This window comes from Pedobacter sp. GQ55, from assembly GCF_059758925.1.
The window spans coordinates 1-57,671 of the sequence record NZ_JCAXEI010000015.1 but is presented as its reverse complement, the minus strand read 5'-3'; the positions used below and the strand labels follow the sequence as shown (position 1 = coordinate 57,671).

The window sequence follows — 57,671 nt, the reverse complement described above, 5'->3', positions numbered from 1 at the left end:
TATTCCGGTAACGAAATATGTACTATTCATGTTCTTTTAATGATATAAGTTGGTCTACGAGCATTTTGATTTCTTCATCGGTATTAAATAGATGTAAGCATATTCTTAACCGCTCTTTACCTTCTGCAACCGTAGGGCTTAAAATAGCGCGCACATCTATACCTTTATCTTGCAATGCTTCGGCAGCAAATTTAGCTTTTTGATTGCTGTTGTATATAATAGTTTGTATGGTACTTGGGCTTGGTTGAATGCCGTGGATACCCGATTTGCTAATTAAGCTCGAATATAATGCTATTTTTTTTGCAATTAATGGGCGATAATCTGTTTCAGTCAGCATTTGGTAAGCACTTCTTATAGCTGCAATAGCATGAATAGGAGCTGCTGTAGAGTAGATGAAAGAACGTGCAAAATTTATGAGGTAGTTGTGTAAAGCATTGCTTCCTAATACAATTGCCCCGTGGCAGCCCAATGCTTTGCCAAAGGTTACAATGCGTGCAAATACCTTATGCTCCAGGCCTGCCCGCTGTACCAGTCCCTGGCCATAATTCCCGAAAACACCCAAAGCATGCGCTTCATCAACAATCAGATTTGCCTCATACCTTTCACACAAGCTATTTATTTCAGATAGAGCTGCAACATCGCCATCCATAGAATAAACACTTTCTACAACCACATAAACGTTTCCCTTCGCAACTTTTAGCTTGGCTTCAAGGTCGTTAAGATTATTATGTTTAAAGGAATAGCGGTTGGCATGAGTTAGCCGGGCGCCATCAATAAGGCTGGCGTGAATCAGCTCATCAGATATAATGGTGTCGCCACGCTGCGCTAAACTCGAAATAAGGCCTACATTTGCATCGTATCCGGAATTAAAGATAAGGCCACTTTCTGCGTGATGGAAGTCAGCAATAAACGCTTCGGTCTGTTCAGTGAAAGCATGATTGCCACTTAGCAAACGGGAACCGGTAGCCCCATTGCCATGATGGGGGATATGCAATAAAGCTTCATTGATCGCATTTTTTAATTGAGGCGATCTTGCAAAGCCGAGGTAATCATTAGAGCAAAAATCCATAGGAAAAACCTTTGCAGATAATTTCCTTAATGAGCCCTTTTCTGTCCTGTTGAGTAGCCTTTCGTTTATGAATTGCTCAGCTTTATTCATTTAGTGCTGTTCTGTAGCGTATTAATTTTTGTTTAACTGTGATATAGATTTCTGCATTTGAGACATCATATTTGTTAGGGTTTCAATAGTAGGCTCAGGTGTAGGATCGGGCAGGGTAGATGAAATATAAGCTTTTGCTTTCCAGATTTCAAGAATATCTTCTGCTGCTATAGTGTAAGGATCATATACTTTATTGTCTGAGATTAACTTCAGCTCTTTATTTTCCTTGAAACGGTTGCCGGCTCTTTTATAAACTACACCTTCGTTCTTGCTTACAATGACATAGGTTTCGCCGGTTTTAACATCATTCCAGTTGTCCATGTATTCTCCTAATATTACGCTTCCCGATTGGATAGGCAACATAGAATCACCAACGATTTCGAAAGCTCTGAACGTTCCTTGTTTTAGGAAAGGCAGGGGCAATTGAAATTTAGGGAGGTCTTTAATATATTGTGGATCTGCGAAACCATTTAAATATCCGGCGCTTGCCTTAACAGGAACCATCTCGATATTCTCATTGTCATCTTTGTCCACAGATATACTTAGGATCCTAAGGTTCGAACCCTGGCTTTTTGGTTTAGGTTTCCAGCTGTCGTTTATATTTTCATTGATAAATTCATCTATAGTTAGTTCAAAATGTTCTGCTATTTTCTTTAGTAAATCGTATTTTGGTTCCGCTCGGTCCTCTTCGTAAGCGCCAATCAATGATCTTTTAATTCCCATTACATCAGCGAATTGCTGCTGTGTGTGACCCTTTTTCTTTCTTAAGTACTTAAGATTGGATGAAATATTTGACATAAAATTAAAATTTAAGATTTATTTGTTTTTACTAAAATAATTAGTATTATTGTACCAATAAAGTTAGTATTATTTATTTGAATATCCAAAAGGAGTACTAATTAATTTAGTTTATAATAATTTAACCTTAAGGCCATGAAAAAGTTCGTATACATTGTGACAGACAGAAACCGTACTAGTTTACACGTTGGAATGAGTTCTGATTTAATTAAGACGCTGGATTTCTACAAGCAAATGCCTTGTTTGTTTTTTGATAGCAGTCAACAACTTACCAGATTGGTGTATTTTGAAGAATTTAAAACAGAAGCACAGGCTTTAAGCAGATTTAAAATAATGAGCAGATTCACCAGGATGCAAAAGGAGCGGGTAGTGAGGTCATGTAACCCTGATTGGGTAGATTTAACTATAGGGTTGGATTTTGAACATATCATTTCCAGCAAAAAGCTGATCAATCAGGTTAACCTGCCGTTTAATATGTACTCTTAACGGGTTTCTCTACGATTACATTAAAGGGTTCGAATAGATCTATTCGAACCCTTTAATAATATTATTAAATAATAACCTTACCAGCCAGGGGCAAATGTTAATCCAAATACACCGGCTTTAACATCTTTACGTTGGAATGGAAAAGCATAATAGGGTTCCAGTACAAAGTAACCAAACACATTCACCCTAACGGAAACACCAGCACTTAAAGCCGGTACTCTTTCAGCAGGTTTGCCGTTTGGCAATAGCACACCATTAGGCTGGCTTTTGAAAGATACTTTTGAATCTTCATCCCAGGCCAATCCGGCATCAAAGAATAGGTTTAAGTCCGTAAATAAAAACTTAGATGGGATTTGAGCTAATTTTTTAGGACCTGTAAATGGCAGACGGACTTCAAAATTCACTACGGCAATCTTACTTCCAGATAGCTGGTTGATATCGAAGTTCCCTCCTAAATTATTGCTTTTATATAGAGAGTTCGCTTCATAACCTCTTATTAAGTACGGATATCCTGCATACAATGGATACAGGTTTTCACCATCTCTTCCAATTCTGATGTAGTTGTAAGTTCTGGCGGCAAAGGTGAAAGGTTTAACGCGCACATATTTCCTTAAGTCAACCGTAATGGCAGAGAAACTGTAATCGCCAAAATATTGTTCAGCTCCAACTCGATATCTAAAGCCGTCGAGAGGAGAGGTAACCCCCATGATAGAGTTATCGCCAACAAATGATGCATTAGCCTGGAAAATAGTAAATGAATTAAATGGTATACCTAACTCTTGCGAAGCCTGGTCTGTTGGTATTTTTTTCTTTTCAGAACCAAGATAGTAGGAACCTGTTTCATCGTAATAGTTACTTATACGATCTATACGGTAACTGTAACGTGAAAATGCACCACCTAGCTCGAATCTATGTACCTTATTAAACGGATATGCACCAAATAACTGCATCTGATCTTCAAATGTCCGTATCAGGTTTGTTCTGTCGTTTATAACATTTAGCTTACTGCCGTCACTCTGATCAATTTGTTCTGGCGCGATGTCTCTAAAACCGGTTATATATGGGATGTGCGACAAGGCAAACCCCCAGTTAATTCTGCTTTGCTGGTTAATGTAGCCTACAAGACCACCAAAATCATAGATTTCGCCATTTACAGATAAGTTGGCTATGATCTGATTTTTACCTAAAATATCGCTGAACATCCCCACAATACCACCCTGAACTCCAGTTCCAAACCTGCTTGTTGAAACACCAACGCCGCTATTAGCAAGGTAATCAAGTTTGAACTTTGGTTTGTATGGAACCAGTTTCATCGAGTCAGCAACTGTCTTTTCAAATTTTTCAAAGTTTCCAAGATTAGAATTTACAATGTCAACCCCTGTGTTTTCCATTGGAGGCAATATTGCCGCATCGAAATTCACCTCGTTAACATCAACTGGTTTTGATTTGAAATTGCTGACAGGAGAGTTGTACAAAGTATACCTCTGGTAACGATAATAACTATAGATAATATCGTCGTTTCTTGAAACTGAAATAGCTGGCGAGAACTCAGTAACACCGCTAATACCGGTAAAGTAGTCGGTAAGCTGTTTTACGGTATTATCGCCAAGGTTGTATTCATATAAATTCCTGAAACCATCTCTGTTAGATAAGAAGAATAACCTTTTGCTATCGCCAGAGAATTGTGCATTTAAGTTATTTGCACCCGGGAACACAGGTATATCCGTTAACGACTTACTCTCAATATCATAAACAGTTAGGTTAATGGGGTGCACAGCATTGCTGCTGTTTTTTATTATTGAAGCCCTATCTGATGAAAAAACCAGTTTTTCCCCGTCTGGAGAATAACTAGGTGCATAATCAGAATAAGCATCATTGGTAATCGGAGTTACTGTTTTCGTTTTAATATTGTATGTGAAAATATCACTCTGTCCTTCAACCATTCCGGAGAACGCAATGTCATCTCCATTCGGTGACCAGGTCAGGTTTCCAAACTGCTCAACATTAGACATATCTGCTCTTAAGGCAACACTTCCATTGTCAACATTAATCACCATCAGCTGATTTCGGCCCTTGCTGAAGATACTAAAGGCAAACTGCTTACTGTCGGGCGACCATGCACCAGCAGATTCCAGGAAGTTAAAATCGTCGATATGCGAATTGGCTACCTGGCTGCTTAACTTTCGCATTATCTTGCCCGTTTTGGCATCCGCTAAAAACAAATCTATACCAAATAAGTCTTTTTCTGAAAGAAAGCAGAGGTATTTTCCATCGGGACTGATTGCAGGGGCCACATTCATATTTCCTGCATTCTTGTTGTCGATAATTTTGGTGCCGCTGATCTTAGTCTGAGAACTATCTGATTTTAACATTGGACGATAATGCGACTCTATCGCATTTTTCCATAGTCCGGATAGGGTATTGTCGTCATATCCGAAGGTATATTTTAATCCATTCTCATAGCCAAATCTCGCTGTAGCTTTAAACAAAGGAACAATAGTAGTATCGCCATAAACAGAACCTACAAAAGTCCAGAATGCTTGTCCGTAACGATAGGGAAAGTACTTGTTAGAATTAGTAAGGTCCTTTAAAGAAGGAATATCCCTGTTTAATAAAGCATCCCTCATCCACATTGAGGTAAAAGCGTCGGTTTTACCAACAGACAAATACTCAGCCATACCCTCAATCATCCATAAGGGAATCTGACTGATGTTTTCCAGACCAATAGAATCCTTTTCAAGCAGGATGTGATATTGAAAGGCGTGAACCAACTCGTGACCTAAAACGTGTCTGGTTTGGTTATTCAGTTCCATTACAGGCATAATTACCCTATTCTTAAGCGCCTCAGTAACACCGCCTGTACCCACTCCAATTTCGCCCTGCAGAGCAGTAGTCTGTTGAAAATCCGGGTGATTGTTGTAAAGGATGATGGGGTTCTTCTTAAGAAATGTATCTCTGAAAATCTCCTGATGCATTTTATACCATGTTTCCGCATCCTGTGCGAATTTCTGGATCATCTTTTCATTTTTAAGATAATAATAAAGCTCAAAATGTGGGGTTTGCAGCACCTTAAACTTCTCATTTTTATACCGCACCTTGTTCTGTCCAAAGTATTGAGCCTGAACGGAAACAACAGATATCATTAGGAAGACCAGCAGTGGAATTAGCCTTCTCAAAAATGTAGAGTTCATGATCATAGTATGACTATTATTGGTTATAATTTATAAATTAAAAACTACTGTTGTTCATTTTTCTTTCTCTCTTTTTCTTTTTCCTTTTCTTCCTGGCGCTGCTTTCTCTTTAACTGACGCTCTTCTTTTTTAGTTAGGGGAGCTTCTGTGGCTGGTTGTTGTGGTTTAGCAGGTTCAGGTGTTTTATTTTCTTCAGGCTTAGGAACTACAACATCCTGTTGAACAGGTTGTACTTCTTCAGCCGGAGGAACATCAAAATTCGTTGAATCTACAGCCATGCTGTCGGTACTTGTGGTGTCAACAGTATATCTAGGCGTAGGGCAATCAATATCTCTGGTAATTTTAACTTTCGATTTAGGGAAAGGGCCCATTGTATATCCGGTACTTTGATCCTTGTAAACCTTTTCCATAAATTTCGCGAAAATAGGCAGGGCAGTTCTTGAACCTTCACCGGTTTCCCCGTTTTTAAAGTGTGCAGTGCGTTCGTCGCAGCCAACCCAAACACCCGTAACCAGATCCTTGGTAACCCCCATATACCAGGCATCAACATAATCCGATGATGTTCCTGTTTTGCCACCAATTTGGTTGTTGTTTTTCCACAGATCCCATTCCCAAAGTGCCTGCGAAGTTCCACCGGGTTCTTCCATACCGCCTCTAAGCATATATAGCATTAACCAGGCTATTTCTTCGGTAAGTGTTCTTTTTGTTTTCGGCTTAAATTCTTTAATGACGTTATCATCCAGATCGGTAACCTTTTCGACCAGAATAGGTTCGGTGTTGATACCGCCATTTAAGAAGGTTCCATATGCTTTAACCATTTCATATACAGTTACATCATTTGGTCCAAGGCTCACAGAAGGTACAGAAGCCAGGTGACTATCAATACCACATTCATGTGCCCATTTTACCACGTTTTCTGCGCCTACTTTTTCAGTAACCTGAGCAGTAATGGTGTTTACTGATTTGGCCATGGCCCAGCGTAGCGACATTTCACGATAGCTATTGCTCCAGTCTGCATTTCTTGGCTCCCAATATTCTGTCTTTCCATTTTCCTGATAAGAGATGCGGACAGGTTTGTCTGTAAACTTATCGCACGGACTCATTCCTGATTCCAAGGCTGCTAAATAAGCAAATGGTTTAAAGGTAGAACCGGCTTGTCTTTTAGATTGATTTACATGGTCATATTTAAAGAACTTATGATCAATACCGCCAACCCAAACTTTAATCTTTCCATTAAAGGGATCCATGGTCATCATTCCGGTATTCATTATCTTCCCATAATACCTGATGGAATCCATGGTCGAAAAGAGCGTATCTCTGTCGCCTTTCCAGGTAAAAATTTTCATCTTCTTTTTCTTATTGAAATAGGCTTCTACCGAATCAGGAGCATTGCTGAATTTCTTTTGAAGAAGCGCATATATAGGTAAGTTTTTCTTCGCGCGCTCAGGATAGTCTACCTTTTTCTTTTCCGAATCTTCCCATGGATCTTCCTTACCCCAAACGTTATAAAACCTTTTCTGAATCACCTTCATTTGTTCTGAAACAGCTTCCTCTGCATATTTTTGCAGTTTAGAATCTATGGTGGTATATATTTTCAGACCGTCTTCATACAAGTCGTAACCATTCTCTTCACACCATTTTTCCAGGTATTTATCCACTGCAGCCCTTAAGTAAGAGTCGCCATCGCTACCTTCATCAATACGTCCTTCTTTAAGCTTTATTGATTTGCGTTTGAAACTGTCCAGCTGAGCAGCATTGATGTAATTGTATTTATTCATTTGAGCCAAAGCCACATTGCGTCTTTCTAAGGCTCTTTCAGGGTTTTTTATAGGGTTATAGAAACTCGTGCCTTTTAACATACCCACCAATAAGGCCGATTCCGGTATATCCAGTTCGTTTGTCTGCTTATCAAAATATATTCTTGCCGCTGTTTTTATTCCATAAGCATTATTCCCAAAAGAAACGGTATTCAGGTACATGGTTATGATGTCGTTTTTGGAATAATTAGATTCCAGTTTAACAGCTGTAAGCCATTCTTTAAGCTTAGGTATAAGCGTCCGCAATAGCGGGATATGACTTAAAAGTCCTTGCGATTTATTATAACGTGTGCGATAAAGGTTTTTCGCCAACTGCTGAGTAATTGTACTGGCACCTCTTTTATCACCGGTAGCGGTAGATATCCCGCTTGATAGTAAGGAACGAAAATCGATTCCCATGTGGCTGTAAAAGCGTACGTCTTCAGTCGCTACAAGTGCATTAATTACACTTGGTGCTATTTCATTAAAATTTACCGGAGTACGGTTTTCTTTGTAATAGCGGCCAATTAATTTGCCGTCGGCCGTGTATAATTCTGAGCCTACACGAAGGGTAGGGGCTTTTATATCTTTAGAGGAAGGAGAATAACCAAATAACCATAAAAAGTTAAGTTGCAACGCACAAAAGAAGATAATGATACAAAAAAGAACTATGCTCGAATAACGGATGTACTTATTGCGAATTTCTTTAAACATGTGATAAAGATGAAAAAAAACGTAAAACTGTTAGTGTTAAATAGTGTTAAAACTTGCAATGCAAATAAACACAATTAATTAATAAACTGGTTGATTTGATATTTGAAGTTGCTTTATTCTATTTAGCGTATAATTGAGCGTGTAAAAAGATTTATAAAACAATTGTTAATCAGGAAAATAAGAACGCAAATGCCAGTTCTCAGCATCTGGAATTACTATGAATTTAGGCTTTATGCTTCAAAAAACATAAACAAAGATAATAAATTGGGAGTCCAATTATTCAAGAAATCATGATGATGATCACAGCTGCGTTGTTATTTAATTTTTACCAGATAAAAATGTTCCAGAACCGAGGGGCGGCTATTTGCCAGTATAAACTTTGCTTTCAGTTTGGTGATGTGGTAATATTCAAATCGTTTTAGTATTTCCAACTGGTATTTACTTTTAAGATAGGGCAACTCTGATTCATGGGTATAGATCACCGTCTCTTGGTGTTGCTTCGCCTTTTCAAGGTCGGCATCATCGTATAGGTAATTGACTTCTCTATTCGCATAGAAATCAAAAGAGAAAGCATGATCGTATCTGAAAACAGCCGGGATAGCTTTTATATCGTTTTCCTGCAGCCACGTGCCTGCTTCCATGCCCGACTGGTATTTTAAAATAGAAGGATAAAAGAACACATAAAGAAAACTCATTATCCCAATTGATAAAATTGCACCTCTGCCTACAATGGTTTTAATGAATGCTCCTTTAAATAATAAAAAAGCACTAACTGCGGCGATTAGTAAAATTGCAACTGCCACCCCATAAAACTGAAATTTGAAACAAACTGCAATTGTGCCAAGCAGTAAAATCACAATCAGGAAGATCACATTTTGTACAATAACGAATATTTTGATTCCCTTTTCACCGATCCTCACTAAATATAGGGCGGCAATGATCGAAAATTGGGGAAATATCACCAGTATATAATGGGGGAGCTGGAATTTAGAAAATGAAAACAACAAAAAGGTTATAAATGCCGAACTCCAGATGATAATTGTTTCCGGAGGAAGATCATTTCCTGAACGTTTTTTAAATAAGTCGATTATGCCCGCATAAAACAGTACAGACCAGGGTAAAAATGCCCATAAAGTAGTATGCAGGAAAAAGGAGAGGTCACCCTTACCTTTAATTGGGCCGGTATTAAAGAACCGACCGAACTGGCTATCCCAGAAAAAGAATTTAAGTCCTGATACCCCTTGCTGCCCAAATACTGTTTTTTCAGGATGCAGGTCAAATTGCACATACAGGGAATATAGTTCGGGGGTTATAAAAATTAAAATAAGTGCAATGGCGATCCACCATTTCGGTTTTAACAATTCCTTTAATTGTCTGGTTATAGCCCAGTAAATAATAAAACCACAAAATACCGGAACCAGGACAAATATGCCTTTAACCATTACTGCGCAGGCTGCAAAAAAAGACCCTGCAACAATATGTAAGAAAGATTTTTGACGTGCCTTGTCGTAATGGTAAATGGCCGCTGTAACAAATGCTGCAAGGTAAGCTTCGGCTCTTACGTCAGAATTGGAGATTAATACATGCAAACTTGTTAGAAATATAATAACACTAATCAGCGCAGTTTGCCGGTTAAAATGATCCTTAGTAAAACGATAAAGGTAAAACGTCCCCATCAAACTAATTAAAAAGGAGGGGAGTTTATAGGCAAAAGCAGATACCCCAAAAAGCTTAAAACTTGCAGCAGCGAGCCAGAAAGGAAGATGCGGTTTATCCAGCCAGTCTTTGCCATGTACATAAAGGTTAAGCCAGTCCTTTCTCAGGATCATATTTTTGGAAATTCCGGCATATAAGGCCCCGTCCGGTTCCATTACCTCGTTAAATAATGACAAACAGCTAATAGCAATCAGCACCCAAATCAGCACTTGATAACACCTGTCTTCAGATAATTTTAAGGATATCATAGGTAGCTAAAGTATCCTTAAGCTATAAGCTGATTATTAACTTATTAATACCTAATAGTTAAATAGCCAGCTTGTCCAATGTTTATGGTTTATTTTCGTTTTATGGTAGTAGAAAACTTTATTTTACGATTCTTTTCAATTGTATAATGGATGCCTCCATCAGTGCTGTAAGAAGCACCGGCATTCTGTTCAGTAGCTTCATCATGATACATAAAGCCATAAGCCCCCTTTTTTGAAGCAGACTTTAATGCCAATACATAGCGGTTGCCTGCCACAACACGAATATCTGGACGAACGATAATATTTGAGGGCGACCAGCTCACCGAATCTTTAGCGATGTTAATTGTTTTTAGCGGTTTTCCAACTGGCAGGAAAGAGGCATCTGCCTGATAGAGCATTAAGGTCAGATCGGCATCAGGATCATTGTTTTGGAAAGTAGTAACCGAAACAGTATTGAGAATTCCACTGCGGCTTGCTTTAAATCCCTGTCCACGTTGAGTCTGCTGGCCAATGTCGCAAAAGTCTTTGAAATTTTTAATACCCGTATCATTATCCACGTCCTTAATCACCTGCTGTTTTCCCTTGCTGCCTATTGCCAGCGAAAGTGTAACCTCATTCTGGCAGACCATCGGAAGTATAGAACCATCCTCCCCAAAGCTTAAAGGTGCCCAGTAAAAATTAGCAAGTGATTCATTTTTTGCAGCATTGTTCCATAGATCGCTTCCATAGAGGTAGATCACGCCCGAAGTTAATTTTATCGGCGAAACAAATGAAGGCTGCCCCCCGCAAGAATTATTACTGATCTGAATTCCTTCAGACCATGGGCCTAACGGTGTTTTTGCCGTTCGGTAAGAAGTGCCGGTTCCAGCACAATAGCCACAGTTAGGGTCTGAATAGGTCAGGTAATAGATCCCGTTTCTTTCAAACAAAGAAGGAGCTTCTGTTTGCCCTGGTGTAATTGCTTTGGTAACCGTTCCGCTGCCACTCAGGTAATCACCATTCAATTTTTCAATCACTATTGTGCCTTTTGATCTCCAATCGGTATAAGCCAGGTATCCGGTACCATCTTTATCTACAAAAGTATCGTGATCTCCATTGTTCAATCCAGCGGCAGGAGCGTCTGCATTGACCGCCAATTTTGGTTCTGCAACTTCAGTAAACGGACCCGCAGGACTTTTACTGGTAAGTACCCGAAAGCCGGAAACATTGTCGTAAACATTGATCCATAGTACATATAAAGAAGTTTTTTTGTTGAAAATGACATGCGGGCGAAAACAGCCATAAGTGCTTCCGTTACATCTCGACTGCCATAGGGGAGTGTTGGCATCAAATAAAAAGCCGTTAGCTGTCCAATGCACCATGTCTGTCGAAGAATAGGTTTTAAATCCACAAAAAGGTGCTTCTTTTTTACCCCATTGAAAACCACATCCGTAACTTGTTCCATACAAATAATAAACACCTTCAAAAAACGCAATTTCTCCGTCATGGGCATCTAAGGCTTCTCCAATAGTACTAAACCTTGTAACCTGTTCAGAAGCATCATTGAAATTCCGAAAAGTAGTCTTTGTTTGTCCTTGTGCACTTACTGATAACAAGACGATTATAAACAGGATTAGCGTAGCTAAATTAGATTTTTTGAAGAAGTACTGCATATTACACATGAAACACAATTGCTTAATTATTATTCGGAGAACAAACCAAATTTAAAGATTAAACGCCTAAGCAAGCTGTCCAATTTGATTAAAGAAATGTATTTTTTGATAAAAATCATCTTGATGCTGCAGTGCTTTTTCTGAGTTTTATTCTATATTTAGCTAAACATGTAGCTTATGAAAGATGAGATAGAACAGTATTTGGCAGCACCAGGAAAAAAAGTATCTCTTAAAAACTATGATACCCGTTACAGAGGGAATCTGGAGAAAGAAGAAGGGAAGGAAAGGCTGGAAGAGATTAAACTTAACTTAAGTGCTGCTCAGGAAACACTATATGCAGAAAATACACGCTCTGTGTTGATTATTTTTCAGGCAATGGATGCCGCAGGGAAAGATAGCGCCATACAGCATGTGATGTCTGGCTTAAACCCACAGGGCTGCCAGGTCTACAGTTTTAAAGCTCCGAATTCCGAAGAATATGACCACGATTTTCTATGGCGCCATTATAAGGCCCTGCCAGAAAAGGGGAGAATAGGAATTCATAACCGGTCCCATTATGAAAACGTGCTGGTTTGTAAAGTACATCCCGAATATGTGCTTAATGAGAACATTCCTGGATATCAGGATGTAAAAAAGATTGACAATGCGTTCTGGAAAAAGCGTTACGACAGCATCAGGAACTTTGAACAACACTTAAACGAAAATGGAACCGTTATCATAAAAATATTCCTGTATGTTTCTAAAGAAGAGCAAAAACAACGGTTTTTGGATAGGATAAATGATCCGGCAAAGAATTGGAAATTTGCTTCGGGAGATATAGCAGAGCGTAAATTATGGAAGCAGTACATGACTGCTTATGAGGAGGCAATAACTGCAACCTCCACAGAAAGCGCTCCATGGTATATTATTCCGGCCGATCAGAAATGGTATGCACGATTGGCAATCAGCCATATACTGGCTGAAACACTCAAAAAGCTTAACCTTAAATTCCCGGTTCTGGCAAAAGAAGAAGTAAAGAAACTGGATGATATAAAGGCGCAATTGCTCAATGAAGAATAGTTAATTATACTTCATCCTGAATTTTTTAAGATCAGGTACGGTTTTACGTTTCCTTTCCAGCTCATGCGCATAAATCGTCTGGCCAAGGTTTTTCATAAAAGGAAAGCATACCGTATCATATTCGTATTTGTTGTCGTTAAAAATGCCGTCCTGATTTGATTGAACCACGGCTGTAAGAAAGAATTCAATATTGTTTTTGAAATCTACGAAATACGAATTATCGATAATGAAACCGTAGGAGTCGCCATATTTATTAAATATCCTGATGTTCGAATCAATTTGAGCATCCTTATCCCTGCCATAGTACAGCATTTTGGCGTATGTCGGCCAGAATGCTTTAGGGTCATAAGCAGGGTAGTCGCTTTCAGTCGGCAATTTGCTCATGTAAGTATAGATCAGTTTATAGTCGTCAGGGGTTAAATTAAACCGTTCCTTAATAGCAAAAGCCTCCGGGTATATCAGTTTCCTCATCATGGTCTGCTGATCCGAAATGCTAAAAGCATTCTTATTTTCGAGGTTAAAAGGCTTATTTATCAGTTTATCTGTGCTGTCGAGATAACCCGTACCCATAACCGTATTTGTTAACGAAAGCACATATTCTTTAGGATCGTACTGCGCGGCCTGGCTATACACCAGTTTATCTCCATTGTAGAATTTAATAGGGTTGGTATGTTTTGCCGTTTCGCCAGCATCACCTATAGCCAATCGGTTTAAGATCCGGCTGTTGTCAAAACCGTATTTCTTTAGCTTGCTGTTAATTTCAGCGCGGCCAATAAACTCAAACAGCCGGTTAAATGCATCGTTATCGCTGGTAAGTAATATTTTTTTAATGTAATGTTCAATAGATGGCAATTCATTTTTAGCTGTACTATCGGTCAGTACCTTGGTTTGTGCAGTATAGGAGCTATCGCTAATCATAGTGCTTTTGGCTGTTAACCCGGCTATTTTAAGTTCATTTACTTTTTCAAGTGCAAAAATTACCGCTGCCAGTTTAACTGTACTTGCGGGGTAAAAGTACCTGTGGTCGTCTAAATTATAGCTATAGGTTTTAAAAACAGGCTTATTTTTCGCGTCCCTGTCAATCTGAGTATAAAGAACCTGAATCTGATTCTTTTGCGGATGGTTTAGTATTCCTGCAAAAAGATCAGGGTGCTTACCCATCAATTGCGCTATAAAGGTAGTATCTGTTTTCTGAGCCATTGCATTCAGGCTAACCATAACAAGTAAAAAGGAGACAAACTTCATCATCACAATAAGAATTATAATGGGAATAAATATAAGGATAAAAGAGGATTGCGAGCTGTTTTTACGTTAAGTTAGTTTTCGCGCAAAGTGACCGTAAAAAAACAGCAAAATCAATCCCTGTTTTTAGGTATTTTGTTTCCTGTGATACGTTATTACTTTGTATATTTAAATGATAACTGCAATCTTTATTAATGCTTTCAATATATGAGTAAAAACGCCCTTATCCAAAGTAAGATTGATAATGCTATAGCCAAAATTTCTGCAATAGCAGATGAACTCCCTGGTGTTGTTATTTTGCATGACCTTAGGGACTGGTCTGTTGCCTGGATGTCTAAAAGAGGGCTGCAGCAGCTTGGCGTTTCCCTGGAGGACATTACCAAAATAACTGCCGAAGAATATTACAACAGGTATTTCAACGAAGATGACGCTAAAGATTATGTGCCTAAAATACTGGGTTTGATAGAACAAAATAATGATGAGCACCTGTGTACTTTTTTTCAGCAGGTTCGTTTCTCAGATTCAAGCGACTGGAACTGGCACATGTCAAGCGTAAAGGTTTATATCCGGGACGAGGATAACAAGCCATTGCTTGTTATCACAATCGCGTTGCCAATTGATTCGATGCACCACATGACCGTTAAGGCATCCAGGCTGCTCGAAGAGAATAACTTTCTGCGGAACAACTACCATCATTTTACAAAATTAAGTGCCCGGGAACGTGAAATTTTGGGGCTAATGGCCCTGGGTAAATCCTCATCAGAAACGGCAGAAAAGCTTTTTATTTCACCCAGTACGGTCGAAACACATCGAAAAAACATCAAGCAAAAACTCAACACGCACTCTTATTACGAGATCTGTCAATATGCCAGAGCGTTCGATTTGATATAGAAAGCTAATCAGGTTTGCTTCAAGCTATTTATTTAAGTACATTTGCATCGCTTTTGGTTCCCGATGTGCTTATTCGGGATTAAAAGGGAATACGGTGCAAATCCGTAACTGTCCCGCAGCTGTAAGCTTCATAACGGTGTTCAAATCAAGGCCACTTTTTCTGGTCCTTTAAAAGGGATGAAGGATTGGGAAGGCAGAATAACCGGAAGTAAGTCAGAAGACCTGCCATAAGTGGTAATATTTCATAGCTTTCGGGGATTGAAGCTTGGAGTGAGTGCTTGTTTATTGTATTTCATTTCCTTGATCTAACTGTTTGCTGTGGGTAACAAGCTCACAACAAAATGAAAAGAAGTAAAAACGCTTTTACAGGCGTAAAGTCTATTTTTTTTACTTTTCTGGCTATTATATGGCTGGGCATGTGTACGTCTGTTCAGTCGTTTGCCCAAACTGATTCCATAAAACGCAACACTACAGATTCTGCACATAAGGTTAATCAGCTTAAAGAGGTACAGATCAGAAAAATAAAGATCACCAAAAGACAAACTTCTTCAACACCTTTACAAATATTATCAGGAGCGGAGCTCGAAAAGCTAAACAGCCTTTCAGTGGCTGATGCCGTTCGTTTCTTTTCGGGCGTGCAGCTTAAAGACTATGGGGGCATTGGTGGTCTGAAAACCATTAATGTGCGGAGTATGGGAACAAACCATACGGCAGTTTTTTATGACGGGGTGCAATTGGGCAATGCACAGAACGGCCAGGTAGATCTTGGTAAATTTTCATTGGATAATATCGAGGAGATAGAACTATATAACGGACAAAAGAGCGCTATTTTTCAATCTGCAAAAGGTTTTGCCTCAGCAAGCTCATTATATCTTACTTCAAAACAACCGGATTTCCCGGACGGCAGAACCCAAAAAATTCGTGCATCAGTAAAAGCAGGGTCATTCGGCCTTATAAATCCATCTTTATTGTGGCAAAGCAAAATAAGTAACAATATTTATGGCACCCTAAGTGCCGAGTATAAAAATGCCAATGGCAAATATAAATTCCGGTCTACCAATGGGGTATACGATACTACAGCGGTAAGAAAGGATGGCGATATTGAAACCATGAGGTTAGAGCTGGGATTAAACGGAGTATTGCCCGACAGTAGTAAGTGGAAAGTAAAACTATACGGTTATAAAGACAACCAGGGCTTGCCGGGTGCAGTGGTCAACAACGTGTTTGCATTTTCACAACGGATGTGGAATAAGAACTTTTTCGCCCAATCTTCCTATGAAAAGAATGTAGGAAAGTACAGTTTGCTGGCAACAGCCAAATATGGAAATGACAGTCAACGTTACCTAAACCCGGATATCGTAACGATTGATGGGTTACAGGAAAACAATTTTCATCTACAGGAAATATATGTATCACTGGCTAATAAGTTGAAAATTACCAATTACTGGGATGTAGTATTGTCTACAGATTATCAGCGGAACGATTTAAACGCAGACCTTTATCGTTTTTCATATCCGGTAAGAAACACTATTTTAACGGCTTTGGCTACCCAGTTTCGCTTTGCTAAATTTGACATTCAGGCCAACTTACTAAGCACCCTTAAGTACGATAAGACTCAAAGCGGGCCGGCAGATAAAAATAGAAACGAACTGACACCAACTGTTATGTTGTCATGGCAGCCCTTTAACCAGAAAGAGTTTAGGCTGCGTTCGTTTTATAAAAGCATTTTCCGTATGCCAACCTTTAATGACCTTTATTACACCAATTACGGATTTACCGTTTTAAAACCCGAGTATACCAAACAATACGATTTAGGGTTTACTTATATAAAAGGGTACCGGGGTAGGATGTTGAGCCAGTTTTCGATACAGGCAGATGCCTATTATAACAAAGTTAAAAACAAGATAGTTGCCGTGCCAGGCAACAGTCAGGCAAGATGGAGTATGCAGAACCTGGGGCTTGTAGAAATCAAGGGGCTAGATGTGAACATCCAAACTGCATGGCAGCTTACCGATTACATCAACTTTACAACAGGTCTTAGCTATACTTATCAAAAGGCAATAGATGCAGATAAAGCCTCAGCAAGCTATAAGGATTTAATTCCTTACACCCCAATTCATAGCGGGTCTTTTTTAGCAAGCGCAGTGTATAGAAATTTCTCAATGAATTACAGCTTCATTTATACCGGAGAACGTTATAATCAAAGTACAAATAACGTATACAACTATGTGCAGCCATGGTATACTCACGATTTAGCCTTGCATTGCAACACAAAAATAAATAGCCGAGAAGTTCGCCTCACCGCAGAAATCAATAACCTGCTGAATCAGGATTATGAAGTGATTACGAACTTCCCTATGCCCGGTCGCTATTATCGTTTTGGATTAACCTATAACTATTAGCACTTATGAAAACGAATAAATTACTTAATGCCATTAGTTTAGTACTTCTAATTACCGCAATAGGACTTACGGTTTCTTGTCGTAAAGACCTTAAACCGGTACCTGAACAACAAGAAACCCTTTTGCCTCCTGATCCATCCGCTCAGGTTAAAGGATTTTATATCGTGAACGAGGGCAATATGAATATGAACAAGGCATCTTTAGATTACCTTGATTATACTACCGGAATTTACAGAAGAAACATTTATAATGAGGTAAACCCTGAAATCGTAAAGGGATTAGGTGATGTTGGTAATGATATAGGTGTTTATGGTTCCAAACTATATGTAGTCGTTAATGTATCCAATAAAATTGAGGTTTTGGATGTTAAAACCGGTAAACGGATTAAACAAATTAACATTACCAATTGTCGGTATATCACATTTAACGAAGGCAAAGCTTATGTGAGTGCGTACCTTGGTACAGTAGGAGATCCGAATGCCCCATTGGGGATTGTAGCTCAAATTGATACCAGCTCTTTAACAGAAATAAAAAGAGTAAATGTTGGCCGGCAGCCCGAAGAAATGGCTATTGTTGGCCAAAAGCTTTATGTGGCAAATTCAGGCGGTTATAGTCCTCAGAAATACGAAAGAACCGTTTCTGTCGTAGACCTGAATACATTTTCTGTCACCAAACAGATTGATGTAGCCATCAATTTACACAGAATAAAGGCTGACAGGTATGGTGACCTTTATGTAACCTCAAGGGGGAATTACTTTGATATCCCTTCAAAAATGTTTGTAATAGACACAAAAACAGATCAGGTAAAAAAGACCTTTGACATCGCGGTAAACAACCTTGCTATTGATGGAGATATCGCTTATTACTATGGTTCAGAATGGAACTATAACGAAGCAAAATACACGATAACCTACGGTATGCTCAACGTAAAAGACGAAGTAATACTCGATCAGAAGTTCATTACAGACGGAACGGAGAAATCAATTGCCATTCCTTATGGAATAGCCGTGCATCCCATTACCAGGGAAGTTCTGGTTACCGATGCTAAAAATTATGTTTCGCCAGGCACACTTTACTGTTTCGATCCCCGCGGGAAAAAGAAATGGTCGGTCAATACCGGAGATATTCCTGCTCACTTTGCATTTGTATATAAATAACCATATCTAAATTAAAAATGAAGTTCAATCAAAATGCAATTCTTGGTCTTTCAGCAGTTTTACTTTTGCAGTTGTGTTTAAGCTCCTGTTCAAAGGACGAAGATGTTAATAGGGATACTTACATTCCACGCCCAATAACAAGTACAAGCAGTAAATTTATCACTAAAATCTATGAATATGAGCCGGCTCCTGGTCAATTTATAAACTCTTTAACAGGTAGCCCGGAAAGTGCACAAAAAACTATAGGGGATGTTAAGAACACCAGTCTGGTATCTTTGGGAGGCTTTGGTGGCTTCATTACCTTTGGTTTTGATCACTCTATAATTAATAAAGATGGAAATGACCTGGCTATTTATGGAAATCCTTTAGGCCCAATACAACAATGGTCTGAGCCAGGCATTGTTCAGGTTAGTCAGGATAAAAATGGAAACGATTTACCTGACGATGAATGGTATGAACTGGCAGGAAGTGAGCATACTGCCGCCACAACAATTAAAAACTATGAAATCACTTATTATAACCCCAAAGCAACAGCAAATGTAACCTGGAAAGACAATCAAGGTAAAACGGGAAGTGTCGAGGTAAACGGATTTCATAACCATAACTATTATCCACTTTTCGCTGCAAATCAGGATAGCATCAAATTTAAAGGAACTTTGCTGAAATCTACATGGGGTAAATTAGGGAGCATTTTTGTAAATCTCGCATTCGAATGGGGATATACAGATAGCTATTCAACCGGCGATGATTATGATAACAAACGTTACAACGCATTCGATCTATCTTGGGCAGTAGATAAAAACGGCAACCAAGTAAATCTTACTGCTGTCGATTTTGTAAAAGTATACACGGGTCAAAATGAAAAAGGAAACACTTTACTTGGCGAAATATCTACAGAAGTAGGGGGTGCCGCTGATTTAAATATAAATTAAGTAACTATCTATAAGATGAATTATAACAAACTCATACTTTGTTTTTTAGGCGGGTTTATGGCGCTAACCATCGCTTGTAAAAAAGATAAAGTTAACGGTGGCGATGAGCCAGAGGCTTTAATGCCAAAAGAAACCATTGGCGTTTATATGTTGTGCGAAGGCACCATGAATAATAATAATGGTGCGATCTCCTATTACAATATTAAAACAGGCGATTCAGAGAAAGATTACTTTAAAAAAGTAAACGGATACGCATTGGGCGAAACCGCAAATGATTTACAGCGCTACGGCAGTAAAATGTACTGTGTAGTTTCAGGAATACAAGGGGGTAAAAATTCATATCTGGAAGTTATAGAAGTTGCTACAGGAAAATCATTAAAAAGAATTCCCTTTTTTGATGCCGAAGGTGAGTATATACCACGTTATGTAGCTTTTAACAAAAATAAAGCTTATGTGTCTGGTTATGACGGAAAAATTACCCGTGTAGACACAGCAACTTTAGCCATTGACTCAAGAGTTGCAGTGGGTGGGGCACTTGAAGGGCTAGCTGTCGTAAATAATAAAATCTATGTTAGCAATTCAGATCATCCGATTCATCCCGACGGCAAAAAGGATGTAGTTTCTGTTGTGGATCTGACCACTTTTACAAAAACACAGGATATCGAAGTTATCCATAATCCGGTTAGAATTGCAGCAGCAGGAAATGGGGATTTATTGGTGATTTCATGGGGTAATTATGGCGACATAGCACCTGGTCTAACACGTATTAATAGCACAACAGACAAGGTTACAGGTAACTACGAATACAGCGCAGGGGCATTAGCTATAGGAGGAAATACTACCTATTTAAGTCTGAATTGGGGGACGTCTATAAAACCACTTGATGTAGGTACTGGTATAATGGGTAAGGAGTTTATTACAGACGAGACCATTATCGGGAGCATTTACGGAATAACCTTTAATCCGGTAGGTAACGAAGTTTACATCGGAGATGATAAAAATTATGCAACAGAAGGAAAAGCATTTTGCTTCGGTGCTGATGGTAAAAAGAAGTTTGAATTTGCAACCGGTCCCTTACCACAACACGCAGTATTCAACTACGGATATTAATAAAAATATATAAAAACAATAATCATGAATAAACCAGTACTAAACTATAGAAAGCCAGCATTGTTCGCAATCCTTGGCAGTGTTTTAGGATTAGCATCCTGTAAAAAAGACAGGCTCCCTGTAATAAATGATAGGCCAGTTTCTACAGCCGGTATATATGTATTGTGCGAAGGCGCTTTTGGCCAGACGAACAATAGCTCTATTACTTATTATGAAATTGCTACAAAAAAGCTAACCCAGAACTATTTTCAGCTGCAAAACGCTATTCCTTTGGGGACTGATGCCAGTGATTTAAAACAATACGGCAGCAAAATGTATTGTGTAGTTACAGGAGCAAGGGACACGAACAAAGATGCACATGTTGAGGTCATTAACATTGCAACAGGAAAATCTATTAAAAGAATCCCTTTCTTTGATGATAATAAAGATTTTATGCCTCGCTATGTAGCATTCTACAAAAACAAAGCTTATGTATCTAGTTACGATGGTTATATCAGCAAAATTGATACTGCTACTTTAACCATAGAGTCGAGAATTGCAGTTGGTGGTGTACTAGAAGGTCTGGCTGTAGTAAATGGCAAACTATATGTAACCAATTCTAATCATGTTTGGTATCCTAATCCCAACAATTCATCCGTTTCTGTGGTTGACCTAAGTACATTCACAAAAAAACTTGATATCAATGTGGGTCTTAATCCAACAAAAATTGCAGCAACTGCCAATGGTGATCTGTTTACAGTAGTAAAAGGAAACTATGCCGATGTTCCGGCTCAACTGGTTAAATTGAGTAGTGTAACAGATAAAAAAATTAGTTCTAACGAAGTGGGTCTTGAATATTTAAATATTACCGGAACAAAAGGCTTTGTTATTGGTGACTTTAACGACCCACATGTTAAAACATTCGATATATCGACCGGCGCACTTAATGGAAATTTTGTTACAGATCAGACTGCAATTACAACCCCTTATGGCGTTACTGTAAATGCGCTGGATAACGACGTATATGTTGGGGACGCAAACGGTTATGCTCCAACAGGCAAGTTTTTTGGTTTTGGTGCTGATGGTAAAAAGAAATTTGAAATTGTTACAGGTGCTTTACCTCAATGTGCGGTATTCAATTACAACTATAAATAACGATATTGTATTCCTTAAGTAAACCCGTTATGAACATTAAATATTACCTACTTTTCGCCTTATTGAGCATTAGTGCTCTGTCTGCCTGTACAAAAGACGAGGATGCAGAGCAGGCTCCTGTGGTTAAAATGAAAATTGAAGATAGCCCTATAAACGGCAAGGTCAATGAAAAGATCGCATTTTCAGCTTTTAATGTCAACGACAAGGTTTATGATCAGGAATGGAAATTAGAAGGCGAGGTTACCAGTACTACCTCAACTTACGATTTTACGCCGCTAAAAGCAGGTATATATAACATAGAGTACACTGCTACAAATAGCAGTGGCTCTTTTAACTATAAATATGTGGTTAATGTGGGCATCCCAACAGTGCCCTCAAATCCGGGAAGCAATAATTACGTAACCAAAGTATTTGAATATTTACCAGCTCCAGGGCAATTCACCAACAAATCGTTAGGAACTCCAGAGGGCGCAAAAAGCATCGAGGGTAGACAGGGTATCGTATCTCTGGGTGCCTGGGGTGGATATATTGTACTCGGTTTCGACCATACGGTGATCAATGAAAATCAGAAAGACGACATTGTTATTTATGGCAACGCTCAGTCAAACTGGGCAGAACCGGGAGTAGTTTGGGTAATGCAGGACGAGAATGGAAACGGCAGACCGGATGATACCTGGTATGAGCTCAAAGGAAGTGAGTTTGGCCAAGAAGGATATGTTCGCGATTACGAGGTAACCTATACAAAACCAAGCACAGGTGGCAGTGTATCATGGAAAGATAATAAAGGAAAAACTGGTGTAGTGACCATTTCAGGAGCTACTTCACAGGCATTTCCATCATGGATAGAGGGTAACGAATATACACTTAAAGGCACATTGCTGCCTTCCTCGGGGATTAAACCTGAAACGCCAACATACATTACCAGTGCACCATTTGAATTTGGATATGCCGATAACAAGGTAGGTGTCGACAATATAGATATTGCAAATGCCATTGATAAAGATGGTAAAGCGGTACATCTTGCCGGTATAGATTTTATCAAAATCCAAACCGGTATCCAGGCAGATCTTGGCTGGTTAGGCGAACTGTCGACCGAAATAATAGGTGTTGCCGACTTAAATCTGGCTAAATAATTCCCCCAATTAATAATTAAATCAATTTTATAATAAGCCGCTCCAAAAAAATCAAAACAAATAAATGAACAACTTTAGTTTTAAAAAATCGCTTTTACTTACAGTATTAGCCGGAACGCTATTTGCTTGTAAAAAAGACAGCAACCAGGAAATTCAACAACCTGAACAAGGGAAATTCGAAGACGGATTCTTTGTGATCAACGAGGGCTGGTATGGCCATGGTACAGGTTCAGTAACCTTTTTCGACGCCGTTTCAGGCACATTAAAAGACAGCGTTTTTCAGAAAGAAAACCCTGGAAAAGACTTTGAACCCAAAAGCTCAACCATTCAGTTTGCAACCATATTCAATAAAAATCTATATGTAGTAAGTAAAATAGGTGGCCCTGTTGTAGTGGCTGACGCTACGACACTTAAGGAAGTTGGCCGTATCCCTGCATCGCCTCAAAGCGATTGGCGTGCTTTTATTGGTCTGGATGAAAATAATGGTCTTTTAAGTAGCAGCAAAGGCATCTTTAAAGTTAACCTTAAAACTTACGATGCACCTGCACAACTCGCCCGAACCGGTGGCCAAACAGGAGATATGCTTAAAGCAGGAAAATACGTTTATACCCTTTCTCAATCAGAGGGAGCGGTAATCTACAATGCTGCAGACCTTAGTGTAGCCAAAAAAATAAAAGATGTTTCACTGGGTTTTGCACAAACGCCAAACAATAAAGTATGGTATACAAAAGGAAAATTCCTGTATAACTCTGATCCATTAACCTTAGCTGCCGATAGTGTAGAATTGCCTTTTACACCTGTAAGCACATGGTCTGCCTGGTTTTCATCACCTATAATTGCATCTACTAAGGAAAACACGATTTTCCTTCTAAAGTCGCCGGGATTTGGTGGCGGTAAAATGCTGTACAGATATATAGAAGGAAATAAGACATCACTTGATCAGCCATTTATAACCACTCCTGATAAACAGTCATTCTACAAAAAGAACCTTGGTTATTATGCTAAAACAAACCAGATCGTAACCACAACAGTCCAGGACGGATATGGAGCCAATTATGGCGTAAACAACATTTACTTTTACGACGCCGCATCGGGTAACTTAGTTAAAAAGATTCCTTACCAGGGATATTATTTCCCGGCAATGTTTGTGTTTCATTAAAATATAACGGTTTTCATAATAAATACCTTGTTTTTTTATACCATAGAAATAATATAACTTTGTGTTATAATCTTAAAAATATGTCTGAATTTAAATTCAATCCACGTACTGCCATTCTTTTGCTAATTATTGTTGTGATCAGCCTCATTCGTGTTGCTGCTCCACTTTCAGATAATTTCAAAGAAATTGCAAATTTCTCTGCCGTGGGGGCGATAGCCTTATTTGGAGGAGCATATTTTAATAACAATTACAAAGCCTTCGGATTTCCGCTGTTGCTTTTGTTGTTAAGCGATATTTTCATCGCAAAAACATCTGGTTATGGCTTCTTTTATGCAGGCTGGTACTGGACCTATATCGCATTTGTGCTAATGGTTCTGGTTGCCAAGCTGATCATCAGGAAAGTAACGGTATTGAGTTTCCTAGGCGCATCTGCATTGGGGGTTCTGGTACACTGGATCGTTGCCGATATTGGCGTGATGTATTTTCCGGGGTTGTACGAACCAACCTTGGCAGGATACATTAAGTGCTTAGGAGCGGCAATACCTTACGAGAAATTATTCCTTTACGGAACACTTGCTTACAGTACCATTATGTTCGGTGCATTTGAGGTATTAAGAGCGAAGTATCCGCGTTTAAGTTTATCAGCAAATACATCGGTATAATTGTAATTAAGGTATCTATGATATTAATATTGTATTGAAAGTTATGTTGAAGGCTGTTCTTTTTTTAGAACAGCTTTTTTATTAGCAGCTCCTCAGGACAATCGCTTTAACCAGACAGCTAACTCAAAAGCTAAACAAGGCTTATGAAAAGAAAACTTGTCGTATTAACCGGCGCCGGCATTAGTGCTGAAAGCGGTTTAAAAACCTTCAGGGACACCGATGGACTTTGGGAAGGATACAACGTTTACGATGTAGCCACACCAGAGGCCTGGAAACGCAATCCTGCGATGGTACAGGACTTCTATAACCAAAGAAGGATGCAGGTGCTTCAAGCGCAACCAAACGCTGCTCACAAAGCCCTTGCAGACCTTGAAGAATTTTTCGACGTACACATCATTACTCAAAACATAGATGATTTACATGAGCGTGCCGGATCAACAAAGGTTACCCATTTACACGGCGTAATTACCCGCTCACAATCAGATCTAAACCCCAACTTAACTTATCCGGTAAACGGATGGGAGCTTAAAACAGGGGACTACTGCGAACTTGGTTCGCAACTAAGACCTCATGTAGTTTGGTTCGGAGAGGATGTACCCATGATAGGGCCTGCTACTTCCATTTGCTCAAAGGCCCATGTTTTTATGTTGATAGGGACTTCTCTGGCTGTTTATCCGGCAGCAGGATTAATAAATTTTGTTCCGCGTACCACCGTTAAATACATAGTTGATCCTAAAATACCCGAGGTAGATCATTATAAAAACATAGTTAAAATAGAAAAAACAGCAACCGCAGGTGTGGCTGAAGTGGTAAAAATGCTAACCACTACATAATGGTAATCCCCACATTCCAGCCAATCCAGCCTTTAGACCTTTTGCTAATGTAGTCATGCTTTGCAGGGGCAATATTTTGTTTGTAGCCTTTACCGCTTGAACCTTCCGGGGCATCTGTATTATAGATAGAATAGACAGGGCCACCAAACACTGTTATACCTTTAACCAACTGAATTTGGAGGTTGGTCTGGAACCTGTGCAGGAAGTTTGAATAATCCCAATTGCCCAGATATAAATATTGAGAGGTTATCTCGGCAGCTACAGAGAATCTGTTGCTAAATATAAAGTCGTGGCCAAAGCCTAAACCCGCAGTTTGAATATTGGCAGAATCGGCAAAGTTTTTTCCAACCAATATGATGTTGTATAATTTCGCATTCCCCATTTTAAAGGAAACATTGGCATTTATAGTTTCATTGGTAGAAAAACTAAGCTTATGATAACCATGATGCACATAGTTAACAAGACCTATGCTATAGCCATCCGATTTACCCGCAATATTTACGATACCAATCTGTAAACCATCCATTTCCTTAGCGTAATTAAGGAAACCTGCAATCTGAATTCCTTTCATTTGCTGCGAAGCCATGTTACCAAAACCTGCAATCTGCATACCCTTAAAGTTTTTAGATGTAAGGTTCCCAAATCCGGCAATCTGCATGCCCATCATGTCTTTAGATACCACATTACCAAATCCAGCAATCTGAAAACCCTCGGCCTTCTCTTTTACGTGGTTAAGCAAGCCAGCAACCTGCACACCTTTAACACTCGTTCTTACATCATTAAGTGCTCCAGCTACCTGTACGCCATCAACAGAGCCACCAACGCCATTAAACACACCGGCCACCTGCAACTTCTTTACGTTTCCTTTGGTAATGTTAAATACACCGGCTACCTCAACGCCATCTGTTCCTGCAGTATAACCACCTAAAATATTCAGTGATACTTTATTTATCACCTGTGAACTCATTATCCCATGTGTACTTAAACCAGGTGTAAGTGAAGCTTGAAAGGGCGTGTTTGCAAAGAAATCAGGAATATTTAAACTCTGCATTCTTTGTTTTGAGGTGATAAAGAACCTGCTGATTCCCGAGTTCTCAATAGAGTTGAAAAACTCACTGCCCTGCTCAGAATCTTCCTCTTTATAACCCTCCGGCTTAACCGTAATATCGGCCAGAAAAACCAGCGAAGTATCCCTGTAGGTATCTTTACTGGCCGTTAACGTCACATCAGTATGGTCACCCTTAAAGCGAAGTCTGAAATAACCCTCGTTATCCGTAAGTGTCGATTGGAGTAAACGCTTTTCGTAAACACTCGCCTGTTTTATTTTTTTGCCCGTTTCCGTATCAATAACATATCCGCTAATGATGTACAATTTATCTGCGCTGGTAATGTTTTCAGGTTCAATAGTCAGGTGATTGGCCGCATAGCGAAGTATAATGTACTGCCCGGTTTCTTTATAATCCACTTTTCCGTTAAATAAGCGATCAAGTATATCTCTAACCTGCATACCCTTCACCTTCAGGTTTATTATACTGTCCTGCTTAAATAAAGAGCCTGTGTACGAGAAATAGAAATCGCCTGCCTTACTCATTTTATTGAGTACCTCAGAAATCGGTTGTTGTTTTATATCCAGATCAACCCTTCTGTCCAAATTACGCAGGTAATTGGTTACTGAAGACTGGGCCTTGCAATATCCGGTTATAAATAATAATAGGGCTATGATTATTTTTAATCTCATTATTTAATTTTAGACAGTGTGATCTGTCCATCGTTACGATCTATTTTTAAATTCTGCATAGTATCTTTAATGTACTCCAGGTTCTTATCTAATTGATTAGCCTCTTCAAACGTAGTATTAAGTGTTTCATTAGCAATGGAAGGATCTTGTATAACGATATGCACATCATAAGCCTCATTTAAAACCTCTACTACCTTCCAAAGAGGCGTTTTATAGAACACAAACTTTCCGCTGCGGTAATAGCTATACAACTGGTCTGTATTCTGCTCTTTAATCAATTTAGGCGATACTTCTTTAATCAAAACTTTTTCTCCTTTATGCAGTTCTACCATTTCATTGCCGTTGCTCACCTTTACAATACCTGTCTCTACAATTACTTCAGTTTCTCCTTTTAAGTATTTCACGTTAAAGGAAGTACCAACAACCGTTACCGATACTTTATTAATCTTTATTACAAACGGTTTTGATTTATCGTGCGCTACATTAAAAAATACATCACCTTTTTTAAGCCTCACACTGCGGTCGTCTTTAAAATCTGTAACGTAGCTGATCTGCGAATTTTTATTCAAAGTTACTTCCGATCCGTCAGGAAGGTGTTCAACGATCACCTTATTACTGGCCACAAGATCTGTATAATTTGCAGGACCAAATACATTGTACATCATCCATGCTCCGGCCAATAAAACCAATACTGCGGCAATTTTTAACCACCCGAAATTTTGTTTAATTGGTCGCACTATAGCCTCATTTGATCCCGATGCAGTTCTTGCTTTGAATTTTATCCATGCCTGTTCTTCATTAACATTGCTAGTAGTACTTAAACTTTTACTTGCAGTCCAGATTTTTTCCAGCTGGGTAAACTCGGCCCTGTTAGAGGTAGCCTCATCCAGCCATTTTTTTACAGCAATACTTTCTTCTTCACTTGTTTCTTTTAAAAGAAACTTTATCAATATTTCCTCGGTCATCTGTTCCTCTTAATTAAAAAAAATCCTTGTAATACATGATTATGCCTGGTAAAATGAGCGTGATGAAATCGGCCAGTTTCAAACGCAATATCTTTAAAGCTTTGCCCATCTGGTTTTCTACTGTTTTGATAGAAAGGTCCAGTTGCTCGGCTATCTCTCTATATTTTAATTCCTCAAACCTGCTCATCTGGAAAATGGTTCTGCAATGTTCAGGTAATTCATTTAATGCCTCCTGCAGCTTATATTGAAGCTCAGTGAGCTCTACTCTTGATGATGCAGCTTCATAATGATCATTCATGGTATATGTTGCAAAATCCTGGTATTTCATTTTAACTTTTTGGTGTTTAAGGTAGTTTAAGCTATCGTTATAAACACATTTATATAGATATGCTTTTATTGAAGTCTGTACATTTAATAATTCTCTCTTTTCCCAGAATTTAAGAAACATAGATTGCACAATTTCTTCCGCAGTGTCTTCATCCCTAAGCATAACGTTGGCATAGGAGTGAAGCTCTTTATAATGCGCCTTGAACATTTGTTCAAATGCCTTATCATCATATTGATGCAGAAGGGTGGTTTTTTGATTTATCACTGGTTTGTTTCTTACTACTTTAATTTATTGCTGGTCTGTTCAAATATATTAGTTTTTTTCGGCCTGGTCATGCTGCTAAGGCGATCGCCATTCTGAATTTGTTTCAGGATCTCTCACCAGAAAGGCGGAATAGCGCTTCCGGGGTCCTGAAATAAATTCAGGATGACCAAGAGGTTAGCCTAGGCGTTCTCACACCCACCCCTAAATCTCAATCCGCTTTAAAAACTCAATCCCCGAAGCGCTATTCACTGTTATCAAATCAATGTACTCCACTTTTGGGAACCAGAACGAACCACCATTTACCCTTACAAAAACCCGTTTTAGTAATAAATCTTTACCCTCATCCTTTATATAAATTTTGTACTTGTTATCAATTTCAGACCTTTTAAGGTACAATGGGAGCTTTTTATACGCAACCAGTCTGATCTCAAATTCGCCATTCTCCAATGCCTTACACTTAAGCCCATAGGCAAACCTGCGCTCAATACCGGTTAGTTCTTTGTATTTGCCTTGTTCTGCATACCTGATCCATGATCCTTTAACCGGATTTTCACGATCAAGAACGCCTTCGCTTTTGAAGTTAAGCTCATAAATTACGGTATTGGCATCCGGGTTTCTCTGCAGAAAAAACAACAGGTTTTCTCCTATAGGAGTAGGCAGGGCCGAGGTTTCAGCCTCAACTGCTTTCTTTAAAGGCTGGCTTAAAACATCTAACGACTCACTAAGCAATAAAATAATCACCAGCAACATACCTGCAAATTTTAAAACCTTTATTCCCTTGTTTTTAAGGTAGGTTGCTTTATCTAAAACCGGAGCTTTATCGGCCTTCTCAATATTGGCAAGTTTGTGTCTGTAAATCTTACCCGGACTGGCAAAAATGAAGAAAAGCATTTCCTTCATTCCATCACTCTGCTTTACATCCTTAATCATGTCCCTGTACTCATGAAAGTTCAAAATAAAAGGATTCGTTTTATTGTCTACAGGAGTAGTAAGGCCATACACAGGCTTTTCTTCTTCGTATTGAAAAGTGCCAAACAAATGGTCCCAGATCATAAAAGTAGCACCGAAATTCTTGTCGAGGTATTTCTCCTGACTGCCGTGATGCACCCTGTGGTTAGATGGCGTACCAAAATATTTTTCAATAAAAGGATGTAATTTTCCAATGGCTTCGGTATGTACCCAAAACTGATATAACGTGCTCAGTTGACTGGCAACAAAGAATATAACCGGGTTAAAACCCATTAAAGCCACCGGTATAAAAAACACAGTTTTAAAATGCTGCACCCAGCTTTGTCTGAAAGCCACCGTTAAATTGTAATGCTCGGCCGAGTGGTGTACTACATGTGTTGCCCAAAAGAACCTGTTGAAATGTGATATACGGTGCGACCAATAACTGCAGCAATCGTAAATGATAAAACACGGAATCAAGGTCCACCAGTTCAAATGTATGCGCCATGGCATAACATTGTAGATCCACACTGCTCCATAAAGCAATATTGCTTTCATTAAAAGGTTAACGGCTAAATTTCCAAGACCAATAAAAAGCGAGCCTATGGTTTCTTTCTTTTCATAGCTTTTATGTTCAGCAAAGTGAGAAAATCCACATTCCAAAGCCGTGCAAAAGAACACCAACGGCAATGCATATATCAGTAAGTCAGGGGCACTTTTCTCTAACTGATGGATGTCATTAATCGGAATTCTTGCTGCTCCGAATATAGAGATGAAGTTTTGCCAAATTGATTGAAGTGAAGCCATGACCGTAGTTTTTAAAATTTAATTACTTTTCCAGAACCATTGATGTCGGAATTAACTTGTGGAGTACCCAAGTAGTGTACATTGCCGCTGCCGCTTATTGCAGCCTTTAACACATCCTGAACTTTAATCTTCACATTGCCACTTCCAGATATGTCTATGTCGGCATTTTTAGCGTTTAGTTTCTCCAAATCGACATTTCCAGAACCTGAAATATCTACTTTTGCCTGTCTTGCATTAAAGGTTTCGTCTACCTCAATTTCTCCAGATCCGCTAAGAGAGGCTCTAAAAGTATCCACGTCAGGAAATCGGCCTTTTATTTCAACTTCTCCACTACCGCTTAACGAAACGCGGTCTATCAAAGGCATGGTAATAAATACCTCGATATCGTCGTGCAGTACACTTGTGCGCTCATATTCCAGATACAATACGCTGCTCATTACCTTGGTTTTAAAGTGAGGGATCAAGTTGTCAGATCCTTTAAGTACCACCTTGAAATCGGCGCCATAAACCACATGGACAGGATTGGATCCACTTGCATTTATACCAGTAAAGCTGCCGGGGTTACGTTCCTTTGTGATTTTATCACCGCTGGCCGTTAGTCTGTCTTTCGAACAAGAGATAAAAAGCAGACTGATGTAAACGTACAATAATAGGTTTCTCATAGTAGTTTGGTTTTTGTGTGTTATAAATGATGATTGTTAGTTTTAATTTAAGGTTGCATCAGGTTAAAAGATTACCTGAATACCCCCTGTATAGCCTACATACAATCCCTGGAAGTCGTTTTCTTTGTTGTCCCATTTAGAAATGTAGTGTTTGTTTAAATCTTTACCCTCAACCGTATTGGTGTTTACGTAGTTAAGAGACGGACCACCATAGATCTCCAGAAATTTGGCGATCCTTAAGGCAGGCAATACACGGAATGAAGCGTTAAAATATTCTCCGTGTTTAAAGCTCTCTAAGGTAGTTGCCGATAATTCTGTGTTCAGTCTAAAGCGATTTGATTGGAAAAAATGAGCCCCCAAACCGGCTTCAACTGCATATACTTCTTTGTCATTTTTAAAGTTGTATCCAACACCTAAAATACCATAAAGCACTCTGCCTCCCGATCTGAAGGTTAGCATGGTGGTCAGGTTGTCGTTGGTGCTTACACCGATACTTTTCTCGCCGTTTTTTATAATGTTTACAATACCTATCGGGAAATCACTGCTCTCTGCGATGTTTATAAAGCCGGCTATCTGGGCTCCTTTAACCTTTTTCGCAATATTTATGAAACCTGCAATTTGAGAGCCTTTCACATCTTTTGCTATATTGATGAAACCGGCAAACTGAGATGCTGTTCCCGCTTTGGCCACATTGCCGAAGCCAGCAAACTGGGCACCATTCATTTCCTTAGCAATGTTGGCGAAACCAGCAAATTGAGCACCCTTTACATTTTCTGATGATATGTTAGCGAAGCCAGCAAAAGCAAAACCATCGCCACCACCATAAGTGTTCAGGAAACCTGCAAATTGTCCGCCGTCTGCATTTTTGATCACATGATTAGAAAATCCTGCAAACAGGAATCCTTTGGCATCATGTAATACCACATTCGAAAGCCCTGCAAATGCCAAACCACGTTCAGCTGCAGATACACCGCCAAGCAGGTTAAAAGAAAGGTTATTGGTATCTAAAGGGGCATGGGTTCCGTTAGTACTTAAAGGATACACGATACCAATATGCATTTTCCCTGGCATTTGATTTTGTGCATTTGCACCCAGGCAGATAGCTAATAATACTGATGCTGTTATAAAAGATTTGATGTTCATTGTTGTCTTGTTTTAGAGTAAGACAACATGACTAACTTATACCCCTACGTAGGGGGAAAAAAAAATAGTGGCCGCCGCAAGGAAGCTACCGTCCTTCGACCACTCTCGTCTCGATAGGAGAAATCCCTTGGTTATGCTATTTCAAGAGATCTCCTATCGTCGAGATGACGCCATTTAATATAGCATAACGATCGCTTTAGTTACTCGCTGGCGCTGTCACAATATTTCTTCTTCCAACAGTTAGAACAGTAAGTGCAATCACAGATGTTACTGTCATAATTAAAACCATTGGCACAGCCGATGTTTGTTCAAAAAAGCCAATACATGCCGAGGCCAATGCACCTAATCCCATTTGAAGTGCGCCCATTAAAGCAGAGGCACTACCCGCATTTTTAGAGAAAGGAGCAAGCGAAAGTGCTAGCGCATTCGGGTTAGCTACCCCTAAACAGCATAAGAATAAAAAGAGAAAACCAATAGTTTCGGCAAGGCCGAACCAATCATTAACACTGCCAATCAAAAACACGATTACGATAATAACCTGTCCAATTAAAGCAGCAAAGATCAGTTGCTCGCTTTTATATTTCCTTAGCATCAATGTATTAACCTGGCTGGCGCCAATAAATCCTACAGAAAGAAAGGCAAAGATCCATCCATAAGTCTCTTCTTTCACTTTAAATAGTGACATAAAAAGGATAGGAGAACTGGTAATGTATACAAACAAACCAGCAAATGCCATAGCTCCGGTAAACGCATAAGTGTAAAACTGAGGTTCACGTAACACCGCTATAAAGTTGCTTATTATAGGTTTGGGTTTTAAAGACATGGTAGTATCCGGCTTATAACTTTCGGGCAGCCAAAGCCAGCTGGCTATTAAATTAAACAAGCCTAAGCCTAGTAAAATCAAAAACACCGTATGCCAGCCAAAAGCCACCGTTACATACCCGCCAACAGTAGGGGCAATCATAGGCGAAACACTCAGCACAAGCATCAATAAGGCAAATACCTTGGCGTTTTCACTAACAGGAAACAAATCTCGAACCATAGCAACCGATGCAACAGTAGCCGCACAGCTTCCAATTGCCTGAATAAACCTCAATACAATAAACGAGTCAATATCTTTAACCAGCGCACAGCCGGCAGCTGCCAAAATATATACCAGTAAACCAATAAATAGAGGTTTCTTCCTTCCAAAACGATCTAACAATGGCCCATAAAGCAACTGACCAGCGGAGATACCTATAAAATAGCTTGATAATGACCATGCCACCCTCGCTTCGGTGGTATTCAGGTCTTTGGCTATGGCCTTAAAACCCGGCAGGTACATGTCGATAGAAAAAGGGCCGAGAGCGGTGAGTGAACCAAGTATTAAAATTAAGAACAGATATCTTTTTTGCGTCATGCTACAAAAGTAGTTATTTGATAGCCTGCTTTTCGTCACACCAATTCCAAATTATGTAAATAAAATACATTAAAAGCCGATACCAATGCCTGCATTGGCAATACCATAATTTCCAGAAATACCATAAGAGGCATAAATACTTATGACAGGCAGCTTAACCTGAAAACCTGCATCAACACGAAAATCTTTTAGGTAGGTTCTCTCAATCCTTACAGGATTAGAAAATGTTTTATAAGTAATTTGATCACCGTTAAATCCGTTTATTATCGGATAGTTTCCGCTCAGTCCCATGTCTGCGCTTGATACATTGTAGCCTAAAGACAGATAGGGAGTGAACACTGAAAACTGTTTGGATATCAATGCCTGGAATAGATAGTTATTAAAGTTCCCAAAAATTTCTTGTCCGGAAAAGTCCGTAGACTGTTCGTTGTCTTGTGGTACTGAATTCTCAATTGGCTGAAGACTGAGTGATTTCTTATATTTCAGATTATTGTAACTGAAGGCCAAAGCGAGATCAAAAGGCACATCTTTTTCATCCTTAGACAAATCACGCATAAAATTATGTTTGATTCCAAAACCAATTAGAGAAACCGAACCTATTTTTCGGCCAATTCTGAACCTTGGTGCTGCCCGAATAGTGACATCGGTATTGGCAAACAGGCCTATCGTTAACTGGAGCTGAGGTGTAGGTACATAATCCTCCAGCATTCCACTGGGCAATTCAAAAGAAATCAGTTTGTTATTGTTCTCATCATAAACATCCATTAAAGGACCGTTAGACTTGGTGTTGCCACTAAATGAAGGTGCCATGACGCTGTTGGGATCAGCTGGACGCAAGTTACTGGACAAACCGATCTGGGTAACGTTGAATGATTTAGCCGAAGAAGGCACTATTACAGCCGTTCCGGTAACGCGTAGGTCAACATGGTACAATCCCAGGGTCTGAGCACTGTTTGTCCATCCACTGTTCATGCCCAATCCAAAGCCCTTAAAAAGAGACTTCGAATAAGCATCTACCAGTTTTGTGGCATCGGCAGGCCCAGCGTTGATCAGCTGTTCGAAACCGGTCTGGGCAAATAATTCATAGGAGCAAATAATAGAGAACAGGGATATAATAGCAAAAACTTTCTTCATACTGTTATAACGTCAGTAGATTGAATTTATCATATATGTGATTCATTTAAAAAGGGGATAAATGAGGATATAATCTGAATTATATAAATTAAACTCCATATTATGTAACCCCTAGGAGCCCCGGACATGGTACCTTTGTAATGTAAATAACAGAAAGATTATGGCATTACAAGAAAATATAGAAACCACTTCTTTTCCCGTTCTGGGGATGACTTGTGCCAGTTGTGCGGTAAGTGTAGAATCTATGATAGGCGCACAAACCGGTGTAAAACAAGCTGAGGTAAATTATGCTACCCAAAAAGTAAAAGTAACCTATGATGCAGGTGTGATCCAACCAGAGGGAATGCAAAAGGTTGTTCAATCGATAGGCTACGACTTAATTCTGGATACAGAGAAAGGAAACGAAAAACAAGAGCAAGCACAGGCCGACAATTATAAAGCGTTAAAAAAGAGAATAATTGCAGCAGGAATATTAACCATACCTGTAGTAGTAATAGGCATGCTTTTCATGGATATGCCTTACGCCAATTACATTATGCTGGTTTTATCGGCCCCGGTAGTTTTCTACTTTGGTAAAAACTTCTTTATAAACGCCTTTAAACAAGCAAAACACAGCAGGGCAAATATGGATACGCTGGTTGCATTAAGTACCGGTATCGCCTTTATTTTTAGTCTGTTTAATACTTTTTATCCCGAGTTTTGGCACCAAAGGGACGTGCATCCGCATGTTTATTACGAAGCCGCTGCTGTAGTTATCGTGTTTATCATGCTCGGCAAGCTACTCGAAGAACGTGCTAAATCCAATACTTCATCTGCCATTAAGAAACTGATTGGGTTACAGCCCAAAACGGTAATGCTGATTACGGATGATGGCGAAAAAGAAATTAAAGTTGCTGATGTAAAAGCGGGCGACAAACTATTGGTCAGATCAGGAGAGAAAATCCCGGTGGATGGTAAAGTATACGAGGGAAATTCATTTGTAGATGAAAGCATGATTACCGGTGAACCTGTGGCAGTGTCTAAACAAAAAGACGATAATGTTTTCGCAGGCACCATCAATCAAAAAGGCAGCTTCCGTTTTATAGCGGAAAAAGTGGGTAGCGAAACCATGTTGGCACACATTATTCAGCTGGTACAGGAAGCCCAGGGCTCTAAAGCGCCGGTTCAAAAACTGGTTGATAAGGTAGCGGGAATATTTGTACCTATAGTGATGCTGATTGCTATCATTACACTGGGTGTGTGGTTGTTATTTGGCGGCGAACATGCCTTTACACAGGGATTGTTAGCTATGGTTACTGTATTGGTGATTGCTTGTCCTTGTGCGTTAGGGCTGGCAACACCAACCGCAATTATGGTTGGAATAGGGAAAGGTGCAGAAAGCGGTATTTTAATTAAAGATGCCGAAGCGCTTGAACTTGGTTACAAAGTAAACGCCATCGTTTTAGATAAAACCGGAACCATCACAGAAGGCAAACCAGAAGTTACCTCTATACACTGGGCCGGTTCTTTACCTGAAAATGCAGATGTGTTAAAACAGGTGTTTGCGGCTATGGAGCAACGCTCTGAGCATCCATTGGCCGAAGCAATTTTTAATCACCTTAAAAAGGATAGTGTAAAGCCTGCTGGCGTTACAGATTTCGACAGCTTAACGGGTAAGGGTGTATCAGCAGTTTACAGCGGTAAGAAGTATTGGGCAGGAAGCCATAAAATATTATCTGATCATAATCAGGTTATATCCAGTGAATTAAGAGGTCAGTCTAAAGTGTTGCAAGACAACGCACAAACGGTAATTTATTTTGCCAATGAAACCCAGGTCCTGGCAGTAGTATCAATTGCTGATCAGATAAAGAAAGGCTCAAAAGAAGCGGTTTCGAAACTTATTAAACAAGGTATTGAGGTTTATATGCTTACCGGCGATAATAAAGAAACTGCTGCTGCGGTGGCTGCGGCTGCGGGGATAGAAAACTTTGCAGCAGAGGTATTGCCATCTGATAAGGCTGAGTTTGTTAAGAAACTGCAAGCCGAGGGTAAAGTGGTTGCCATGATAGGCGATGGGATAAACGACAGCCAGGCATTGGCGCAATCAAACGTGTCGATAGCGATGGGTAGAGGTTCCGATATTGCTATAGATGTGGCAAAGATTACGCTGATATCTTCAGATCTTTTGCAGGTGCCGAAGGCTTTGAAATTGTCCAGGAAAACAGTTAGGACGATTAAACAAAACCTGTTCTGGGCGTTTATTTACAATCTTATAGGAATTCCAATTGCGGCAGGGGTATTGTATCCGGTTAATGGGTTTTTGTTAAACCCGATGATCGCAGGAGCGGCTATGGCGTTAAGTTCTATATCTGTAGTGAGTAATAGCTTAAGATTGAAATTTGCGAAGTTTTAGTGGGGCTGACCGGGCTGATCATAAAACAATCTCCCGTCATCCTGAATTTATTTCAGAATGACCAGGATGTTGGCAGAATGACCAGGTCTAAGAAAACATAACATAATAACAACAATTAAACTCAAAAAAAATGCAAACTTTAAAATTCAAAACAAATATTAAATGCGGTGGTTGTATAGCAACCGTAACACCTCACTTAAACGGCTTAAACAAAATAGACAACTGGGAAGTTGACATAGAAAACCCAGATAAAATTTTAAAAGTGGAAGCCGATGATGAGCTTAAAGCCGCAGAAATAATTGATACCTTAGAAAAAGCCGGTTATAAGGCCGAACAAGTATGATATTAGCTGAACAAATATGACATTATATGTAAAAAATATGGTTTGCGACCGCTGTATTATGATCGTTAATGAGCGGTTGCAGAACTTAGGTTTTTCGGTTAAACAAATTACCTTAGGTAAAGTTGAGGTTGCTCCAGATCCCAATCAGGAACAGTTAAAAGATATTGCTTTCGAATTTCAGGCTTTAGGTTTTGAACTTATAGAAAAGGAAAAGAACCAGTTAGTAGAGCAAATTAAAAACGAGGTAATCAATTTAGTTCACTATTCAGATCTGGGCGATATTAATCAGAGCCTGATGCATTTGGTAGCCGATAAATTAAATAAAGACTACAATTACCTGAGCAGATTGTTTTCGGAATCAGAGGGTTTAACCATCGAGAAATACATTATTCAGCAAAAAGTAGAAAAAGTAAAGGAACTGTTGGAGTATGGCGAATTGAACCTGAATGAAATATCCTTTAAAATGGGATATAGCAGCAGCGCCCATTTGTCTGCGCAGTTTAAATCTCTAACAGGGCTTTCTCCAAGCAAATACAAAGCTTCAGCCGTTAAAAACAGGAAACCCCTTGATAAATTGAACTAAGCGCCTGCTTAGTTATTGCTCAAGTGAATGGTTGATAGTTATGCCTTATCAACTTCAGGGTTAGTTCGAACCCAATCGAATAACCCTGAAGAAAGTTTTGAACCATTGTTAAGCAGTTGTGAAAGCAAACAGAAAAGAAATTATGATTTAAAGTGTTGATTATTAGATAATTGCATATGTTTGTTGCTGAGGGGTGAAATTTGTAAGCGTGTAATTAACAAATGACAGACTACAGATCGCCTTGGGATCAGGAGCTAGAAATTAAATGACGAAGAAGAAGCAAAAGATATTATTCAGGAGCTTTTTGCAACGTTGTGGACTAACCCAGAAACCATACTTCAGGATACCAATTCTGGCGCCTATTTATATACCTGGGTAGGAACAGGGTACGCGGTTACTTTTCGCATCAAAAAGTAGTTTCAAGATATATTGATTCATTGCAGGGTTTTATCGATACAGATCCCGCTTGGGCAGATGATTGGGTGCATGAGTGTGAACTACTGGAATTTATATAGGCCGAAATACAATCACCACCTCCAAAAATGAGTTTTTCTGTTGAGCACGGAACAGAACTTATCACGTCAGGGAATTGCAGATCAGTAGGGCATTTCCGAGCAAACCGTTTCAAAGCAGATTTCTAATGCGCTTAAAATTCTCCCAACGAAATGGGGGCATCGGTATTTGTATTTTTCTTATTTCATATTTAAACCTTTTACAGCGATCTACAGGACTTTTATAGCCACACCAATTACTGCTGCAAGCAATATTAAATAAGGCTCTTTGATTCGCTTAATATAAATTAAAGCGAGGGCAGAAAGTACGGCAATGGCACCTGTTGGTATATCTATAATTGCACGTGTTGCTATGATGATTACTGCACCCACCAATGCGCCAATTACGGCACCCGTAATGCCATCAACAAAAGCCTTAATACTGGGATTTTTTGCAATCCTTTTAAAGGAAGGAGCCAGGGCAACAGTAAAAAGGTAGCAAGGCAAAAAAGTAGCCAGAGCTGCCAGGCAAGCGCCTGGAAAACCCGCCACCAGATACCCGATAAAAGCAACTGTGATCACCACAGGGCCGGGGCTAATCATTGCAACCGCCACAGCATCCAAAAACTCCTGTTCATTAAGCCATCCAAATTCCTGTACTACCCCTCCGTGTAAAAAAGGAACAATTGCCAGTCCACTGCCAAATACAAATGCACCGGCTTTTAAGAAAAACCAACCAATCTCCTGCAATGTTTTACCTTCGTATTGCCAGAAACCAACGCTCAGCAAAATCAGAGAAGGAGCCGAGGATGGCCGTTTAATCCATTGCGGTGGTGCTTTAACAAACATATAAATCACACCGCAGATGATAAAAAATAAAACATCTTCTCTCTTTGTGATCACGGTAATTACCACCCCTGCCAGGTAAAATATCCAAAGCAGCCAATTTGATTTAACGGCTTCAAGGTTTAGTTTACTTACAGATTTAATGGTCAGTTTATATGCGCTCACCGTGATAATTCCAATTACCGAGGCGCTTACCCCATAAAATACGGCTTGCATGCCGGGTAAACCGCTATAGAGCTTATAAGCAACCCCCAGTATAACCACCATAATGAACGAGGGGATTATGAAAGCAAGTCCTGCTAATGTTGCGCCCAGCAATCCGTAATGAACAAAACCCATGTAGATACCCAGTTGGGCGGCTAAAGGCCCTGGAGCCAGCTGTGCCAGAGCAAGGCCTTCTTTGTATTCCTCCTCAGAGATCCATTTCTTTTGCTCAACTAAATCCCGGTGCATGTAGCCAACCAGCGCAACTGGTCCGCCAAAACCCCAGGTACCAAGTTTTAAAAAGTAGACAACCAGCTCGGTTAGTGTGTATGTTGTGTTGTTTTTCATGTCCTTGTTAAAATGCGATTCCAAACTGAAACCCTACGCCGTAAGACCAAGGCTGATCGTTACCCAAACGTGCAGGAAGAGGAATGGCCACAAAGTAACTGCTGCCTTTGTTTTTCTTTACAACTTTATTGAATACCGGGGTAAGGCCGTATCGTCCGGAAGTTTCGAAAGCCAGTCGGCCGGCAAAAGTAAAGCCATTGCCCAGGGCCACTAAAATGCCGGGATGAAACAGTACATTATTCACTTTGCTGCTTGCATTTGTGGCCTTTATAAATGGCACTATTTCGCTGGAAAAACCAATTTTAGCGCTTTTCCATATGTTGATGCCAATGGGTAGGCCAATAATATAGCTGTCTTTAAAATTGGTATGGGTGCCATCAGAACTGAAGGATACAATAGGATGAACGATGCCTGCATAACCAGCTACTTTTGGATAAGCTGGTTGCAGGTTTTGAGCTGAAGCGACTGCAGAAGTAAATAGACTGCAGATACAGAATATTGCGAAGCGTATTTTATTGACTTGAATTTGCATGAACAATGGTACTGCATCGCGAAAAATTAAAATAGAACGGATTTAACTGTTGGTACAGAATTTACTATTTTTGGCATGTTATTAGCAATACCGACCTAAAATGAATATGAAAAAGATATATTTTGTACTGACTATTTGCAGTATGATGTTTTTAATGTCGTGTTATACGCAAAGAACTGCAGGAAATAGTGGTAAAGTTCCTCCGGGGCAAGCAAAAAAACGCACAGGGTCTAAGTCTGCAAAACCATACGCACCTGGTCAGCAGAAAAAGAACTAAACTGTTTTGTTCCTGCTCTTTTTGAACTGGGAGGGTTTAGTACCCGTTTCCAGTTTAAAAATTCGGGTGAAATGGCTTTGATCTGAAAATCCTGTGAGGTAAGCGATTTCAGAAAGCGAATAATCTGTTGTTTCGATATATGCAATTGCTTTGTCGACCCTTAGTTTCCTGATGTACTCGCCAAAAGAAAGGTCATTAAAGTATTTAGAGAACTCTCTGGATACGTATGCGGGATTCACATTTAATTCAGTGGAGATTCCAGTTAAACTTAATGCAAGATTCGTGTCGATCTGATCTTGAATAATTGTTTTTAGCTCTTTTGCCCATGCAGGCACTTTATCTGTAATGCCTTTTTTAAGGAACTTCTGATATACTTCTATTAACAACTGCTCTACAGGGCCTTCTGTATGCTTTACATTTTGGAGGTGCACAGCCCAGGTGTACAGAGCGTCGTAAATTACCATACCTGCTTTTAAAAGCTCCTGATCATCTTTAATGTTGTAAGCCATGCCTGCAGCTATTGCCCATAGGCCGGAAGCCTGATTTGCTAAATTATGGCGATCTGTATCTGCTCCTCTAACAATGGGGGCTATTGTGGCGAGGGCAGGATCATCAAGGTTGTATTTTTTTATAAGCGCATCGAATGTGCAAAGGTCATTTTTATGTGTGAGCTCCACACTGGGAACGTCAAAAGGAGTAGCGTTTAACTCTGCAGCTTTTTCGATTACCTGATCAAAAGGCACGTAAAAGAAATGCGCGTGTTTATCAATAAAGTTTTTGATTAGCCATGGGCATGCAATTCTGTCTATTTTTGGCCGCTCTCTTGTGATCCAGTTCATATTGTGCGATAATATAGGCTAAAGTTACGCAACATGGATTTGTTTTTAATGCCATTTTAATCTCAGTAGGTTATTCTTGTACCAGGTTAATATCATACATTTTATAACATATGTTACATAACACATTACTAGCGGCATTGGGCACACAGGAGATCCTGGTTATTTTATTTGTAGTTCTTTTGCTTTTTGGCGGAAAGAAAATCCCGGAATTGATGAGTGGTTTGGGGAAAGGGATAAGGGAATTTAATAATGGAAAAGACGGGGTTGAGGAAAAGCAAGGGAAGACTTAAGCCTCTGCTGGAGGACGACTGTTGTTTGACGAACGTGTGATATCAAATAAATCTGTATCGCTCAGTAATAACGTTTTTGTATCTGTATCCCTTTGTTGCTATTCCATAATTTTGTGGAATAAGTTTAACGTTATGGGATCAACAGAAATAAAAAAAGAGGATATCAAGCTTCGAGAAGTTTATTTGGAAGATTTGAAGTCGGTTATAAACCTTTACCAGAACAGTTTAGTATCCACTAAACATGCAGATGGTTCTGGTAAGGAGCTTACTTCTGATTTTGGATTGCCCATTGGAATTGCAGAAAAGAGCGGCAAAGTGATTGCTTATTCTCGTGTAAATATTGATAGCAAAGGAAAACCAGTTTTCCAGATCCATAGCAATGAAGCGTGTGTAACCGATACACTTTGCGAAAACCTGAATAGTTTTTCGGAGAAACGTTTTACAGCTATCTGGGGCAGTCATGCTGAGCAAGGCTTATTATTGAATAAACCAGTCCAAAATGCCATTAGCAGGCTGGTAGATTGGCTTAATCACACTGATCAGTGATTTTGGTAGTTAATCCAGTAATCTGTATACCTATCTATCAGAGAATAGCTGAGATCAGCGAAAAAGGAGCATATATAATACGGTTAAGCCCGCCATATAGCGTGTCATTTCAAAAGCGGTTTCAGGAACAGGAATATAGTCATTGTGTTAAAAATCAAGTCACTTCCGATGTCCCCTCAACTTCTGCAAAAAGTCCCGAGAAATAATTACATTTGGGTATGAGAATGACCGTAATGTTATAATATAAATTTTCAAGTCGTAAGGCTAATGTCCCGCAGGGGCACTAATTCTTTATTGTCTAAATTTTATATAAAACATTATGCACAACATCTTAAATCCACAACAAATACAATCTTTTATTGCAGACGGCTTTGTCCGTATTGATAACGCTTTTTCTGCTGACCTTGCCGCTGAGGCTAGAAGTATCCTTTGGAAAGACATTCCTGCTGATCCTAATGACAGTAGCACATGGACCAAGCCGGTGGTGTGGCTGGGTATGTATACCCAAGAGCCATTTATTAAGGCGGCCAATACCGATATTCTTCATGCTGCATTCGATCAGCTGGTTGGTAAAGACAAATGGATGCCCTGTATGAGTATGGGTGCTTTTCCGGTTCGTTTCCCGTCGGAAGTTGATTCGGGCGATACCGGATGGCACGTAGATGCAGGTTTTGCCGGTGCAGATCCTAATGATTTTTTCGCCGCCCGAATCAATGTATATTCAAAAGGCCGTGGTTTGCTGATGCTGTTTCTGTTTTCGGATGTAGGGCAGAGAGATGCGCCAACCAGGATTTTGAAGGGCTCACATCTGGATGTTGCCAAATTGCTGAAACCAGAAGGTGAAGACGGGTTGTCTTTCATGGAACTTGCAAAGAAATTGCCGGAATTACCCAAGAGAGAGGAAGTGTTGGCTGTGGGGAAGGCTGGTACGGTATACCTTTGTCATCCTTTTTTGGTTCATGCAGCGCAAAGACATCGTGGTACGGTGCCTAAATTTATGGCACAGCCACCGTTGTTGGTTAGGAGTGGTTTTGATATCAGTGGTACGGGCGCATGTAGCCCGGTAGAGGAAGCTATAATACGGATACAGACCTGAGATTTAGCATGAAAGATTAGTATGTAAATTGCATTTTTCGTATGCAAAAGTTACTTGTTTTTGCATACGAAAAATGCAATATGGAGAATTTACAGATCAAATCCAGCGTTGTTATTCAAGATCAAGCTATGGATATTATACGCAATCAAGCTCGTATAATAGACTGGAATGATAATTTGTCTGATTTCGCGCACCAGCCCAGATAACAAGCAGGGGAAATATTATTTATAGATCAAGTCCACAGTATTCGGATTGGGCGCGGGAAATTAAAAACATTTATGGCTTTTACAAGGATCTCAAAATAGTGTTTACAAGATCATCTGTTATTTGATATTTCCAGGCGAAATGCAGATTTAAGCAGGCTTGCGGTTCAATATGAATTAACGGGTTTCTCTTATCGGGAGTTTTTACACATCCCGGGCATTGCCAAGCCTGAAGCAATTTCTTTAAAAGATATGTCGAAGACTCATGTAGAAATTGCTCACGTTTTAAGCCGTTGCCATATTTTGGTGACTATCTTAAGATATGATGTAAAACAGATGTACGCTTTTGGCCCTGTTTGCTCTTCCGATCTGGCCCTAAAAGTGATGTGGATTTGTTAGTTTCATTTAATGAACCGCTTTCTGCTGACTCTTATGCAGACAACTGGTTTTCTTTTAAAACGAAACCCGAAAAGCTATTTAAAAGAAAGGTTGATCTGGTTATTGAACGATGGCATCAATTCCGGAACAAAATTAGGTGAAGGGGCTTTCTTTGAATTTGTAATAGTTCAAATAGAAGATAAGATAGGCTGCCGATATGTTTATCAATACTGAAATACACATTAAGTTAAATAGGATTAGCATAAATGTGATTGCAAAAGTTGCAAAAACGACTTTAAAGTATTTTTCCTGATCTAAGCCTAAAGGGTACAATGAGCTGGAGAATAGTGAAATAATACTTAAGCAGAACGCAAATAAGCCCAGGGCGGTTAATGCATGGAGGTTAAATAAGAGCCAAATGAATTCCGGAAATAACAGTAAACCAAAAGTGCCTATTTGGGAAATGAATAATTTGAATCTGGATATGGGCAGTGTTCTGGCAAATGTTAGAAAGGTGATTTCAAACTGCCTCGCCTCTAAAACCAGCATACAGTGGGTTGCAGCTACTGCTAGCATTGCTATTGAGGCTACCCGGATATCGGTTTTAACATCAGTAAACAATAGAAATACTGCTGTTATGGCAAGATATGACAGGAGCTTAATGATTAAGTATTTTATTTTGACAGCGTGAAAAACATGGTAAACATATAGCGTAAAGAAGGGTTTTCGAAATGGGCGGGTTAGTTTTAAAATGAGGCTTGATTTGTGGCCATCAATTAGCTTGTTGATTTGCCAGGTGTAAAATAAAGCACTAAGTAATAGTAAAGCTGCAAGGTATACCAGGATGATAAAGGCTGAGAAATAATATTGGTGACTGATGGCCAGGGCAACGCTGATTAGCATATACGTGAGGATGGGGATGCAAACTACTGCCTGCACGATTACCCATGCAAATATTTGTTGGATTTTAGCGTAAGAGTTGACGCTGTAAAATAGAAATTGCTGGTGAACCTGGTAGATCTTAGCCGAGATAAAATGTAAGCATTTAAGGGTGTATAGTAAGAGCACGCCAAAAGCGATGACCATGATTAATGGCTTGGCTATAAAATACAGCATTAGTGATTTGTGGAAGGTTATTACGCTTCCGAAGTATCCCAACCCCAGCAGAGTTAGCAGCAGGAAAAGGAATATGCCTGCATGGGCTTTGTAAAAACTCTTGGCAAAGACTTTTACTAAAACATTGGCTGGTGGGGTAAGCATGTTGTATGTTTGATGAATTGTTTAAGGAGATGTTACAAGAGGGAGGGAGAAATCCAGGACGGTGCGTTTTTTATGAGTTGAGCATTTGTTATATTGTCAATAAGTATTTATTATAATGTCTAAAAGGTTTAATTTATTCTTTTTACTATAACATTGAGGGTGCCGCTTTATACATACAAAGTCGGATTTGGGGTAAGTTTTACAATAGACTATTCGGCAACAAGGTTGTTGGTATTACAAACACTTTGATTATAATGACATGGTTATACTATGCCTTAAACTACTTCCAGCTGGAGCTATATATGATAATAATTGTTATTTTATTAATGATAATAGTATGGGTTTCTTATCATTTTAAGCAGCCTTTTAAAAGGAAAAACAGTGATCAAAAGATTGATGATTATTTGAGGTTAACTCCTTTTGCAAGATGGCTCTATGCCTTGTATATAATAGGCGTTTTTATGGTTCTCCCGGTATTGGTCATTTCATTCGCATTTCTGAATCACTTTAATATTATATAATTTAATATTAAAGTGATTTTATCCATGTTTGGCTTCTTTGTCTTTTGAGCTCATCATAATTTTGATTTATTAAGCAAGTAAATAAATTATGACCACTTCTGTTGAGAACGGAAAAGGATGGACTCAAAAGAACTGCTAAGTATTTGGTTTACAGCATCCCTGTCAACGTTCTGTTGCATTTGGTAAAGCAGTCGGCTTTCAGGATCATGACCATGCTGCGCCCAGATCTGCACTAACTTACATGATGACCTTGCCAGCTGATTATGCGGCTACTACGATACATTGCTGTGGTGGTTAAATCATTTAAGCCACATCGGGTTGTGATGTGGCTGATAGGGTGTATTAGTGCAGTATAAATTAAGATTTGGGGAAATCTGCACCGACGGTGGTTTTTTCCCATGCATCAAAATCATGTGCCAGTTCTTCAATTTTTTTACGGGCATTTTTTAATGCTGCAGCGCCTAGTAATAAGCGTAGTGGAGGGTTTTCGGCCTCTACTACTTTAATAATGGCCTGGGCTGCCCGTACCGGATCTCCTGGTTGATTGCCATTGTAAGCCCTGATGTTGTCTTTATTTGCACCGGCGGTTGTTTTGTAATCTTCAATTTCGTTCTGTACTTCGTTGGCCGAACGTCCAGCCCAGTCGGTACGGAAACCGCTTGGTGCTACGATGGTTACTTTTATGCCAAGAGGAGCGGTTTCTTTTGCCAGTGATTCGGAAAATCCATCAACAGCAAATTTAGTTGCGTTGTAGTAAGCTAGTGCCGGAAAGGCCATTAAGCCTCCGATTGAAGCGATATTGATGATGTGTCCGCTTCGTTGTTTTCTCATATGTGGCAGCACTGCTTTTGTCATGTTGGCCAGTCCGAAGAAGTTGATGTCGAACATTCTTCTGGTTTCATGCTCGTCGCTGGCTTCTACAGAGCCAAAATAGCCGATGCCGGCATTGTTTACCAATACATCAACCCGTCCGAATATTTCGGTTAATTGTTTTAGCGCATCGGTAATATGATCGTGCCTGGTTACATCAAGCGTTATCGCTATTGAGGTTTCTGGGTATTGTTTAACAATATCTTCTACATCGGCAATGTTACGGGCGGCAACTCCGGCTTTGTAGCCAAGTTCCAGTACTTGTTTTGCTAATTCTCGACCAAAGCCTGTTGAACAGCCTGTTATGAGCCATACTTTTTCCATAATATGTATTTTATAATTTTATATCTAAATAACAGTATAACTGGAAGATGGTTGTCAGTATTTGATCATTTTAAATGAAGTATGGAAAACCGATCTTTTTTAGCATTTTAGTGGAATTTCAAAACAGAAGTGAAAAATGAATAATAATTTAATTGATCACCCCGGGGTGATTACGGGATTTGCAGTTGTTGTTGTTGTGATGTTGCTTTTAGACTTGGGTGTATTTAACAAAAAAGTGCATGCTGTAAGTAGTAAAGAGGCGGCAATATGGTCGGTAGTATGGATAAGTTTATCCATGATTTTTAGCGGGGTAATTTACCTGACTTCGGGCTTTGAGAAGTTTACGCAATTTCAATCGGCGTACTGGATAGAAAAAGCGCTATCGGTTGATAATCTTTTTGTGTTTATTCTGGTGTTTGGATTTTTTAATGTGCCTAAGGAATTGCACCACAAAGTGTTGTTTTGGGGAATTATTGGAGCATTGGTGTTTCGCGCCATTTTCATATTTGCAGGTGTTGGCTTGATTAATTTAACTTATTTGCCTGAAATGACGGTGTTTGGTGAGCTGGTCCGTATTAATGTTGTTTTATTGATTTTTGGTATATTTCTTATTTATGCGGGTATTAAATCCGGACTGGCCAATGACCATGATGATCAGGACAAAGACTTTAGCAAAAGCCCCGGTGCCCGCCTGATTTATAAATTCTTTAAAGTGAGCAAGGAGTTTGATGGTGCCAAATTTTTTACTGTACAAAATGGTGTGAGGCTTGCTACTCCTTTATTGGTTGTTGTGGCTGTTATTGAATTTACGGATCTATTGTTTGCTGTAGATTCTATCCCTGCTATTTTTGCCATTGCACCTGATGATCCGCTGATTTTATATACATCTAATATTTTTGCAATACTTGGTTTAAGGGCTTTGTATTTTCTGCTGGCTAACTTTATTTATATGTTTAGCTTGTTGAAATATGGTTTGGCGGTTATACTGGCGTTTATTGGGGTTAAGATGGTGATTGCACCCTTTTATCATATTTCCTCGCCGTTGTCTTTGTCTATTGTCGGAGGGGTTTTGGTGTTGAGTGTGGTTGCTTCGTTGGTGTTTGCGCCCAAGAAGGAGGTTCAGGGCTAAGTTATGCCCCTGAACCTGAATTCATTTCACTGTTGTCGGGTTAACTTTATAGCATATGTAATTTTATGGCTTAGATTGTTGCCAGGCCATTTTTAGTTCGTAAATCCAATATCCAAGTCCCCAATACGACCTGGTTTGTAATCCAGGCTGATCAGAGCTTATCGGGCTCGTTCAAAAAGGTAAAATTAATCTAACTCATAAGGTGTAATCTGATAACAGAATTAAGATTAGAGAATGCCCACTTCTTTTTGAGCGGCATTTGTACCCGTTTTATTAGTAGGTCAGCGATAAGGCAGACCATATCTGAATTTTAATTGCATTTTCACTATCTCCCGGGAGATATTATTCAGGTGTGGTAACTCAAAATATGTCAGCAATGTGCTGGCTTTGAAGCTAGCCCTTTTCTCCGGACAACGGTGAATTTATTTCAGGATGACCCTGTGTTGGGATGAGGATCGTTTTGGTAGGGTATATAAACAATAAAAGCCCGGTCAAATGACCAGGCTTTTATTAACCAGACTAATATTTAAACTAGTGAGATACTAGTATAAAGTAAATTCTACTCTACGGTTTTTCTGACGGCCATCGGCAGTTTTGTTAGATGCGATAGGTTGGTTTGGACCGTAACCTGTTGCTTCGATACGTGAAGCATTTGCACCTTGTGATACCAGGTAAGCTTTGATTGATTCAGCTCTGTCTTTAGATAAACGTAAATTTAACGCCATTGAACCTGTATTGTCTGTGTGACCAGCTAATTTCAAGCTAAAGTTTTTGGCGATTAACAACTCAGCTACTTTATTTAAAGTTGAGTATGAAGTAGAACGGATTGTTGATTTACCTAAATCAAACTCCAGGTTTTTGATTGCTTCATCAACAACTTTACGGTCAGCTTCTGTTACAACAACTTTAGTTTCTTTGATCACTTCACGTTGAACTTTAATTGGACATCCCGCGCCATCTACTACAGTGTTTGCAGTTGTACCAGCACATTTGTCGAATTTGTTAGCTACACCGTCTCCATCATCATCACCTAACTGAGCTTCCAACGCTTCTTTATCTCTTTTCGCATTTTCTTCAGCAGTTGACAATGCTCTTCTTAATTCTGCACTTTCAGCAGCACTTTCTTCGCGGATAGCAGCGATAGGGCTGAAGTTTTGTAATTGAGAAGTTCCTTTTCTACCTAAAGCGATTTCGATACCTGCATGAGCGTATGAGAATCTGTCGTTAGCACCAGCTGTTACACCATCAAAGTTGTTTGATTTCATGAAGCTAACTGTGTAGCCTAAATCGATGTTAACACCTTTTGATACGCCCAATTTAAAACCTGCTCCAATTGGAACAAACCAATTTTGGTCATATCCTGTGCTTGCTCCGCCCGGATAATCAGTTGTTGCAGCAGATGACATATAACCCGCACCAATTGTTGCATATGGTGAAAGGAAATTGCGTTTTTGGTTTAAGCTCATGTTGGCGATAGTAAAGTTACCACTAACAGCTGCTGACCAGTCGATTCTAGATTCGAAAGTTGATTTAGTACCAGCAATAACGTTGGCACCTTTAACTTTACCTGCAAGGAAATCGGCCTGGATACCAAATCCTGGTACAATTTGTTTTTTGATGTAACCTCCGTAACCCCAGGATTCGTATGGAGTATTGAAGTTTCCATTGGTTCTGTTATTGAAAGGGGTGTAGTGCGTTAACATACCACCATTAAGTCCTACAGACCAGGTACGGAAATATTTTTTAGAGAATTTTTCTGACGATTGAGAGTCGGCCTCCTGTGCAAATAATTGTGTTGATAGTCCCACCAGGGATAATATCATTGCTGCTTTTGTAATTTTTGATTTCATGTTTTTAATAAATTAGATATTTGAGTTCTCTTCAGTTTAATTTCAATACTGAATGATTATCTGCTTGTAATAATCCTGCCAAAGGCGGGTTTATCTAATTTTAAATTTGAATTCGCTAATAATCAGTAGATTAGTTTTGCCTTCCATTTATACCAAAAAAAGGAAACCAACGTTTAAACGCTGAGAATTTTGTATAGTATTTAATACAGTTTGTGCCTGAACGGATATTTTATAACTCGATAGTTTCACCTTTTTCAGGTAAATTAACTTTGTAGCCAAGCTCCGCTAATGCATCGCCAAGCATGTTCATGCTTTTTATTTCTCCATGAACTAGGAATACTGATTTAAGTTTTTCGGGATCTTGCTGCTTAACGGTATTGACAAGGTCGTTATGATCGCCATGGCCACTTAACAGATCTGTTTTTTGTATGGTGGCGTAAACCATCAGATCGCGGTTTCTTAGGCGGACAATTGGGTCGCCTCGTAATAGTCTATCGCCCAGCGTTCCTTTGGCGCAATAACCAATGAATAGGATGGTGCAATAGTAATTTTGAATGTTGTAATAAAGGTGATCCTGGATACGGCCACCCTCGAGCATCCCGGCGGAGGAAATGATGATGCATGGTTCATGATAATTGGAAACCGACTGGCTTTCGCGCTTATCATGCACGTAAGAGAGTTCCTCAAATTCGAATTCATCACCTTGTTTGCGGTAGAAGTCCTGGGATTCCTGATTTAACAGGTCATGATGCTTTCTATAAATATCTGTTGCAATGGTAGCAAGTGGACTATCTACAAATATTTTTACGGGTGGGAGTAGCCCGCTGCTAAAGATCTTATTTAGAGAATATACTAATGCCTGTGTACGACCAATGCTAAAGGCGGGAATGATTAGCCTGCCGGGGTATTTAACACATGATTCGTTTATGGTTGCTATTAACTTGTCTTGCAGGGTTACATCGGTAGTGTGCAATCGGCCACCATAGGTGGATTCGGATACTAGATAATCAACCTGGGGTAATGGTTCCGGATCAACCAGAACAGGGTAGTTGGTACGGCCGATATCGCCGGTAAAGGCAATCTTTTTTCCTACACCTTTATCTTGCAGGGTTAAAACTACTGCTGCGGCACCTAGTAAGTGGCCAACGGGTATAAAGGTTAATGATACATTGCCATTTAAACGGAACTCTTTATGGAATGCTATGGTAACAAACCTGTCCATGGTGTCGTTTACGTGTTTTTGAAGGTACAGGGGCTGAGGGCCTGATCTGCCTCCTCTGCGACCTTTAGGACGTCTGTTTTGCTTGCCAATAAATACGTTTACGGAATCGTGCAAGAGCAGCTCCGTTAAATCGGCTGTTGGTGGCGTGCTTAGGATTTGTCCTTCGAAACCCAACCGAACCAGCGTTGGCAGGTTACCGGAGTGGTCTATATGGGCATGGGTTAGGATAACTACATCTATAGAAGCTGGGTCGAAAGGGAAATATTGGTTTTCTTCCTGAAAGGTTTCTTTTTCGTAGTCGAGCCCACAATCAATTAATATATTATAATTTTCTAATTGTAGAAGGTGCATGCTTCCGGTTACCTGTTTAGCTGCTCCCCAAATGGTCAATTTCATATTTTTTGGTTATCCTAATAAGGGCAAGATATCATTTTAACAGTTAAGCGTAAACTAAAATTATAATTTACCTTTTTGCAACCACTGTACCCAATTGGTTATCTGGTAATTATATTTTAATACGGTAGATGATTGATTGGAGTTAATTATTTTCCAGGCGGTAAGTTCGTTTATAAATGTTGGTGGCACCAGCCCAGAGTTGAGGGTTGCTTGTGTGTAAAATGCTTGTTTTTCGGGATGGTGAGGGGTGCAGGCGTTGAATGTATGCCCAAAACTTTCAGTTTCTATGATGTGGGTGCTGATACCAACGCAATCGGTTAAGTGGATTAGATTTATTGGGGCTTTCCCGTTTGGGGAATTTACTTTACCGGTGAAGAACTTGCCCGGATCCCGACCAGGGCCAATGAGGCCGCCGAACCTGAGTACAGTTGTTTTGAAAGATGGGTGGTGTTGAAGTATTTTTTCTGCCGCTACCATCGCTTTTCCGGATGGGGTATCGGGATCTGGTTGGTCAGATTCTGATAATTCGGTATTGCGATCGCCATATACTGAGGTAGAGCTTATAAATAGTATATTTTTGACGGTGTTGTTGTTTGCTGCCTTGCAGATTTCGGTTATTTTATCTGGAAAGCCGGCTTGTTCGACACTGCTTCTTTTGGGCGGGATGCAGATGACCAATGTGTGGCTGTTAAAGAATGCAGGGTCGTAGTTTATGCTTTGTTCGTTAAAGCTAACTAAATAGGGCTGTATTCCTTGTGTCTGAAGGGTGGGCAGTTTATTGGCACTAGTCGTTGATCCTTTTACTTTATAGCCTTTGGCGAGTAGGTGTTTTGCTAATGCTAAGCCGTACCAGCCACATCCTAGTATGCTGATTGTTTTTTGCATAGGTTTTATTGAGGGGGTTTTGAAGCTATCGTCGAGGACGGGGGCAGTAAGTATGACGCAACATTGTGTTATACGAAAAAAGCCTGATCAGGTTTTATGATACAGGCTCTTTTTTGATTGAAAGAGGATTATTAAAGAACTTTTACATTCTGAGCCTCTGGGCCTTTTTTTCCTTCGTTCAATTCGAATTCTACACTGTCACCTTCATTTAGTTCTCTGAATGAATCTCCTGCTATTGCAGAAAAATGTACGAAAATATCTTTTCCTCCATCTTCTGGAGTTATAAATCCAAATCCTTTTGCAGAATTAAACCATTTAACTTTTCCTGTTGTACGCATAGTATTAATGTTATTTCGATGTGAAAGTAATCAATTGAATATTAAAATCAAAATGTTGCATTTGGAGTTGCTTTGTTCAATTTTTGAAACTTAAAAGTTCAACTTTTGTTGTGTCTACTGACTTAAGTACACTCTTTATGGCTGCTAAAATGAAAAAGAAGGCTGATCTGAAACTGAAGAAAAATAATTTGGATGACGATAATTTAGGATTAGATGCTGATCACTCGTCGGATCCACCATCGTTAATGACAAGATTAGACGACGATAATGACCGGATTTCAGGAAATAGGGACGGATAAAATGATGTTGATGAAAATTATAGTAGTGTAGTTTACAGTCCGTTAGACGATAAATAACGTTTTTGGCACCATTTTCTCTAGATAGGGGTAGTAAACTAAATTTTATAGTCATGAAGTATTTATTTTCAATAGTAATAGCAGGAACAATGTTATTATCGGCGTGCTCGAATAACAATGAAAAGGAACAAGCGCTAATTAAGCAACAGGCAATTGCCGCAGTAAAAGACAGCTTGAAACTAGATAGCTTTAAAAAAGCAGAAGTAAAGAAAAAAGAGGATGCAAAAATTGCTGCTCAGGTGAAAGAAGAAAAAAGAACCTTATTATTAGCTGAAAGAAATGAAGCTGCTTCTCAATCTTCGGGAAACCGAAATTATGAAGAGCCAGCTGCTGCAAAGAAAAAAGGATGGAGTGAAGCTGCTAAAGGTACTGCAATTGGTGCCGGAGCAGGAGCTCTTGGAGGTGCGCTAATTGATAAGAAAAAAGGAAGAGGCGCCATTATTGGTGGTGTTGTAGGTGCGGGTGCAGGATATTTAATAGGAAGGGATAAAGATAGAAAATCGGGAAGAGTACAACCTAAAAACTAGTACAGGTTAATATTTTACTATCGTTTAAAAAAAAAACGGCTGTTATTTATATAACAGCCGTTTTTTTTGTTTGAATTTTCGTGGTATTTGTTTTTAATTAAGGACTGTGGAATATATTCTACAATAAGGGTGTTTTTGATTTAATTTATACTGTGTACACAAAAGTGTGTAATAAGTGTGAAACTTATTTTTAGTGTGTATAATGCTCGAAAACACCTATTAAAGGCTGATTTTACTGCAAAAAATATTGCTGGCTTGATTTTTTCAATTACTTATTTAAAAACAGTAAAAAATGAGGCTTAACATCGGTTTATTAGCAATAATTTTCATCTCTTTGAGCAGCTGCACAAAAAACTCAACATTTAGCAATCCCGAAATCGCTATAAGTAAAGAAGGGATACTGAGAATTGAATGTGAGAACTGTGATGTGAACTATCACATTAATAACAAGGACTTTAATGTTAGTGTTTCTAACGGAAGTAATGATATCCCATTTTATTATTCCAGTGACTTTAAATTAAAAACAGAAGTAGTATCAAAAGCAGATCAAAATATAAGAGTGCTGGTGATTGATTCTTTTGGACGTATAGTTTCAAATGAATTGAGCACTAGAGAAAAAGGGGAAGTTAGTAAAATGGAGTTTGCTATTAAAACAAAGTAATAGAAAGGTGTAGAAATTGGAAAGTGATTGTAAGATAATTAACTAAGGATTTTAAGAAAGGAGATAAGATTATGGAAAGTAATACAACAAATAGAAAACAGATACTGGTTGTTGATGATGAGCTAAGTATTCTTAGACTATTGACATTTATTTTGTCTGCTGACTATGATCTTGTGATTAAGAAGAGTGGTATAGAGGCGATAAGCTGGTTAGAGGAGGGAAATGATCCGAATTTAATTATATCTGATTTGATGATGCCCTATTTTGATGGCAGCACATTGATTAGAAATCTGAAAATTAGTGGCCTTTATAGAGATACTCCTGTTATTTTATTATCGGGCGCAGAAGATTTAGAAGATAAGGTGAAAAATATGCCTTTTAAAATTGATAGCTACCTCGAAAAACCATTTAATCCTGCTGTTTTAAAATCGAAGATAGCACAATTAATAAACTGAAATCAAATAAACCGAAGCCAAACCAACTAGAATATGACATCTCCAACCATTGAATTTCATAAAGTAAGTGCCAAAATCGTGTATTTTGGTAAGCTACTGAAAGAAGTGATATCTGAAGAACTTGACGGCGATATCACTTACCTTGAAGATCCTGCTGATTTTAAAAGGTATTTAGACAATCAGTCTTTTTTAAGCGTGCCAGATATTGTTTTGATAGAGGTTGATGAAAACAATCAGTGCTTTGATCAGGTAAAATACATAAAAAAGAACCCTTTACTGCAAGGACTTATCATTGTATTGCTTGGTGTTAAAGAAGATAAAGCCTGGAGGAAAATGGCGCTGGAGTTGAAAGTTAACGACTACTACACTTATCCTTTTCCATATGAAGATTTCTGCGAACGCATGAACTTTTTGGTGAAGTTTAAGTTGATTAAGCCAAAGTTGATGGACATTGCCCAGCAAATGGAAGTGGAATATAAGATTCCAAGAACCAAAAGGATATTTGATGTACTTGCATCAGGATTTGCTTTATTGTGTTTACTGCCATTGTTTGTAATTGTGGCAATACTAGTAAGACTCGAATCTAAAGGCAAAATTATATACAAGAGCAAAAGGGTTGGTGCCGGATATAAAATCTTTGATTTTTACAAGTTCAGATCTATGAGAAGCGATGCTGACAAAATGCTTGCTTCGATGGCCAACCTTAATCAATACACCAATTCTGAGGAGAATAAAGATAATAAATCGGCCTTTGTTAAATTTAAAAATGATCCTAGAATAACTAAGGTGGGATCTTTTCTGAGGAAAACAAGTATTGACGAGTTACCTCAGTTGATAAATGTGCTGATTGGCGATATGTCGTTAGTAGGTAACAGACCATTGCCATTGTATGAAGCTGAACAGCTGACTACAAACGAATGGTCGACCAGATTCCTGGGCCCTGCCGGATTAACCGGATTATGGCAAATCAGTAAAAGAGGTCAGGATGATATGTCGGAACGTGAGCGTAAGGAGCTGGATAATTATTATGCTTCGAACTACTCCATTTTCCTTGATATGAAAATTATCCTTAAAACAATACCTGCATTGATCCAAAAGGAGAATGTTTAATTCTCTCTAATTTTTTAAACCATCTAATATTAACTACAAAATATAAAATTAAATGAAAAACCTATCAAAATTCACTTTAATTGTCCTGATGTTTCTAAGTCTGGATAGTTTTTCACAAGAGTCAATAATTGGCGAAATCAAATATTCCGATTTGGAGAAGTACATTGATCTGGCGGTACAAAACTATCCCAGGTTAAAGATTACTGATATAAACGTTGAAAAAGCGAAAACAGACGTTTCAATGAACGCAATATCATATCTTGATATATTTAATGCTTCCTATTTTTACAGACCGAATAATAAGACAGCTATTGATGTGATTAATCCTTATGCCGTAAACGGTTTTCAACTTAGTGTTAATTTGAACCTTGGAAACTTCCTTCAAAAGCCTTTAGCAGGAAAAAAAGCCAAGGCAGATTATAAAATTGCAAAATTAGAGGCAGAAGATTTCAGATTAACCCTTGCTACAGAGGTAAAGAAAAGATATTATGCGTACATTCAACAAATTAACCAGTTGAAAATTTATACCCAAAGTGTACAGGATAATCAAAACGTAGCCGACAATTTAAAAAACAAGTTTGAAAAGGGCGAAGTAGCTTTAGATACTTATAATCAATCGAGAATAAATCTTACAATTGCCAGCACCTCTAAAATTCAAACTGAAGTTAACTTGTTAAGTGCAAAAGATGCATTGGAAGAGATAATAGGAATGAAATTATCAGAGGTTAAATAAGATATATTTACACAGTTATAAATGGACATAAAAGCATTTTTACGACTTCTAGCTAAGTATAAATGGGTTTTGATATTGGTACCCTTGGTAACCGGGGTAACTACTTATTTTCTGGTAAAGAACCTTCCCAAACAATATAGTTCTGAGGCCCAGATTGCTACAGGCTTAATTGATCAATCTAAACAGGTTGTGGTTAACTCTAACCAGAATTCGGATATTTTTAAGATCAACCAGCAGTTTTCAAACATCATTGAGCGGATGAAAATGAGGCGGATCATGAGTATCCTTTCTTATAACCTGATACTTCATGATCTGGAAAGTCAGAAAGCTTCGTTCAGACCATACAGCAAGCAGGTATCGTCATTGGGACAAACCGGTATCGATGAAGTAATAAGACTTTACAGAGAAAGGTTGCTGAACAAACAGGTGATTACCATTAGTGATAATTCTGGTAAATATCCGTTGTATGACATCATCAGCTCTATGGGCTATGATAATGAAAGCATCAACAATAACTTAAAAGTGTACCGCCCTGATAACAGTGATTTTGTAAACGTGTATTATGTTTCGGAGAACCCGTTGCTGTCTACATTTGTTGTGAACACACTGTCGACTGATTTTATTAACAACTACGGTCAGGATGTTAATCTGAATCAGAATAACTCTATAGAGCTTTTGGATTCATTGATGAAGAAGAAAGAGGTGGCTATGAACCAGAAGAATGCGGCTTTGAAATCATTTAAGATGAAGAATGGTGTGCTAAACCTGGACAAGCAGTCGGAAATGGTTTACTCGCAGATCTCA

General features: G+C 39.1%; 53 protein-coding genes and 1 riboswitch (1 of these 54 running past the window's edge). Of the genes, 28 read left to right on the top strand and 25 right to left on the bottom strand.

The window, feature by feature from the left end:
- The 3 genes in view from bioD to AC6CH7_RS24545 are tightly spaced (at most 21 nt apart) and all read right to left on the bottom strand, a layout consistent with a single transcriptional unit that may run on beyond the window.
- Window positions 1-30 carry the 5' portion of a dethiobiotin synthase gene (bioD, locus tag AC6CH7_RS24555; protein ID WP_498265226.1) on the bottom strand. Its footprint begins 582 nt before the window's first position, so only the first 30 of its 612 coding nucleotides appear in the window; the start codon lies at window positions 28-30; the stop codon falls past the left edge of the window.
- On the bottom strand, window positions 23-1,159 hold the full coding sequence (locus tag AC6CH7_RS24550) for an aminotransferase class I/II-fold pyridoxal phosphate-dependent enzyme (protein WP_498265225.1): 1,137 nt from the start codon (window positions 1,157-1,159) through the stop codon (window positions 23-25). The genes bioD and AC6CH7_RS24550 overlap by 8 nt, the downstream gene beginning before the upstream one ends.
- A gap of 21 nt (window positions 1,160-1,180) precedes the next feature.
- Window positions 1,181-1,957, bottom strand: coding sequence for an XRE family transcriptional regulator (locus AC6CH7_RS24545; protein ID WP_498265224.1), 777 nt, complete (start codon window positions 1,955-1,957; stop codon window positions 1,181-1,183).
- Between the two features lie 135 nt (window positions 1,958-2,092).
- On the opposite strand from AC6CH7_RS24545, the gene AC6CH7_RS24540 reads away from it, so the two are divergent.
- Complete coding sequence (locus AC6CH7_RS24540; RefSeq protein ID WP_048905007.1) at window positions 2,093-2,443, top strand: GIY-YIG nuclease family protein; 351 nt, start codon at window positions 2,093-2,095, stop codon at window positions 2,441-2,443.
- A 77-nt stretch (window positions 2,444-2,520) separates the two neighbouring features.
- Here AC6CH7_RS24540 and AC6CH7_RS24535 read toward each other — a convergent pair whose 3' ends face one another.
- The 4 genes from AC6CH7_RS24535 to AC6CH7_RS24520 form a co-directional block, all read right to left on the bottom strand.
- Window positions 2,521-5,640, bottom strand: coding sequence for a basic secretory protein-like protein (locus AC6CH7_RS24535; RefSeq protein ID WP_498265223.1), 3,120 nt, complete (start codon window positions 5,638-5,640; stop codon window positions 2,521-2,523).
- Between the two features lie 38 nt (window positions 5,641-5,678).
- Complete coding sequence (locus AC6CH7_RS24530; RefSeq protein ID WP_498265222.1) at window positions 5,679-8,144, bottom strand: transglycosylase domain-containing protein; 2,466 nt, start codon at window positions 8,142-8,144, stop codon at window positions 5,679-5,681.
- Between the two features lie 314 nt (window positions 8,145-8,458).
- Window positions 8,459-10,108, bottom strand: a complete 1,650-nt coding sequence (locus tag AC6CH7_RS24525) for an ArnT family glycosyltransferase (protein WP_498265221.1) — start codon at window positions 10,106-10,108, stop codon at window positions 8,459-8,461.
- 89 nt (window positions 10,109-10,197) lie between these two features.
- Window positions 10,198-11,760: a family 43 glycosylhydrolase gene (locus AC6CH7_RS24520; protein WP_498265220.1), complete on the bottom strand. Its 1,563-nt coding sequence runs from the start codon at window positions 11,758-11,760 to the stop codon at window positions 10,198-10,200.
- 177 nt (window positions 11,761-11,937) lie between these two features.
- Here AC6CH7_RS24520 and AC6CH7_RS24515 point away from each other — a divergent pair, with 177 nt between their 5' ends.
- Complete coding sequence (locus tag AC6CH7_RS24515) at window positions 11,938-12,819, top strand: polyphosphate kinase 2 family protein (protein ID WP_498265219.1); 882 nt, start codon at window positions 11,938-11,940, stop codon at window positions 12,817-12,819.
- Here the strand turns inward: AC6CH7_RS24515 and AC6CH7_RS24510 are convergent, their stop codons facing one another.
- Window positions 12,820-14,067 carry a serine hydrolase gene (locus AC6CH7_RS24510; RefSeq protein ID WP_498265218.1) on the bottom strand — a complete coding sequence of 416 codons (1,248 nt, stop codon included), beginning with the start codon at window positions 14,065-14,067 and terminating at the stop codon, window positions 12,820-12,822.
- A 201-nt stretch (window positions 14,068-14,268) separates the two neighbouring features.
- Between AC6CH7_RS24510 and AC6CH7_RS24505 the strand changes: the two genes are divergently transcribed.
- The 10 genes from AC6CH7_RS24505 to AC6CH7_RS24460 all read left to right on the top strand — a co-directional run bounded on the left by AC6CH7_RS24505 (window position 14,269) and on the right by AC6CH7_RS24460 (window position 25,474).
- The gene (locus AC6CH7_RS24505) at window positions 14,269-14,952 is read left to right on the top strand and encodes a response regulator transcription factor (protein WP_498265217.1); all 684 of its coding nucleotides are present in this window, start codon (window positions 14,269-14,271) and stop codon (window positions 14,950-14,952) included.
- Window positions 14,953-14,989: 37 nt separating this feature from the next.
- A riboswitch (cobalamin riboswitch) is annotated at window positions 14,990-15,196 on the top strand.
- Window positions 15,197-15,293: 97 nt separating this feature from the next.
- The gene (locus tag AC6CH7_RS24500) at window positions 15,294-17,354 is read left to right on the top strand and encodes a TonB-dependent receptor (RefSeq protein ID WP_498265216.1); all 2,061 of its coding nucleotides are present in this window, start codon (window positions 15,294-15,296) and stop codon (window positions 17,352-17,354) included.
- Between the two features lie 5 nt (window positions 17,355-17,359).
- Window positions 17,360-18,511 (top strand): YncE family protein, encoded by a 1,152-nt coding sequence (locus tag AC6CH7_RS24495; protein WP_498265215.1) that lies wholly within the window; start codon window positions 17,360-17,362, stop codon window positions 18,509-18,511.
- 17 nt (window positions 18,512-18,528) lie between these two features.
- Window positions 18,529-19,443, top strand: a complete 915-nt coding sequence (locus AC6CH7_RS24490) for a PKD domain-containing protein (protein WP_498265214.1) — start codon at window positions 18,529-18,531, stop codon at window positions 19,441-19,443.
- 15 nt (window positions 19,444-19,458) lie between these two features.
- Window positions 19,459-20,553, top strand: coding sequence for a YncE family protein (locus AC6CH7_RS24485; RefSeq protein WP_498265213.1), 1,095 nt, complete (start codon window positions 19,459-19,461; stop codon window positions 20,551-20,553).
- Window positions 20,554-20,577: 24 nt separating this feature from the next.
- Window positions 20,578-21,687 carry a YncE family protein gene (locus AC6CH7_RS24480; protein WP_498265212.1) on the top strand — a complete coding sequence of 370 codons (1,110 nt, stop codon included), beginning with the start codon at window positions 20,578-20,580 and terminating at the stop codon, window positions 21,685-21,687.
- Between the two features lie 29 nt (window positions 21,688-21,716).
- Window positions 21,717-22,820, top strand: coding sequence for a cell surface protein (locus AC6CH7_RS24475; protein WP_498265211.1), 1,104 nt, complete (start codon window positions 21,717-21,719; stop codon window positions 22,818-22,820).
- 64 nt (window positions 22,821-22,884) lie between these two features.
- Window positions 22,885-23,979, top strand: a complete 1,095-nt coding sequence (locus AC6CH7_RS24470; RefSeq protein WP_498265210.1) for a DUF5074 domain-containing protein — start codon at window positions 22,885-22,887, stop codon at window positions 23,977-23,979.
- Between the two features lie 80 nt (window positions 23,980-24,059).
- The gene (locus AC6CH7_RS24465) at window positions 24,060-24,641 is read left to right on the top strand and encodes a DUF6580 family putative transport protein (protein WP_498265209.1); all 582 of its coding nucleotides are present in this window, start codon (window positions 24,060-24,062) and stop codon (window positions 24,639-24,641) included.
- A gap of 143 nt (window positions 24,642-24,784) precedes the next feature.
- Window positions 24,785-25,474, top strand: coding sequence for an SIR2 family NAD-dependent protein deacylase (locus AC6CH7_RS24460; protein WP_498265208.1), 690 nt, complete (start codon window positions 24,785-24,787; stop codon window positions 25,472-25,474).
- Here AC6CH7_RS24460 and AC6CH7_RS24455 read toward each other — a convergent pair.
- From AC6CH7_RS24455 to AC6CH7_RS24420, 8 genes are all read right to left on the bottom strand, one after another.
- Entirely contained in the window at window positions 25,467-27,212 is a 1,746-nt protein-coding gene (locus AC6CH7_RS24455; RefSeq protein WP_498265207.1) for a peptidase associated/transthyretin-like domain-containing protein, read from the bottom strand. The two genes, AC6CH7_RS24460 and AC6CH7_RS24455, sit on opposite strands and share 8 nt — an antisense overlap.
- A complete protein-coding gene (locus AC6CH7_RS24450; RefSeq protein ID WP_498265206.1) occupies window positions 27,212-28,177 on the bottom strand; it encodes a FecR family protein in 966 nt (321 codons plus the stop codon). The genes AC6CH7_RS24455 and AC6CH7_RS24450 overlap by 1 nt, the downstream gene beginning before the upstream one ends.
- Window positions 28,178-28,190: 13 nt before the next feature.
- Window positions 28,191-28,769, bottom strand: coding sequence for an RNA polymerase sigma-70 factor (locus tag AC6CH7_RS24445; protein WP_498265205.1), 579 nt, complete (start codon window positions 28,767-28,769; stop codon window positions 28,191-28,193).
- Between the two features lie 201 nt (window positions 28,770-28,970).
- Window positions 28,971-30,524 (bottom strand): DUF4833 domain-containing protein, encoded by a 1,554-nt coding sequence (locus tag AC6CH7_RS24440; protein WP_498265204.1) that lies wholly within the window; start codon window positions 30,522-30,524, stop codon window positions 28,971-28,973.
- A gap of 11 nt (window positions 30,525-30,535) precedes the next feature.
- On the bottom strand, window positions 30,536-31,186 hold the full coding sequence (locus tag AC6CH7_RS24435; protein WP_498265203.1) for a head GIN domain-containing protein: 651 nt from the start codon (window positions 31,184-31,186) through the stop codon (window positions 30,536-30,538).
- A 63-nt stretch (window positions 31,187-31,249) separates the two neighbouring features.
- Window positions 31,250-32,329: a hypothetical protein gene (locus AC6CH7_RS24430; protein ID WP_498265202.1), complete on the bottom strand. Its 1,080-nt coding sequence runs from the start codon at window positions 32,327-32,329 to the stop codon at window positions 31,250-31,252.
- A 196-nt stretch (window positions 32,330-32,525) separates the two neighbouring features.
- A complete protein-coding gene (locus tag AC6CH7_RS24425) occupies window positions 32,526-33,728 on the bottom strand; it encodes a multidrug effflux MFS transporter (protein WP_498265201.1) in 1,203 nt (400 codons plus the stop codon).
- Window positions 33,729-33,797: 69 nt separating this feature from the next.
- Window positions 33,798-34,862: a DUF6588 family protein gene (locus tag AC6CH7_RS24420; protein WP_498265200.1), complete on the bottom strand. Its 1,065-nt coding sequence runs from the start codon at window positions 34,860-34,862 to the stop codon at window positions 33,798-33,800.
- 160 nt (window positions 34,863-35,022) lie between these two features.
- On the opposite strand from AC6CH7_RS24420, the gene AC6CH7_RS24415 reads away from it, so the two are divergent.
- The 3 genes from AC6CH7_RS24415 to AC6CH7_RS24405 all read left to right on the top strand — a co-directional run bounded on the left by AC6CH7_RS24415 (window position 35,023) and on the right by AC6CH7_RS24405 (window position 38,180).
- Complete coding sequence (locus AC6CH7_RS24415) at window positions 35,023-37,254, top strand: heavy metal translocating P-type ATPase (RefSeq protein WP_498265199.1); 2,232 nt, start codon at window positions 35,023-35,025, stop codon at window positions 37,252-37,254.
- A gap of 130 nt (window positions 37,255-37,384) precedes the next feature.
- Window positions 37,385-37,597, top strand: coding sequence for a heavy-metal-associated domain-containing protein (locus tag AC6CH7_RS24410; protein WP_498265198.1), 213 nt, complete (start codon window positions 37,385-37,387; stop codon window positions 37,595-37,597).
- A gap of 16 nt (window positions 37,598-37,613) precedes the next feature.
- Entirely contained in the window at window positions 37,614-38,180 is a 567-nt protein-coding gene (locus AC6CH7_RS24405) for a helix-turn-helix domain-containing protein (RefSeq protein ID WP_498265197.1), read from the top strand.
- 722 nt (window positions 38,181-38,902) lie between these two features.
- Here AC6CH7_RS24405 and AC6CH7_RS24400 read toward each other — a convergent pair.
- Together AC6CH7_RS24400 and AC6CH7_RS24395 are read right to left on the bottom strand one after the other, a co-directional pair.
- A complete protein-coding gene (locus AC6CH7_RS24400) occupies window positions 38,903-40,069 on the bottom strand; it encodes a chromate transporter (protein ID WP_498265196.1) in 1,167 nt (388 codons plus the stop codon).
- A 7-nt stretch (window positions 40,070-40,076) separates the two neighbouring features.
- Window positions 40,077-40,601: a hypothetical protein gene (locus AC6CH7_RS24395; RefSeq protein ID WP_498265195.1), complete on the bottom strand. Its 525-nt coding sequence runs from the start codon at window positions 40,599-40,601 to the stop codon at window positions 40,077-40,079.
- A gap of 106 nt (window positions 40,602-40,707) precedes the next feature.
- Here AC6CH7_RS24395 and AC6CH7_RS24390 point away from each other — a divergent pair, with 106 nt between their 5' ends.
- Entirely contained in the window at window positions 40,708-40,878 is a 171-nt protein-coding gene (locus tag AC6CH7_RS24390; RefSeq protein ID WP_172663255.1) for a hypothetical protein, read from the top strand.
- On the opposite strand, the gene AC6CH7_RS24385 is transcribed toward AC6CH7_RS24390, so the two are convergent.
- Window positions 40,875-41,717, bottom strand: a complete 843-nt coding sequence (locus tag AC6CH7_RS24385) for a chromate resistance protein ChrB domain-containing protein (protein WP_498265194.1) — start codon at window positions 41,715-41,717, stop codon at window positions 40,875-40,877. The genes AC6CH7_RS24390 and AC6CH7_RS24385 overlap by 4 nt on opposite strands.
- A gap of 110 nt (window positions 41,718-41,827) precedes the next feature.
- Here AC6CH7_RS24385 and AC6CH7_RS24380 point away from each other — a divergent pair, with 110 nt between their 5' ends.
- From AC6CH7_RS24380 to AC6CH7_RS24365, 4 genes are all read left to right on the top strand, one after another.
- Entirely contained in the window at window positions 41,828-42,007 is a 180-nt protein-coding gene (locus AC6CH7_RS24380) for a Sec-independent protein translocase subunit TatA/TatB (protein ID WP_498265193.1), read from the top strand.
- 132 nt (window positions 42,008-42,139) lie between these two features.
- The gene (locus AC6CH7_RS24375; RefSeq protein ID WP_498265192.1) at window positions 42,140-42,553 is read left to right on the top strand and encodes a hypothetical protein; all 414 of its coding nucleotides are present in this window, start codon (window positions 42,140-42,142) and stop codon (window positions 42,551-42,553) included.
- A gap of 319 nt (window positions 42,554-42,872) precedes the next feature.
- Window positions 42,873-43,649, top strand: coding sequence for a phytanoyl-CoA dioxygenase family protein (locus AC6CH7_RS24370; RefSeq protein ID WP_498265191.1), 777 nt, complete (start codon window positions 42,873-42,875; stop codon window positions 43,647-43,649).
- 559 nt (window positions 43,650-44,208) lie between these two features.
- On the top strand, window positions 44,209-44,391 hold the full coding sequence (locus AC6CH7_RS24365; protein ID WP_498265190.1) for a nucleotidyltransferase domain-containing protein: 183 nt from the start codon (window positions 44,209-44,211) through the stop codon (window positions 44,389-44,391).
- On the opposite strand, the gene AC6CH7_RS24360 is transcribed toward AC6CH7_RS24365, so the two are convergent.
- Both AC6CH7_RS24360 and AC6CH7_RS24355 read right to left on the bottom strand, forming a co-directional pair.
- Window positions 44,384-45,490: a hypothetical protein gene (locus AC6CH7_RS24360; RefSeq protein ID WP_498265189.1), complete on the bottom strand. Its 1,107-nt coding sequence runs from the start codon at window positions 45,488-45,490 to the stop codon at window positions 44,384-44,386. The two genes, AC6CH7_RS24365 and AC6CH7_RS24360, sit on opposite strands and share 8 nt — an antisense overlap.
- Window positions 45,491-46,368: 878 nt before the next feature.
- Window positions 46,369-47,205, bottom strand: coding sequence for an oxidoreductase (locus tag AC6CH7_RS24355; RefSeq protein ID WP_498265188.1), 837 nt, complete (start codon window positions 47,203-47,205; stop codon window positions 46,369-46,371).
- Between the two features lie 136 nt (window positions 47,206-47,341).
- Here AC6CH7_RS24355 and AC6CH7_RS24350 point away from each other — a divergent pair, with 136 nt between their 5' ends.
- Window positions 47,342-48,334, top strand: a complete 993-nt coding sequence (locus AC6CH7_RS24350; protein ID WP_498265187.1) for a TerC/Alx family metal homeostasis membrane protein — start codon at window positions 47,342-47,344, stop codon at window positions 48,332-48,334.
- A gap of 542 nt (window positions 48,335-48,876) precedes the next feature.
- On the opposite strand, the gene AC6CH7_RS24345 is transcribed toward AC6CH7_RS24350, so the two are convergent.
- From AC6CH7_RS24345 to AC6CH7_RS24330, 4 genes are all read right to left on the bottom strand, one after another.
- A complete protein-coding gene (locus tag AC6CH7_RS24345) occupies window positions 48,877-50,184 on the bottom strand; it encodes an OmpA family protein (protein WP_498265186.1) in 1,308 nt (435 codons plus the stop codon).
- 229 nt (window positions 50,185-50,413) lie between these two features.
- Window positions 50,414-51,802, bottom strand: coding sequence for an MBL fold metallo-hydrolase (locus AC6CH7_RS24340; protein WP_498265185.1), 1,389 nt, complete (start codon window positions 51,800-51,802; stop codon window positions 50,414-50,416).
- A gap of 60 nt (window positions 51,803-51,862) precedes the next feature.
- Entirely contained in the window at window positions 51,863-52,687 is an 825-nt protein-coding gene (locus AC6CH7_RS24335; protein WP_498265184.1) for an SDR family oxidoreductase, read from the bottom strand.
- Between the two features lie 131 nt (window positions 52,688-52,818).
- Window positions 52,819-53,025, bottom strand: coding sequence for a cold-shock protein (locus tag AC6CH7_RS24330; protein ID WP_048905079.1), 207 nt, complete (start codon window positions 53,023-53,025; stop codon window positions 52,819-52,821).
- Between the two features lie 83 nt (window positions 53,026-53,108).
- On the opposite strand from AC6CH7_RS24330, the gene AC6CH7_RS24325 reads away from it, so the two are divergent.
- The 7 genes from AC6CH7_RS24325 to AC6CH7_RS24295 all read left to right on the top strand — a co-directional run.
- Window positions 53,109-53,324 carry a hypothetical protein gene (locus AC6CH7_RS24325; protein WP_498265183.1) on the top strand — a complete coding sequence of 72 codons (216 nt, stop codon included), beginning with the start codon at window positions 53,109-53,111 and terminating at the stop codon, window positions 53,322-53,324.
- A gap of 110 nt (window positions 53,325-53,434) precedes the next feature.
- Window positions 53,435-53,908, top strand: a complete 474-nt coding sequence (locus AC6CH7_RS24320) for a YMGG-like glycine zipper-containing protein (protein WP_498265182.1) — start codon at window positions 53,435-53,437, stop codon at window positions 53,906-53,908.
- A 292-nt stretch (window positions 53,909-54,200) separates the two neighbouring features.
- On the top strand, window positions 54,201-54,569 hold the full coding sequence (locus tag AC6CH7_RS24315; RefSeq protein WP_498265181.1) for a hypothetical protein: 369 nt from the start codon (window positions 54,201-54,203) through the stop codon (window positions 54,567-54,569).
- Between the two features lie 71 nt (window positions 54,570-54,640).
- Complete coding sequence (locus AC6CH7_RS24310) at window positions 54,641-55,024, top strand: response regulator (RefSeq protein ID WP_498265180.1); 384 nt, start codon at window positions 54,641-54,643, stop codon at window positions 55,022-55,024.
- A 33-nt stretch (window positions 55,025-55,057) separates the two neighbouring features.
- The gene (locus AC6CH7_RS24305) at window positions 55,058-56,134 is read left to right on the top strand and encodes a sugar transferase (RefSeq protein ID WP_498265179.1); all 1,077 of its coding nucleotides are present in this window, start codon (window positions 55,058-55,060) and stop codon (window positions 56,132-56,134) included.
- Window positions 56,135-56,186: 52 nt separating this feature from the next.
- Complete coding sequence (locus AC6CH7_RS24300; protein ID WP_498265178.1) at window positions 56,187-56,867, top strand: TolC family protein; 681 nt, start codon at window positions 56,187-56,189, stop codon at window positions 56,865-56,867.
- A 21-nt stretch (window positions 56,868-56,888) separates the two neighbouring features.
- Window positions 56,889-57,671, top strand: a 783-nt coding sequence (locus tag AC6CH7_RS24295) for a Wzz/FepE/Etk N-terminal domain-containing protein (RefSeq protein ID WP_498265177.1), incomplete at its 3' end; no start/stop codon positions are given.

Coding starts and splice junctions, on each gene's coding strand:
- AC6CH7_RS24410 (WP_498265198.1), top strand. CDS start 37,385: ATGCAAACTTTAAAATTCAAAACAAATATTAAATGCGGTGGTTGTATA.
- AC6CH7_RS24420 (WP_498265200.1), bottom strand. CDS start 34,862: ATGAAGAAAGTTTTTGCTATTATATCCCTGTTCTCTATTATTTGCTCC.
- AC6CH7_RS24380 (WP_498265193.1), top strand. CDS start 41,828: ATGTTACATAACACATTACTAGCGGCATTGGGCACACAGGAGATCCTG.
- AC6CH7_RS24360 (WP_498265189.1), bottom strand. CDS start 45,490: ATGCTTACCCCACCAGCCAATGTTTTAGTAAAAGTCTTTGCCAAGAGT.
- AC6CH7_RS24455 (WP_498265207.1), bottom strand. CDS start 27,212: ATGAGATTAAAAATAATCATAGCCCTATTATTATTTATAACCGGATAT.
- AC6CH7_RS24495 (WP_498265215.1), top strand. CDS start 17,360: ATGAAAACGAATAAATTACTTAATGCCATTAGTTTAGTACTTCTAATT.
- AC6CH7_RS24405 (WP_498265197.1), top strand. CDS start 37,614: ATGACATTATATGTAAAAAATATGGTTTGCGACCGCTGTATTATGATC.
- AC6CH7_RS24300 (WP_498265178.1), top strand. CDS start 56,187: ATGAAAAACCTATCAAAATTCACTTTAATTGTCCTGATGTTTCTAAGT.
- AC6CH7_RS24485 (WP_498265213.1), top strand. CDS start 19,459: ATGAATTATAACAAACTCATACTTTGTTTTTTAGGCGGGTTTATGGCG.
- AC6CH7_RS24535 (WP_498265223.1), bottom strand. CDS start 5,640: ATGATCATGAACTCTACATTTTTGAGAAGGCTAATTCCACTGCTGGTC.
- AC6CH7_RS24415 (WP_498265199.1), top strand. CDS start 35,023: ATGGCATTACAAGAAAATATAGAAACCACTTCTTTTCCCGTTCTGGGG.
- AC6CH7_RS24400 (WP_498265196.1), bottom strand. CDS start 40,069: ATGAAAAACAACACAACATACACACTAACCGAGCTGGTTGTCTACTTT.
- AC6CH7_RS24370 (WP_498265191.1), top strand. CDS start 42,873: ATGCACAACATCTTAAATCCACAACAAATACAATCTTTTATTGCAGAC.
- AC6CH7_RS24470 (WP_498265210.1), top strand. CDS start 22,885: ATGAACAACTTTAGTTTTAAAAAATCGCTTTTACTTACAGTATTAGCC.
- AC6CH7_RS24395 (WP_498265195.1), bottom strand. CDS start 40,601: ATGCAAATTCAAGTCAATAAAATACGCTTCGCAATATTCTGTATCTGC.
- AC6CH7_RS24350 (WP_498265187.1), top strand. CDS start 47,342: ATGAATAATAATTTAATTGATCACCCCGGGGTGATTACGGGATTTGCA.
- AC6CH7_RS24305 (WP_498265179.1), top strand. CDS start 55,058: ATGACATCTCCAACCATTGAATTTCATAAAGTAAGTGCCAAAATCGTG.
- AC6CH7_RS24310 (WP_498265180.1), top strand. CDS start 54,641: ATGGAAAGTAATACAACAAATAGAAAACAGATACTGGTTGTTGATGAT.
- AC6CH7_RS24545 (WP_498265224.1), bottom strand. CDS start 1,957: ATGTCAAATATTTCATCCAATCTTAAGTACTTAAGAAAGAAAAAGGGT.
- AC6CH7_RS24540 (WP_048905007.1), top strand. CDS start 2,093: ATGAAAAAGTTCGTATACATTGTGACAGACAGAAACCGTACTAGTTTA.
- AC6CH7_RS24460 (WP_498265208.1), top strand. CDS start 24,785: ATGAAAAGAAAACTTGTCGTATTAACCGGCGCCGGCATTAGTGCTGAA.
- AC6CH7_RS24355 (WP_498265188.1), bottom strand. CDS start 47,205: ATGGAAAAAGTATGGCTCATAACAGGCTGTTCAACAGGCTTTGGTCGA.
- AC6CH7_RS24315 (WP_498265181.1), top strand. CDS start 54,201: ATGAGGCTTAACATCGGTTTATTAGCAATAATTTTCATCTCTTTGAGC.
- AC6CH7_RS24425 (WP_498265201.1), bottom strand. CDS start 33,728: ATGACGCAAAAAAGATATCTGTTCTTAATTTTAATACTTGGTTCACTC.
- AC6CH7_RS24505 (WP_498265217.1), top strand. CDS start 14,269: ATGAGTAAAAACGCCCTTATCCAAAGTAAGATTGATAATGCTATAGCC.
- AC6CH7_RS24550 (WP_498265225.1), bottom strand. CDS start 1,159: ATGAATAAAGCTGAGCAATTCATAAACGAAAGGCTACTCAACAGGACA.
- AC6CH7_RS24515 (WP_498265219.1), top strand. CDS start 11,938: ATGAAAGATGAGATAGAACAGTATTTGGCAGCACCAGGAAAAAAAGTA.
- AC6CH7_RS24530 (WP_498265222.1), bottom strand. CDS start 8,144: ATGTTTAAAGAAATTCGCAATAAGTACATCCGTTATTCGAGCATAGTT.
- AC6CH7_RS24475 (WP_498265211.1), top strand. CDS start 21,717: ATGAACATTAAATATTACCTACTTTTCGCCTTATTGAGCATTAGTGCT.
- AC6CH7_RS24330 (WP_048905079.1), bottom strand. CDS start 53,025: ATGCGTACAACAGGAAAAGTTAAATGGTTTAATTCTGCAAAAGGATTT.
- AC6CH7_RS24320 (WP_498265182.1), top strand. CDS start 53,435: ATGAAGTATTTATTTTCAATAGTAATAGCAGGAACAATGTTATTATCG.
- AC6CH7_RS24435 (WP_498265203.1), bottom strand. CDS start 31,186: ATGAGAAACCTATTATTGTACGTTTACATCAGTCTGCTTTTTATCTCT.
- AC6CH7_RS24525 (WP_498265221.1), bottom strand. CDS start 10,108: ATGATATCCTTAAAATTATCTGAAGACAGGTGTTATCAAGTGCTGATT.
- AC6CH7_RS24510 (WP_498265218.1), bottom strand. CDS start 14,067: ATGATGAAGTTTGTCTCCTTTTTACTTGTTATGGTTAGCCTGAATGCA.
- AC6CH7_RS24335 (WP_498265184.1), bottom strand. CDS start 52,687: ATGCAAAAAACAATCAGCATACTAGGATGTGGCTGGTACGGCTTAGCA.
- AC6CH7_RS24390 (WP_172663255.1), top strand. CDS start 40,708: ATGAAAAAGATATATTTTGTACTGACTATTTGCAGTATGATGTTTTTA.
- AC6CH7_RS24345 (WP_498265186.1), bottom strand. CDS start 50,184: ATGAAATCAAAAATTACAAAAGCAGCAATGATATTATCCCTGGTGGGA.
- AC6CH7_RS24520 (WP_498265220.1), bottom strand. CDS start 11,760: ATGCAGTACTTCTTCAAAAAATCTAATTTAGCTACGCTAATCCTGTTT.
- AC6CH7_RS24480 (WP_498265212.1), top strand. CDS start 20,578: ATGAATAAACCAGTACTAAACTATAGAAAGCCAGCATTGTTCGCAATC.
- AC6CH7_RS24440 (WP_498265204.1), bottom strand. CDS start 30,524: ATGGCTTCACTTCAATCAATTTGGCAAAACTTCATCTCTATATTCGGA.
- AC6CH7_RS24430 (WP_498265202.1), bottom strand. CDS start 32,329: ATGAACATCAAATCTTTTATAACAGCATCAGTATTATTAGCTATCTGC.
- AC6CH7_RS24385 (WP_498265194.1), bottom strand. CDS start 41,717: ATGAACTGGATCACAAGAGAGCGGCCAAAAATAGACAGAATTGCATGC.
- AC6CH7_RS24500 (WP_498265216.1), top strand. CDS start 15,294: ATGAAAAGAAGTAAAAACGCTTTTACAGGCGTAAAGTCTATTTTTTTT.
- AC6CH7_RS24465 (WP_498265209.1), top strand. CDS start 24,060: ATGTCTGAATTTAAATTCAATCCACGTACTGCCATTCTTTTGCTAATT.
- AC6CH7_RS24340 (WP_498265185.1), bottom strand. CDS start 51,802: ATGAAATTGACCATTTGGGGAGCAGCTAAACAGGTAACCGGAAGCATG.
- AC6CH7_RS24450 (WP_498265206.1), bottom strand. CDS start 28,177: ATGACCGAGGAAATATTGATAAAGTTTCTTTTAAAAGAAACAAGTGAA.
- AC6CH7_RS24490 (WP_498265214.1), top strand. CDS start 18,529: ATGAAGTTCAATCAAAATGCAATTCTTGGTCTTTCAGCAGTTTTACTT.
- AC6CH7_RS24375 (WP_498265192.1), top strand. CDS start 42,140: ATGGGATCAACAGAAATAAAAAAAGAGGATATCAAGCTTCGAGAAGTT.